Raw genomic sequence first — 57,671 nt, 5'->3', positions numbered from 1 at the left:
CACGCAGGTGCCGGCCAGGCCGGGTGCTACCAGCAGATGCCTTCGAGGACATCGTTGCTGGCGGTCTTCATGAAGCCCACCAGGTCCACCACCCGCTTGCCTTCCGGAACCTCGGCAATGACCGTTTCGAACAGCTCGTCGTTGTTGCCCACCACGATCACATCGGCGTGGTCAATCACCCCGCGCAGGTCGCTTTCCATCAGGTTGGCGAGATGGGGGATCTTGTGGTTGATGTAATCGCGGTTGGCGCCATAGGTGCGGGCGTAGTCCACGTTGCGGTCGAAGATCTGCAAGTCGTAGCCCTTGCCGATCAGCATTTCCGCAAGCTCAACCAGCGGGCTTTCCCGCAGGTCATCGGTGTTGGCCTTGAAGCTGAGCCCCAGCATGCCGATCTTGCGACGGCCATAACCGGTAACGATGTTGAAGGCGTGGGCGACCTGCTCGTCGTTGCTGCTCATGATGGAGCTGAGCAACGGATGACGGACATCCATCTGGCTGGCGCGATAGCTCAGCGCACGGACGTCCTTGGGCAGACAGGAGCCGCCAAAGGCAAAGCCCGGGCGCATGTAGTAACGGGAAATGTTGAGCTTGCTGTCCTGGCAGACCACGTCCATCACGTCACGGCCGTCGACGCCCAGAGACTTGGCAATGTTGCCGATCTCGTTGGCAAAGCTGACCTTGGTGGCGTGCCAGACGTTGCAGGTGTACTTGATCATCTCGGCCACTTCGATGGGCTTGCGCACGATTGGCGCGTCGAGGTCCTCGTACATTTTTGCCAGCAGGTCACCGGAACGGGCGTCCAGCTCACCAATCACCGTCATCGGCGGCTGGTCGTAATCGTGAATGGCGGTGCTCTCACGCAGGAATTCCGGGTTTACGCAGATCCCGAAATCAACTCCCGCACGCTTGCCGGACACCTCTTCCAGCACCGGAATCACCAGGTCACGCACCGTACCCGGCAGCACCGTGCTGCGGACGACGACCAGGTGCCAGTCACCCTTGTCCTTCAGGGCAACACCGATATCGCGGCAGACATTCTCGACGTACTGCAGGTCGAGATCGCCATTGGCCTTGCTCGGCGTACCGACACAGATCATTGAGAGTTCGGTTTCCTGTACGGCGAGGTAGCCTTCCGTCATCCCTTCGATACGCCCTGCCTGCCGCCCTTCACTGAGCAGTTCCTCCAGACCCGGCTCAACAATGGGCGACTTGCCCTGGTTGATCAGATCAATCTTGACCGGTGACACGTCGACACCCATCACCTGGTGGCCGCGGTGCGCCAGACTCGCGGTACATACTGCGCCTACGTAACCCAGACCAAAAATGCTGACTCGCATGCTCCTGCTCCCTTGCCTGTCATCTGTGAGCCCCGCTCAGCGGGGCGTTCGGGTTGTAATTCCTGCAACCAGCAAGCCGTTCCTGCCAGACCTCACCGCCTGGCGGAATGAGCGTCAAAAATTCCACGCTCAGCCCCGAATCCGGCTTTGAACTGCCCGGAACCTTTCCGGAACCTTCCGGTCTTCTTGGCAGATGCGAACTGGAAATACTGGTTACTTTGTCGACAGACGGGAAAACGGATACGTTTTCCTGGGTGGGAAATGAAGTCTTTGCCCCGTCGGTCGACTGGGCAGAAAGTTAACGTAACAAATTGTTAAATGCCTGTTACGGTTGAATAATATTATGAGAAACACGACAAGACATGTCTGCCACGCCGGCGTGCATGGTTTTTTTACACGTCAAGAAAAAGCACCTGCAGACACAACAGGTTGCGCAAAAGATGTACAGAGTATGTCGGGGAGTTAACGTCAAGAACTTGGCGGACGAGAGGGTTTTTATTTCTCATTCTTTCCCGGTCCGCCGAGGATATTCAAAATTGATCTTGGCAAATCCTGGTCAATCCTGAAAACCGGCTGCCCAGGCCAGCGCCTCTGGCAGCGGCAGGGGTTCACTGAAGTGGTAACCCTGCCCGATATCGCAGCCCATCTCCAGCAGCTGGCCGAGCAACTCGGGGGTTTCCACTCCCTCAGCCACGACACGCCGGCGGAAACTGCGGGACAGCCCGATGATGGCCTCGACAATCATGCTGTCATCGCTGCTGCCCGCCAGCTCCCGGACAAAGGACCGGTCAATCTTGATCTCGTCCACTGGCAACTTGCGGAAATAACTCAGTGAGGAGTAGCCGGTGCCAAAGTCATCCAGCGACATCGCCACACCCAGTTCACGGCACGCCCGGATGGCTTCAATGGCCACATCAGGGTCGTCCATTGCAGTGGTTTCCAGAATTTCCACCGTCAACCGGTTACACAGCCCCGGCTTGCAGTCCTGCAACGCCGCACCGAGATCGTCGGCGAAGTGGTCGCCGAGAAAGTGCATGGGGCTCAGGTTGATACTGACACCGTAGGGCAACCCCAAATCGTCAAACCCGTGGAGGGTGTCAACCGCCTTGTCCATCACATAGCGGCCGATCCGGCGGTCATAATCGGTGAATTCGATATGGGGAAGGACGCGGTCCGGCGTCAGCAGCCCCAGCTCCGGATGGTGCCAGCGCAACAGTGCCTCGAAGGCCACCACCTGGCGGTTCCGGAAATTCACCACCGGTTGGTAATAAAGCTCGAACTGACCGGACTCAAGAGCTGCCTCGACCTGCTCCAGCACCCGGACCCGCTCCTTGCGCGCCTGGTGCAGTCGCATATCAAACACACGATAACAGTTCTTGCCGGACTCCTTGGCGGCGTACATGGCCTGATCCGCATGACGCAGCAGCATGTCCGGAGTTGCATCATCCTCCGGGTATACGGTAACCCCCATACTGCCGGACAGCTGCAATACGTGGTTCTTGTAACTGACCGGTTTGCAGAGGGCATCGAGAATGCGCTGATACACCGCGACGTCCTCGACGTCCCGGAGCAACGCGACAAACTCGTCACCACCAAGGCGGGCGATGACATCATGCTCCCGCACGGACGCCTGCAACCGCTGGGCCACGCTCTTGAGCACCGCATCGCCCGCCATATGGCCATGGGTGTCGTTGATCGCCTTGAAGCCGTCAAGGTCGATAAAACACACCGCAATCACCCCGTCACGGAGGTTAGCCTCGCGAATCTCGTCCTCGAACAGCTCGGTCAACCGTCTGCGGTTTGGCAGGCCGGTCAGCGAATCGAAGTTGGCAGCCTTCTCCAGCCGCTTCTGATGGCCCCATTTCTCCCGGTACAGCCGTTTACGCTCGATCAGTGTGGCGATGGTCTGCAACAGCGGGTCCAGCTCCTCCGCGAGGTCTGCGGTATAACCACCGGAGCGATTTGCCAGCCCCACCAGGCCAATCATCTGGTCGCCGGAATGTATCGGCATGCCAATGTAGGCATTGACCGGCGGATGCCCCGCCGGCAAGCCCTTCCCTCGCGGGTCGTTGATGACGGAGTCGGAAATGATCACTTCACCATCGACCAGCGGCAGGCCGAGGATATTATCCACCCGGTCAAAGGTCATGCCACGGCGTTCGATCTGCTGATACAGGCTCTGGGTGGCGGGGCTCCAGGCGATATTGGTGATGGCCCCCACCTTGAGATAGGGGTCGCCGGACGGCCGGTGGAGCACTTCACTGATCAGACCAAACTCGCTGCCGGTAAGGGTCAGCAGGTCGTTAAGCAAAACCTCAAAGGCGGCGTGCTCGTTGTCGCTGGACAGGAACACGTTCTGGGCACGATAGATGGCCCGGTTGAGATGGGAAACATCAATGTTTGTCTGGTCCGCCGCCCCGTAATAGGCGCGCTCGATCTCGTCTTCCACCAGGCTTGCCAGGTTACGCAGCACTTCCAGGTCGACGTCGGTAATCTTGCGGGGCCGGGAGTCAATGATGCACAAACTGCCCAGCTTGAACCCGGTGGGCTCCCGGACGGGGATACCGGCATAAAAACGGATATGGGGTTTACCGGTGACCAGCGGATTGTCCCGAAACCGCGGATCCCGAGTGGCATCCTCGATGATAAAGGCGCGATCCTGGCGGATGGCGTGATCACAAAATGCCATCGAACGGGGGGTTTCAGTAGCGTCCAGGCCATCGCGGGATTTAAACCACTGGCGTTCCTCGTCAAGGATCGAAAACAGGGCAATATCCACATTGTAGTAACGCTTGGCGATCCGGATCAGCCGCTCGAAACGTTCCTCCGGCGGGGTATCCAGAATATTCAGGCGCTTGAGTGCGGCAAGACGTCGGCGTTCGTTGGTTCCGGGCATTGCTGATCCTGCCAGTAAGAGAAGGGATAACCCGTATCTGAGAGTACATCACAGGCAAAAAAATGCCCGCATTCTGAATGCATGCGGGCAGATTAGCGACAAAGCACAAGAAGCGTTATGCGATGATCTACGGATAACTCGGACGCATGGCCCTGGTCACCGTTTCGGGATCTCGCCGTAAATGCCGATTTCGGTGTTATTGATGATAAAAACCACCGAGGCACCTGCGTAATCGTAGGCCCCCAACCCGGTGAAATTGCCGTAGAGAATCGATTCTGCGCCATTCTGTCGGCCAAGGCAGGACGACGCGTCGAGGGCCAGCTCAAAGACGTTGAAACGGCCATTGGGCACACTCGCCTGGCCGGTGAAGTTACAGTCCATATGCGACCCCGACACCGTGCCATCCGCGGCGATGGTGAACTGGAGGCTCTCTGTCCCGCCCGAGGCAATCGTGCCGGTATAGGTCCCGGCCAGGGTCGCCAGGCTCAGGCCCTGGTTACTGAGATCCGACTGGCGCTGGAGGGTCACCGTTGAGCTGGAGCCGCCATCCTCGGCGGTCGCCTGCAGTGCCAGGGTACCGGTGCCGGTTACCTCACCACTAACGGTTCCGCGGGTTTTTCCCCACAGATCTCCCGATAACAGGAAGATGTTCACCGCGGTGCCTGAAACAGCTGCCCCCGAGAAATCGAGCTTTCCGAAGGTGGCGTCGAAAGGTGCATCATCAAGCACCGTGACGTAGGTGCCGTCAGCACTCATCAGCGTCAGTGCATCCGTCGTCGCCCCGGTGTCGCCGGAAAAGCTGACATCCGAAAGATAGAAGCCCGGGTCGGCCGACAGGGTCGCGGTAGTGTCCCCGGACGAGCCACCACCGCCGCCGCAAGCCGCCACCAGCAAGGTGACACCTGCCAGTGACACAACCGCAGATTGTTTTACGCGAATACTGCTATTTTTGTTAACCAGATGATCCAACCGTGACCACATTGCCCTTCACTCCCTCGATGACCGGCACCCGCTCCCAACGGGCAGGACAGGCGCCAGGCGGCTTAGCCCTCCGGATACTCCTCCAGATTACGTCCTCGGACTACCTCTCCAGATTGCGTGTCTGGAACCCACTCCGGCCCCGTACGGGACCGGAAAGCCCCTTTTTCAGAGCATAGACACTGTCAGGTTGATTGCCACTTTTTTGATCAACTATATCTGAAATGGAGCAGGGTCCCCTTTGCCGACGCGGGTTACTTCAGGTACGTCGTCAATCATGTTCACCACTGTCGTGGCCTCGAACCCGCAGAAACCGCCGTCGATGATCAGGTCAAGGTCATGCTCCAGGGTGTCCCGGATCTCGTAGGGGTCGGTCATCGGATCGGTTTCGCCCGGCAGGATCAGGGTGCTGCTCATGATGGGCTCGCCCAGCTCCCCCAGCAGGGCCTGCACAATGGGGTTGTCCGGAACCCGCAGGCCAATGGTGCGGCGCTTCGGGTGCAGGAGCCGGCGGGGCACCTCGCTGGTGGCATCAAGAATGAATGTGTAAGGGCCCGGGGTAAACGTCTTCAGCAGCCGGTACCGGGTATTGTCCACCTTGGCGTAAGTGCCGATGTCGGACAGGTCCCGGCATACCAGGGTGAAGTTGTGCTTGTCATCAAGCTTGCGGATGCGCTTGATGCGGTCTGCGGCCTGCTTGTCACCGAGGTGGCAACCGATGGCATAGGCGGAATCCGTGGGGTAAACCACCACCCCGCCCTTGCGGATGATATCAACCGCCTGGGTGATCAGACGCTTCTGTGGGGTTTCCGGGTGGATCTGGAAAAACTGACTCATAAAGGAAGCTCCTTATCCCTGCCTGGCCGGATCGTGCTTTGAACCGCCCATACAGTTGGGTGAGTCCGGCGCGGCCTGGCCGCTCAGTTGCCATTCCTCCGGGGTGTAAAGGTGCAGTGCCAGCGCATGGACACCGCCGGCGAGCTCCTCGGCCAGAACCTTGTAGACGGCCTGGTGACGTTTCACCTTGCCCTGTCCGGCAAAATCGGCGGACACCAGGGTCACCTTGAAGTGGGTTTCCGAGTTGGGCGGAACACTGTGCATGTGGCTTTCATTTTCCACCCCCAGGAACTCGGCATTGAAACCTGTCCCGAGCTTTTGCTCGATGGCGTGCTGTATCGACATATCTTTGACTGGCTCCGGTTGTTTGGCGAATGTCACTGAAAACAGTCTACACCACAAACGGCACCAGCCCCGAGCCTTGACACATTCCCGTCAAACCGCCATCTTCCCTCCCCCAGTCAGCCTGTAACCAGACCATGCGCCTGTACATTGCCGAAAAACCCAGTCTCGGCCGCGCCATCGCTGCCGCCCTGCCGGGCCCTGTCCAGAAGGGGCCCGGCTGGCTGCGTTGTGGCAGTGGTGATGACGCCACCGTGGTGAGCTGGTGTATCGGTCACCTGCTGGAGCCGGCCGAACCGGCCCGCTACAACCCCCAGTGGCAAAAATGGCGACTGCAGGACCTGCCGATGTTCCCGGCACACTGGGAGGTGACTCCGAAGGAGAGCGTACGCAAGCAGCTTGCGGTGCTGGAAGGTCTGGTCCGCAAAGCCAGCGTTATCTTTCACGCCGGCGACCCGGACCGGGAAGGCCAGTTACTGGTGGATGAGGTCATCCGCTACTTCGGCGCCACCTGCCCGGTGCAGCGAGTACTGATCAATGACCTGAATCCGGATGCGGTCGCCAAAGCGCTGCGCAACCCCCGGGATAACCGGGAATTCCGCCGTCTCTCCCACTCCGCACTGGCCCGCCAGCGCGCAGACTGGCTCTATGGCATCAACCTGACCCGTCTGTACACCCTCAGTTACCGCAAGCCGGGTGAAGACGGCGTGTATTCGGTCGGCCGGGTGCAAACACCGGTGCTTGGCCTGGTGGTCGAGCGGGATAACACCATTGCCGCGTTCGAGCCGAAACCCTTTTACCGCATCCTCGCCAACCTGCACGCCCTGGAAGACGACAGTGACCAGCGGCCCTTTGCCGCCCGCTGGATGCCCGACGAGCGCTTTCGCGACCACCTCGACGAGGAAGACCGGTTGCTGGATCGCACCGTGACGCAGCAGATTGCCGACGAAGTCAGTGGCCGGCCCGGCAAGGTAACCGAAGCCCGTTTCCGCGACCGCAAGGAAGCGCCACCGTTGCCGCTGTCGCTTTCTGCACTGCAAATCGAGGCCGGACGGCTGTTCCGCATGGGCGCTAAGGAGGTGCTGGATACCGCCCAGAACCTGTATGAGCGGCACCAGCTGATTACTTACCCGCGATCCGATTGCCGTTGCCTGCCCGAGGGCCATTACGAGCAGCGCACCACCATCATCCGCGCGATTGGCCAGGTCGATCCGGAACTGGCCACCGCCTGTACCGATGCCAACCCGGAGCTGCGCAGTGCAGCCTGGAATGACGGCAAGGTGGATGCCCACCACGCCATTATTCCCACCGCCCGCAGCCGTCCCAGTGGCCAGCTCAGCGCGGCGGAGCAGAAGATCTACAACCTGATTGCCCGCTACTACCTGATGCAGTTCTGTGCCGAGGCAGTCCATCGCGAGGGCCGGCTGACCGTCGCCATCAGCGGCCACAACTTCCGCGCCAACGAAACCGCGATACTGACCCCCGGCTGGAAGACCCTGGAACTGCGCCTGAAAGAAGCCCGCCAGGAAGCGGAGAAAGCGCCCCTGCCCCGGCTGGAAAAAGGCGAAGCGGTACTCTGTGACAGCGCCGACCTCCGCGAACGGATGACCCAGCCACCGCAACACTTTACCGACGCCACGCTGTTGTCGGCGATGACCAACATCGCCCGCTTCGTCAGCGATGCGGACCTACGCAAAACCCTGCGGGAAACCGACGGGCTGGGCACCGAGGCCACCCGCGCCGCCATCATCGACACCCTGTTCCGCCGCGATTATCTGTACCGCGACAGCCGGTTCATTCGCGCCACCGACAAGGGCACAGCGCTGATCGCGGCGCTGCCGGCATCGGTCAGCAAACCGGATATGACTGCCATCTGGGAGGCCACCCTGGAGTCCATCCGCCAGGGCCAGGGTGACCCACGACAGTTCATTGACAACCTGAAAGAACAGATCCGCGGCTTTGTGGGCCAGCGGGAAGCCGCACCGGCCGGTCAGCCACCGTCGGATGGTGCTCACGGCATCCATTGCCCCAAGTGCCGCGCCCCGATGCGCGAGCGCGACGGCAAGTTTGGCCGCTTCCTGGCCTGCACCCGCTTCCCCGACTGCAAGGGCACCCGGCCCATCGAAGACCAGGCACCGGCCGACGGCACCGGCCAGAAGCCGATCCCCTGCCCCCATTGTTTCTCGCCCCTGGTACGTCGTAAGGGCAAGAAGGGCTGGTTCTGGGGATGCAGCAGTTACCCCGCCTGCCGGCAGACCCTCGATGACAACAACGGGTTGCCGGCTACCGGATTACGCAAGACTACACATTAAAACTGATTGCCAAGGCTTGATTTGGCATAATTGTGCCACAACAACTAACCGGGCTGCCGATTCATCCACCGGCACCCTGACAGCATTCGAAGAGAGGACATCCATGCGCATTGCCCTGCTAGAAGATGAGCATGAACAGGCTCAGAACGTCCAGGCCATCCTTGCCGAACGCGGGTATGAGTGTGACAGTTTTCCAACCGCACAGTCCTTCCTGAGCAGTGTGCTGCACCGCAGTTATGACCTGTTGATTCTCGACTGGCAGATTCCCGACGGAACCGGCGTTGAGGTACTGGAAAGCGTCCGTGCCCAGCTCAACTGGCCGATCCCGGTCATTTTCCTCACCCAGCGGGACAGCGAAAGCGACATTGTCCGCGCACTGGACGCCGGGGCAGATGACTACCTCATCAAGCCGCCGCGGGCCGCGGAACTGCTGGCTCGCATCAATGCGCTGTCCCGCCGGACCAGTCCGGAGAGCGACAAAGAAGTACTGAACTATGGTCCGTTCGAGGTGAACACCCAGCTACGCGTGATCAAGTTGCACGGCCAGGCATTGGTACTGACCGACAAGGACTTCGACCTGACCCTGTTCCTGTTCCAGAACCAGGGCCGCCTGCTGACCCGCGAAATGCTGCTGGAACGGGTCTGGGGGCTGACCCGTGACATCAATACCCGTACCGTGGATACCCACATGAGTCGCTTGCGCCGGCGGCTGGGGCTCAACCCGGACAACGGGTTCCGCATCAAAACCATCTACCAGCGCGGCTACCGCCTGGAGGCCATCAAGGCAACCGCCGACACCGAAACCGCCTCCGGCGACGAAGCCCCGTAATCACCCCGCGGTGCGGCTCATAACCCGCGTACATTCAGAGCCTTGCACCGCACTCCCCGATAAGGGTATTTTGTGCCTCGTAGGGCACTTTCTGAAGGACCCTCGGGAAGATCGCCGGAACCAGGGAGGGAGTCATTCCTGGACTAGACCGTTTTGCAACAAGATCCAACAGCAGGCCCCATGACGCGGTACTGGTTGCCTTTTAAAAACACACCATTGAGCCTCGGCCTGCCACTCCTGGCATTACTTCTGCTGCTCCAGTTTACCTCGCTGCCACAGCGCATTGATTTCTGGCTGTATGACACCCTGGTCACCCGCTACCCCACCCCGGTGGCCGATAACGTGGCCATTATCGCCATCGACGAAGCCAGCCTGAGTGAACTGGGGCGCTGGCCCTGGCCCAGGAGCGCCCACGCCGGGCTGGTCCGCCAGCTTGACCGGGCCGGCACGCGCACCATCGTGTTCGACATCCTGTTCCCCGAAGCCTCCGAGGCTGACAGCGACCTTGCCAATGCCATGGCACAGCACGGCCGTGTTGTACTGCCCATGCATTTCTCCAACGCCGACGACCCGGAACCCGGGACCAGCCGGCTACCCACCTGGCATCTGACGCAAACCGCAGCGGCCCTGGGCCACGCCCACGTCGAGCTGGATGCCGACGGCCTCGCCCGTGGGGTGGACCTGGTCAAAGCCAGAACAGGCACCCTCTGGCCCAGCCTTGGCCGCGCCGCGGCGGAAGTTAACGGCACTGCCCTGCCCGGGGCCTTTGGCGAGGCCAAGCCGATGTTCGTCCGGGTCCCCCTCGCCGGCCGTGCCGGCACCCTGCCGGTGTATTCCTATGCCGACATTCTGCGGGGCCGCTACCCGACTGACGCCTTGCGGGATAAGGTCGTCTTTGTAGGGGCCACCGCAGCCGGTTTTGGCGACATCATGCCAACGCCGTTTTCCAGCCTGGCAACCCCGATGAGTGGCGTCGAGTTCCACGCCAACAGCTATTCCGCGCTCAGCCAGAACACCCTCATCCGGCTCCTGCCCGGCGCCATTACCCTGCTGCTGGCAGGCGCACTTATTGCCCTGCTGTCCCTGGTACTGCCCCGTTTGCGGCCCGGGCACTCGATGATGCTCTGCCTGTTGCTGACGCTGGGCCTGATTGCCCTCAACATGACCCTGCTGCTGTATGTCCGCCTGTGGCTGCCGATTACCCTGGCGCTGATGATCCCCCTGATCGCCTGTCCCCTGTCCAGTGCCCAGCGCCTGGCGCTGACCAACCACTTTCTCAACCGGCAGATGGATGAGCTGGGCCAGGGCCCCCGTACCAGCCTGCCGGCGCCGGAACGCCGCCATCCGCCACTGATCCTCGAGCACCTGAAAACCCTGCTGCAACCGGAAGGCTGGTGGCTGTCCCGAAATGGCGAGGTACTGGACGCCCATGGCCTGACCGCAGCCGACCAGCCGCCCTTTCCCGAGGCGGGCCGCTGGATCCACCTGAACAACCAGAGCTGGATCCAGCTGACCCGCTACGATGCCATTTACAGCCTGGGGCTTTCGCTGCCGAATGACCTAAGCCGCGAAGTCATTCAGCTCTATCTGCGTCGGCTCACCCTCAATCCCGAGTCAGGTAACCCCGTCGATAATGCACCGAGGGAAGCGATTTCCTCGCGCATCGACCATGTCCGCCGCGCCATCAACCAGATGCGCAGCATGCACCAGTTCATCAGCCGCAGCTTCGAACGGATGCCCGATGGCATCATCGTGACTGACGAGCTCGGTGTGATCCAGTTTGCCAACGGCCACATCGAAGAATGGTTCGGCGAGCCGATGCCCAGCCTGAGCGGCATGCCCCTGGCCCGCCTGCTGGAAGGTCATGACCCCCGGGAAATACCGCCCTGGCACGAAACCGTCTCCGAAACCCTGACCATGAACCAGTCACGCACCGTAGACCTGCGCATTCGCGGCATGGATTTCCTCATCCACTTTGCCCCGTTTGCACTGCCCGACGGTGACCAGAACGGCATCATCGCCAACATCTCGAACATCTCCGAGCTGCGGGAACAGCAACGCCAGCACCGGGAAGCCATCGACTTCATCTCCCATGACGTGCGCTCTCCGCTGGTATCCCAGCTGGCGCTGATCGAGCAGATGAAACGCCATCCCGGCGAAATCGATACGCCGCAGCTGGAACAGCTGGGCCGTCTGGCAAGACGCAGCTACCAGCTGGCCGAGGAGTTTGTGCAGCTGGCGCGCGCCGAGCAGCTGACGGAAACCCGTTTCTACGAGTGCGACTTCCTCGCCATTGTCGAAAACGCACGGGACAGCGTGAGCGAGCAGGCGCTGGAAAAAGGCATCCACCTGGTCCTGCAGGGCAGCGAGGAGCTGTGGTTAAGGGGTAATGCGGAATTGCTGGAGCGGGCCGTCATCAACCTGCTGACCAATGCCGTGCAGTACAGCCCGCCGGGGGCGTTTGTGACCGCCCAGGTGTTCCGGGCCGGCCACCAGGCGTGCCTGACCGTCACTGACGAAGGCAGTGGCATTGCCGAGGAAGAATTGCCCTATCTGTTCGACCGCTATCGCCGCCAGAAAAGCAGTGAGCTATCGGGAAGCCGAGGTGCAGGACTGGGGCTGTCGTTTGTGCATGTGGTAGTAGAAAAACACCGGGGGGAAATCCGTGTGGCCTCGCGGCTGGGGGAAGGCTCTGCCTTCACCATCAAACTGCCGGTCGCCAACCCACTGTCGTGATCCGCTACACCCGGCAACTACAAAACACCGGGAGACCGCAACGGAGATTAAAAACAGGAAAGAATCAGATTGTCTTGCTGACCACTTCAGACGGCGCGCTGGTCAGGCCGTCAAGATCAACCACCTGGACTGCAAAGAACCACTCGCCGGTTCCCAGGTTGGTCACCGTGTAATCCATGACACTGGCATCGTTGATGGTAATGGTCTGGGACAGGTCGGAAGCACTCTGACCAAACCGGATGATGTAACCCTGCAGCTCACCCATGGCAATACCGTCGCCATTGACCCGGGTTGCCGGAGCTACCCAGCTCAGGGTTGCCGTGCCATCGCCGGTAGAGCTGGCCTGGCTGCTTCCGGAACCGCTGGAGCTGGTCCGGTCGGTGCCGTCGGTAACACCCGAAGAGCCCCCGCCACATCCTGTAAGAGCGACTCCGATAACTAACGCGGCAATCCATGCCTGTGACATTTTAATGACGCGTTTCATGGACATTTCACACCAAATAATCGTCGAATTTGTAAAATAGTTCAAAACGCCGCCGATTATCAGTGGGGAATGTGTCACAGCCAAATTACAATATTGTCAATTTTTCGACAGGATCAGGTAATGAAAATATAGAAGCGGCTGATCTGAAACGGGGTTTTTGGTAACAGAAGGCAATAAAAGCCGTGTTTGGGGGGTGAAACTTTTTTGTAGCGTTTTGAAACCCGGCGGGGTTGAGCTATCCGGGAAGGCCTAACCACTCCGCCAGCTGTAAATTGGTCTTCAACCTCAGGCGCTGTTGCAGCATACCCTCGAACACCCCATCAACCGATCGCTGGCCACTCAGCAAAGGCAATGCGGCATCAGCGCCCACTGCCCAGCAAGTCCGTCCAGCTCCGCTTAGCTGACCTCGTAGAACACCCGCTGCTCGAATGTCAGGGACCGGTATTGGGTGAAGAAGGCTTGGGCGTTCTGGTTGTAAGGATCATTCACGGCTGACAGACTCGCCTTTCCACGCTGGCCAGAAGCTCCCGGCACCGACCAAGGTAACTGCTGCCAAACAGGTTGTAATGATTTAGGGCGTGATAAAGGTTATAGATATCCCGCTTGGCCCGGTACTCCGGGGTTCGCCGCCACACCCTGTCGTAGGCCTGGTAGAACCCGACGGAGAATCCACCAAAGAACTCGGTCATGGCCAGGTCCGCCTCCCGGTCGCCATAATATACCGCCGGATCGATCAGCCAGACCCGCACCCCATCGAACAATACATTCCCGGACCATAGATCGCCATGCAGCAAGCTCGGCTGATCACAGTGAGCGTTGAGGAAGTCCGCCAGCTGCTGGCCATGGCGCGTCAGAACCCTCTCAAACTCGCCCTTGACGGCGGAGTCCTGAATACGGGCAACCTGAAAGCCCAGCCTGTCATCCCTGAAGAACGAACCCCAATCGTCGGACCAGCGATTTTGCTGGGGGCACAGGCCGATATAGTTGTCGTTACCAAGGCCATAACGGGGATATCGCTGACAATGCAACCGGGCGAGCCCCTCCCCGAGAGCCGACATCAATGCGGGCGTCGCAGGGCGGGTGTGGATTCTGGGTAGGACCAACTCGTGATCACTGACCGAGCGTACTTCTGGCACGGCCAGCGCGCTCACCACTGTTCCCGACAGCGCCTCGCGAAGGAGCCGCAGGCCCTCGGCTTCGCACTGGAGGCTGTCGGAGAAGCCGGAGGTGTTGGGTTTTCGGAAGTCGTCCATGGGCACCTGTCCTGGCCTGATTCTCTGTAAGGACATCGCTATTTTTAGGAATGGCGTCCGTCGCGCCTTGATGCGTTTCTCCGGCCCAGCATACTCCACATCTGCCATTACTCCACCTTCGCCACTACTTCACCTCAACCACTACTCCACCTCCAGCCCTACTCCACCTCCAACACGATGGGCGGATTAACCGGCTCATAACGGGCGGTGCAGGTGCTGGCATTCACAAAGCGGAGGTTTCCCTGGCATTGCTCGCCGTACCCTTCGTGAATGTGCCCGAAGATATGGGCTTTCAGATTCAGCTGTTGGACTCGTGCCAGCAGCTCCTCGCATCCGACGTTCTGGCAGGTTCCGCCGAAGGCGACCTCATCGCCGATACCTTTTGGCGGGCCGTGGGTGATCAGCACGTCGGTTGTGTCGGGGATGCATCGCCAGCGTTCAGCGATGGTTTCGCCACGGTCGAGCATGAAGGCCCAGTCCAGGAAGGTTGGTGTCCAGGGCGATCCCCAGATGCGCAGACCTCCGATCTCGATGCCGCTGTCTTCCAGGTAGATGGCGTTGGTCAGCAGAGCCCGGGCCTGTTCGGGCGTGTCCTGAAAGGCCCAGTCATGGTTGCCGGCAATCACAATCTTGTGCCGGTGGGGCAAGGTTCCCAGCCAGTCGTTCAGCTCCGCCACATTGTCCAGCGTGCCTGCCCCCAGACAGTCACCGGCGTGAATCAGTACATCCCCGTCAGGAAGGTCGGTGATGCGCCGGTGCATGCTGTGGGTATCAGAAATACAGACGAGTTTCATGATGCCTCTCGGGTGCCCGCTAGCCGTTGGAATAAGGTTACTTTACACGCCCAACCGGCTCCGACCCACCCCTCAGAAAACACCGCCCAAAAGCAGTCCCGGGGCTTATCAGGGTTGCGGGCTCCCCATGATGGCTTCCATTTCTTCCGGCCTTGGTGCCCCCTGTTTCATCCGGATGCCGCCATCTGCCGTCCGGTAATAGGTGCTTGGCGTCGCGCTCAGGCCCAGGCGGGACATCAAGCGGTTGTTTTCCTGCACCTTGGCGGCATGCTTGCTGACGATCTCCCGGTTCACCTCAACGCCGCCCTCACCGTAATGACTCTGGTTATAACCCAATGCTTGCTGGGGGTCATCGGCGCCGAGAATGGTCGCCGCCTTGGGGAGGCTGTCCTGTTTGAGGATACCCACCAGCACATGGCGGAGCTGGACGCGGCTGGCCGCAATCCAGGGCTCGGCTGACTGGCGGAAGCGGTGACAGTACGGGCAGTTGGGATCGGTAAAGGTGTAGACCACTACCGGAGCATCGGCGTCCCCGTCGCGCACCCAGCTGGCCTTTTCGAGATCGGCCCAGGCCTGTTCATTCTTCGGCCCCAGTACCAGCTCCTGGACTTTGGGATCGGTGAGGTTTTCCCCATCAGCCGTCAGCATCGGGCCAATCACCACATGCTGCCGGTCTGAAGTCAGGTAAAAGGCCACCGGTTGCCCCTGCATCTCGCCGACATAACCTGTCATGTCACTGGGTGCATCAAACTGTCCGGTTATGGTCACACCCCGCTCTACCAGGTTCTGGACCGCTTGCGGGTATTTGTCATCAGCCAGCGCCGGGGTGCAAAAGACCAGGCCTGCGATGGCGGCAAACAACGTTCGTTTAAGGGTATATTTGGTCGGATTCATAGTGTGTTCTCCAATGAGTAGGTTCGCGGACCCATGGGGGCTCTCTTGCGGATTAGCCTGCGGGGGCCGGATTAAGGCAACATTAAGGGCTGTGGATCGGCAGACAGGAGATAGCGTGCACGTTCTTTTGGTGGAAGATGATGACCTGGTTGCCTCTGGCCTGATCGCAGGGCTGGAGCTGCATCATTGCGTGGTTGACCGGGTCGGCACTGCGCGGCAGGCCCAGGCTGCACTGGATCAGTTCGAGTGTGATGTGGTGATTCTCGACCTCGGCTTACCTGATGGTAATGGACTGCAGGTGCTGTCCCACTGGCGGCAACAGGGGCACGACCTTCCGGTACTGATCCTGACAGCCCGGGATGCCGTCCACGAGCGGGTGACCGGACTTGAGTGTGGTGCCGATGATTATGTGCTGAAGCCGTTTGAGCTGGACGAACTGATTGCCCGCCTGCATGCGCTGGTGCGCCGCGCTGCCGGACGCTCGCTGCCGGAGATTAGCCACGGCGCGCTGCGAGTCCGGCCATCAACCGGAGAGGTCTGGCTGCACCGTAACGCGGTGTCCCTGTCACGGCGGGAGTTCGCCCTGCTCGAGAAACTCCTCAACGCCCGGGGACGGGTACTCACGGAAGATCAGCTGAAGGACAGCTTGTACGGAATGGACGCGGGTGTGGAAAGCAACGCCCTGAATGTTCACATCTATCATCTGCGCCGCAAGCTCGGCAAAGAGCTGATCATCACTGAACGCGGGGTGGGTTACCGGCTTGGCAGCCCGGTGTCGAGTGAGTCACCATCATGAGTCTGCGGCAGCGGTTATTAGCCTCCCTCGGGCTGTCTTTCGTGGCACTCTGGCTGTTGGTAGCAGGCCTGATGTATCTGCATTTGGAGCAACAGGTTTCGAGAACCCTGGACCAGCGGCTGGCGGCCTCGGCCACCATGGTCGCGGGGTTGATTGCCCGACAGCCGGAGCGGCTGCTGGCATCCCCACCGTCGCCACTACTGGTCACCCCGCAACTGGAGGGGGTTGCCTGCCAGATTCGTGCGGAAAACGGCGACATCATTCTGCAAACCAGCGGTTTGGATAGCAGTCTGCTGACTTGGCCTGAGTTGGGTTTCTCGACCCGTCAGGTGGGCGATAGCAGCTGGCGCCTGTATACCTTGCGCCAGCACAACCACCTGATCACCACCGCCGACCGGATGACCGAACGGGACAACCTGGCCCGCAGCATAATCCTTGTGATGGTAGTGCCGTTCGCCCTGGCCCTGGTGGGCGGCCTACTGGTGCTCTGGTGGGGCATCCAACGGGGCCTGAAACCGCTGCAGGAACTGGATACAGAGCTGAACCGGCGGCAACCCTCCAATCTGGAACCGGTCACGCTGCGCCAGCCGCCTGTCGAGCTTGCCCCCATCATCGGAACCCTGAACAACCTGTTCGCCCGGGTCCGGCGCGCGGTCGCCCGGGAACAACGTTTTGCCAGCAACGCAGCCCACGAGTTCCGCACCCCGCTGACCGGTATCAAAACCCACCTGGAGGTAGCCAGGCGGGTTACCGGCGACCGGCAGCGGCATGCGCTGGAGCAGGCCGGGATTGGTGTCGCTCGACTTCAGCGAGTAACCGACCAGCTACTGATGCTGGCCCGCCTGGAGCAAGGACGCAACCTGGAACAAGAGCAGAGCTCAGCCACCACCACGACCATCGCCGAGGCGCTGGAGGGGCTTGCCGGACGAGAGCGTGTGGAGGTCCAGGGTGCCAACGCCGATTGCCAGGTTGCCGCACCGGCCACACTGTTGGCCGTAGCGCTGCGGAACCTGCTGGAAAACGCCCTGAAGTATTCGGAACCGGAATCCCCGGTGTTGCTGTCCATTGAGCGGACCGCGACGACAACGCCGGCACAGATCCGGTTTCTGGTCAGGGACCAGGGGTGGACCACGGGCGCCAGCAGCGAGCCGCCCTCCCCCGCCAATGAAACCGGGGGACACGGGCTGGGCCTGGCCATTGTGGAGACCATTGCCAGTCAGTTCCACGGGACCCTGACGGCATCCCGCAACCGGTGGGGCGGGATGGATTGGGTACTTTCGTTGCCGGCGAGCACTGGCGGATAAAGAGGTGTGCTGTTTTTTCATGGAGATGGACCCGGCAGTTGATGCCTCGAATAGCGGAGGATGAACCCCGGATAACTCGCACATACCAGAAAACGCCTTTCGATCAGTTGTCGAATCATCAGACACTGCTGAATTGACGTTTCACGATTGAACTGGCGACTCTGTTGCCGTTCCTCTTGGATTACCCGGGGTTGGGATCGATACAGAGGGCGTGCGTTGGGCGGGTCATGTGTCGATGAAATTAACAGTTGTGGTCTGAACTGATCCGAAGTGCACAGGACCTGCCGGCGATATCCTCAATCGATTCAGTCAGTCTCTCTCGTTTTCTAACGCTTCACTGTCGCATGGCGTGGTATATGCACCTGCTTCCCCTGCACTATGGCGTTATGCTCCAACAACAAACAGAGACTCATCGACAAAATTTAATTTCGAAAACCGGCTATGGGAAACAAGGACTGTGCTTTTGCACTTCGACAAAAAGAAAGAGCCATGAAAATCAAAACCCTGTATCACCCATTGGGTGGCGTTCTGGCCGCTACAATGGTCGTGACCGGCCTGGTTGTGCCGCTGGCCGCCACTGCAGCGAACCCGTCTGCGACATCTGTTCAGCTGGCCCAGTCTGGCAGTGGTCAAGCTGGCAAAGGCGGCGATGGAGATCATGCGGCTGACCGTGATCGCTCAAAGGATCAGGATCGGGATAAGGACCAGGATCGCATGATGGATCAGGACCAGCTGCAGGATCAGATTCGGACTCACCTGCAGACCATGGACCAACTGCATGACCGTATCCAACAGACCCAGGCCACTGAGGACCGCGAGGAACTGATGACCCAGTATCGGGATCAGATCCGGGAAAGCGTGCAACTGATGGAGAAGGCCGCGCCCACAGCCGCGGGCAAAGATGACGCGGGCATGCGTCAAATGGAACAGAATCAGCAGATGATGCAACAGCTGATACAGCACATGTGGCAGTATCAGGAGCTGCAGAGCTGAAGCTCTTCCAGCATTGCACGTTGATCTGAACGGTTGAAACCGTTGGCGACGGCGGCTGGCTTGGCTCCGCCAACGGTTTCCAGGGGATTGAAAATGTCTCCAATGACCGGTTTTAGCCTCGATGGTCAGGAAATTTTGAGAATGATCCGCCCTGGAACCTTGCCTGCAGACAAATCCTCTACCGCAGACTCGACCCGTGCCAGTTCCCGGAGTTCCACCGGAATGTTTACGAGGTCATGCTGGTTGGCAAATTCCACCAATTCCCTCATCTCGGCTAGGGTTCCGGTGTAGGAACCAATTAACGTAATGGCCTTTGTCACCAGGAAAGGAATCGGATAACGCAGCTCACCACCGTGCAGTCCTACCACTACAAGCTTGCCGCCCTTTTTCAGGATCTTGAGACCGAAGTCAACGGTCTGTTCATTCCCGACAAAGTCCAGCACAGCAATGCAATTTCCGTTTGCCACGTTAACCAGGGTATCCGCAACATCATCACTGCGAGGGTCAAAGGCATATTTTGCGCCATCGCTCTTGGCAATTTCCCGTTTTTCCTCGGAAACATCGACCGCAACGATATTGCTGATACCCGATAAAATCAGTGTTCGGATCGCCAGCTGACCAAGGCCACCACACCCGATAACAATGACAAATTCATCTTGATGTATCGGCTGGATTTTCTTGATTGCTGAAAACGTCGTTAGTCCAGAACAGGCCAGCAAAGACGCATTCGCCGGGTTCAGGTTGCCAAGATCCACCAGGTAACGCGGGTGAGGCACGATTATATATTCGGAATAACCTCCGGGCTTGAAAACACCAAGCGATGCCGGCTTGGCACAGAGATTTTCTTCACCACGCTGACAGACAGAACACTCGCCACAACCGATCCATGGATAGATTAATTTCTGCTGGCCAACGGATAGCTCTTTAACCTCTTCCCCGGACGCCACAATGGTTCCGACAACTTCATGACCCAATGTGACCGGGAGTTTGATTCCGCGGTCGCCAAGATTTAGCCGTTTACCCTGCCCCAGACCATAGTACCCATCGTGAACATGCACATCGGTGTGGCAGACGCCACAATAGTCAACCTTCAGTAAAACCTCTCTGCCAGTTGGGGTTGGTATTTCATAACTTACTGGCTCCAGTTTGCCCGCAAATTCAGCAAACTCATAACGGACATATTTACTGTGAGGCTCAATATTATTCGGCACTGTTATATCTCCTGCATATTAGTCCGGCACATTTCCGGGGCACGCTGTTCGTTCCGGCTCTGAGTCGAATCCGTTGCGGATGCATTGATTATCACACCCGCATCTTGGTTACTTGTTTTAAAAGCACCGCTGATGATCCAACAATTTGTACGTTCTTAATTGAACGGAATTGTTTTTCTTTGGTACAGAATGTCAATAACAGTTATTCATTCCCGCCCCTTTTATAGCCCCAAACACCAACAACCCCCTCCCCGGCCCGAAAAGCAGGATGCTCCAATATCTGCACAAGAATCTTCAATACTCACACCACCACGGGACTTAACCTGCCAAAGGAGAATCAACAGTGCCATCAGATTCGGACTCCAAAACCACTGTAGGGAATGACAGGTCGGCACTGTATTCGTCAGCCATGAACTAAAAGGAAAGAACAATGACAACCAGCAAAGAATCCGCCTTCTTGCGTGAGCTTTATCAGGATTGGACCAACCGGATGACTGCCAACCCGGATCTCTCAATTGATAACTTGCGCAGCATGTTCGACGAATGGGGCAAGCCGGCGCTGGAGCCGGAGAATGTCGGTTACAAGAGTGGTCATATCGGTGGCGTTGAAGCTATCTGGGCGCTGCCAGAGGGTGCGGATACCTCACGAGTGATCATTTATACCCATGGCGGGGGTTTTGCGGTCGGGTCTGCGGACAGCCACCGCAAAATGGCCGGCCACCTCGCCAAAGCCCTCAAGGTTACCGCGGTTATTCTTCACTACCGTCGCGCCCCCGAGCACCCGTTCCCGGCCCAGATCGACGATGCTGTGTCCGCTTACCAGGCGCTGCTTGAACAAGGTTACGAAGCCAACAAGATGATCACGGTCGGCGATAGCGCCGGTGGCAACCTGGCGATTGCCAGCGTACTGAAGTTCCGCGACCTCGGGCTGCCGCTGCCGGGCGCCGTGATCGCCTATTCCCCGTGGCTCGACATGGCCCTGCGCGGCGCCACTCTGGAGTCCAATGCCGCGACCGACGCCCTGGTTGGACGGCCCATCCTTGAGGGCATGGCCGGCATGTTCCTGGGAGAGCAAACCAACCCGCTCGATCCGTTAGCCAATCCGCTGGAAAACGATTTCACCGGCTTCCCACCGCTTTACATCGCCGCCGGTGGTGCCGAAACACTACTCAGCGACTCCCAGACCCTGTATGCCAAGGCGACGGAACAAGGTGTGGCAGCCGTACTCTCGGTGGTGCCCGGCATGCAACACGTTTTCCCTGCGCTTTCGGGTCGTGCGCCGGAAGCAAACGAAGAACTGGCGCGCATCGCCAACTGGTACCAGAGCCTCTGATACCAGGGGATCCGCGCTCACAATGGCCAGCGCGGACACCACTCCCTCTCACACACCAAAACCTATAAACGGGCCCCTTTGGCAGCCGGGGACCGGTCGTGTCTCAAAAGGAGATTCACATGAACGAAATCACTCCAACTAAAAAAACAGCATCCGCCGATTTCGACGCCGTAGTGGTCGGCGCAGGCTTTGGTGGCTTGTATGCCGTCCACAAGCTGCGCAACGAGCAAGGGATGCGGGTTCAGGCCTACGACAACGCCAGCGACGTGGGCGGTACCTGGTTCTGGAACCGCTACCCCGGTGCGCTGTCGGACACCGAAAGCTTTTGCTATCGCTATTCCTTTGACAAGGAAGGTTTGGAAAAGGCGCGCTGGAGAACTCGCTACCTGACCCAACCCGAGATCCTGGAGTACATGAACGATGTCGCAGACCGCTATGACCTGCGCCGCAGCTATCAATTTAACACCAAGGTCTCTGCCGCCCATTTCGATGAATCGACCGGGCTTTGGCAAGTAACAACGGACAAAGGGCAGACTGTCACCGCCAAGTATCTGGTCACCGGGCTCGGCCTTCTGTCAGCAACCAACAAACCGCCCTTCAAAGGAATGGACAAGTTCAAGGGCGACGTCTGCCACACCGGCGCCTGGCCCGAAGACATCGACCTCTCGGGCAAAAAAGTCGCCGTTCTCGGCACCGGCTCAACCGGTGTACAGGTGATCATCGCACTGGCACCGGTCGCAGAGCACCTTACCGTGCTCCAGCGCTCCGCCCAGTATGTCGTGCCCATCGGCAACTGGGAGGAAAATGAGGACAAGATCAACGAATATAAAGCCAACTACGACGCCATCTGGGATCAGGTGAAATCCTCGGCGGTTGCCTTTGGCTTTGAAGAGAGCACCATTCCGGCAACCTCCGTCTCCGAGGAAGAACGGGAGCGCGTCTTTGAAGAAATCTGGAACAAAGGCGGTGGCTTCCGGTTCATGTTCGAAACCTTCTCGGACATCGCGACAAACCAGGAGTCGAACGACGCGGCGGCAAACTTCATCAAGCGGAAAATTGCGGAGATCGTGAAAGATCCCGAGACCGCACAAAAACTTATGCCAACAGACATCTATGCCAAGCGCCCGCTGTGTGGCAATCATTACTATGAAGTTTACAACCGGGACAATGTGACCCTTCAGGATGTAAAGGCGGATCCAATTGCAGAGTTCACTGAAAACGGCATCCGTCTGGAAAGTGGTGCCGAAATCGAACTTGATGCCGTCATCTTCGCCACAGGCTTTGATGCGGTAGACGGCAACTACGCCCGCATCGATCTGCGCGGGCGAGGTGGCGTTGCCATCAAGGACAAGTGGAAGGACGGCCCTCTGGGCTATTTGGGCATAATGGAGGCGGACTTCCCCAACTTCTTCATGATCCTCGGCCCCAATGGCCCCTTCACCAACCTGGTACCCAGCATCGAGACCCAGGTCGAATGGATCTCCGATACCATCGAGATGATGCAAAAGGACGGTCTCAAGACCATCGAGCCTAAACCCGAAGCGCAAGAGGCCTGGGTGGATACCTGTCGCTCGATCGCCGACATGACGCTCTTTCCCAAGGCACAATCCTGGATTTTCGGTGCCAATATCCCCGGCAAGAAGAACGCTGTCATGTTCTACATGGCAGGGCTTGGTGCCTATCGCAATGAATTGCAGGCGGTAGTCGACAAGAACTTTTCAACCCTGGAATTCAGCCAGTAATACCGCCATTCCACTAACGGGAGGAGGAGGCATCAACTGCTCCCCCTCCCGACAACCGAGCACTATTACTACTTAAGCCCCGGAGGCAAGGACAATGAACAGAGTAAATGGCAAGGTCGCGTTGGTCACTGGTGGTGCAATGGGCATGGGAAGGTCCCATTCCAGGCTGTTGGCTGCCGAAGGCGCGCATGTTTTCGTTGGTGACATCGATGTCGAACAGGGCACAAAGGTGGTCGAGGAAATTCGCAACCAGCGCGGAAAAGCCGACTTTCTAAACCTGAATGTATCCAGTGAACTTGACTGGTCCGCAGCGATTGAAACCGTCAAGGCAAAGGCCGGACGCCTGGATGTCCTAATCAACAATGCAGGTATTCTGGTTCTGAAACCGGTTCACCAGACCAGCAACGAAGAATGGAACCGCACATTCGATATCAATGTGCGCGGCACTTTCTTCGGCATCAGGGCGGCCGTACCGCTGATGCAGGAAAGTGGCGGCGGTTCGATCATCAACATTTCATCCATCTACGGCATGGTCGGGGCGCCGAGCGCTGGCGCTTACATCGCGTCCAAGGGCGCGGTGCGAATGATGACCAAGTCCTGTGCAGTCGATCTCGCAGGACTGAACATCCGGGTGAACTCCATCCATCCCGGCGTGATCGATACCCCAATGACCAAAGACCTGCTACACGTTGACGAAGCAACACGAAAGGCCCTTCTGGGACCCACCTTACTGAACCGGGCCAGTAAGCCGGAAGAAGTATCGCAAGCGGTCCTCTTTCTCGCATCCGACGAGTCGTCTTTCGTTCATGGTGCCGAAATCGTCGTCGATGGCGGCTACACGGCTAACTAGGCGGTCACGTCATAAAGGACTCGCCCGCCCCGGGGCGGGTCCAGGCAGCACTCTCACAACCCGCTCACACCCCTCTCACGCCCCCTCATAACCCCCTCACCCATAACCCTGAAAAATCCATCCCGCACCTCCCTTTCGAGGCGACACGCCGAGCTTTGATCATCACCCGCCTCAGATTAACAAAATAAAAAAAGCCCCGACACATGGCCGGGGCAACGAGGGGCACAACAACCTGAGTCTTCAATACTTAGAAGCTATATTTAGCCATCGCCTGGAGGCGGGTTGCATCGCCACTCCTGCCTCCGAGCAACTCGCGGGAATGATGGCTGACTTCAACGCCATAATCGATTTTCTCGACCGGCGACCACAGATAGTTCAGGTAAATGCTGCTGTTTTCCTCGCCGTGGGCACTCGGTGGCAGGATACCGCTAACTTCAGCGGCGTCCAGGTCCGCCTTTGCCACGCCGTACGCCAGATTCACCTGCCCAGGGCCAACAGCTACGGATAACCCGAGCGTGCCGCCAAAGGCTTTGACAGACTCAACGTCACCGGTGAGTGGATTGTAGTGGGCCGGCGCGGCAGGGTTTAACCACAGATACCCTCCGACACCCTCACCATAGACCACGGCCCCTTGCACGCTCACCAATGGTGAAACAGCCATCCGTCCCGAGAGTGCGACACCGTAGCCAAATTGGCTTTCTTCGTTATCCGCAACGGCGTCATAAACCGTTAACTGCCGCAACACCATTGCCGCCGAATAACTGAGCTGGCCAAGGGAGTCCTCATATCTCAAGGTGAAGTCCGGAAGACTGCTTTTGATCTCGGAGGTTTCTTCCCCCTCATAAGGAACACCACCCTGTTTATCCGCCTCCTCCAAAGCGACCGAGAGACCACCTCGTGTATAACGAAGCTGGGTTTGACGATCTAGATTTGTTTGTCCGACTTGCCCGGTAAAATCAATACTGGGCGTATACCCCAGGAACGTCGAGAAATTCGTTTCCGTCTGGCCGGCCAGGATGCCATTCCAAGAACCATAGGCCTGCCTCAGGCGAAATGTGCCTCCGGCCCCATAAAAATCCCCTTCGACACGGCTTCTGAGATCTCCCTGCTCCGTGGGTGTGCTGGTTGACACACCAAGGCGGGACTCGAAAGCATGTGCGTCAAAATGACCATCTGCCCCGGTCACATCATCAAGCCTGACAGCCTGATGGGAGATCGCATTACCCAGGGGCGAATCAAAATCGTAGGTGGCATCAAGCTTCGCATAGCCATAAATGGTAAGACCGGTTTCACCCACGGAAAAATCTAACGAAAATGCCGGAGACGACGCCGTCATCAACAAAGCAATACAGGTTATTCCAGATCTCTTCTGAACGTACTTCTGAGCGACATTATTGTTTGAAATATTTTTAATCACTTGGCCTTTTCCTTTTTTGATTTATAAAAAACCAGAGCCAATGATCCTTTGATTTTTGCCTTTAATATTGAATGCAACTGTCATATTTTTGAACTAAATAACAAATCATGAATTCAAACAGCATTGGATATCTATCGAACTATTAGCCGCTCTCAAATTGGCAACAAATGCTCTTATCGTGGATTAAAAACATAATCATCAGGCCAAAATCAAAAAATAAGAACGTGAAAAAGATCGTTCCGGAGGACGTCGAGAGATAAATTCAGAGAACTGAATCTGTAAAGGGTGCGGCCTGTTAACCAGGCCTTCCTGAAGACAGGAAATGAACGTCTTTATTTGATAGTGCCTGCATTACTGGCACGACCATCAATCAACAAGAAAAACTCAATGTCTCAAAAATGGACTGTAATTCGTCTGTTTTTCCGGTATTGGTAGGGCGTAGTATGAAACTTACTCTTGAACAGACGAGTCAGATGGCTTTGGTCGGAGAAGCCACATTCCATTGCGACTACTTTAATGGGCGTGTCCGGAGAGGATTCCAGCATGGACCTGGCCATTTCGAGTCTACGCTCAAGTATGTAAGCGTGTGGTGGTGCACCAAAATCATTTCGGAACATGCGGATAAAGTAAGAGTTACTAAACCCGGCAACTTCAGCCAGATCATCAATGCTGATACATTGATCCAGATTCGCAACGATAAATTCTTCCAGTTTTTTCCGCATCAGAATGGGCATACGACGCTCAGCGGGGATTTCACGAAGTTTACAGTTCGAATAATCGCGAATCAGGTGAATGCAGATCTGCATTTCAAGGGCGCCGGTATACAGCTCCCCACCCAGTCTTCCGGCAAGACATTCCCGCTCATAGGATTTCATCAATTCAGCTAAAATCGCATCGTGAGCTACCGCGCTATGATCGATATTCAAGCTATCAATATCTTTCTCAAAAACTTCATTCGCAATTTTGGTGATCGCCGACTCGGAAACATAAACGTGCGAAACCTGGATGTCATCTGACCAGTACCAGCGAGAAGGTTCCCCGCGGGCGAGAATGGTCACGTTATCAGGACAGGCCTGCTGTTCCAACCACCCATTCGAGCCCCGGAAGCCAAGCTTTGCCGGTGGGGATTCCCATCTGACCAGCATGTAATCCCGCATTTCAGGAATAAGGACTTCCGTTCTATCAAACCGGTAATTTCTGATAGACAATTGCTGCTTAAGTTTATTTTCAACGGTACCTTCACACGTTATCTGCCCAGGTATAACGCTGAGGATATCATTAGGAGTTAACAAACTGTTGGCCACGATCTGTCACCTTGTTATTTTTGATCAAAAGACCCGACTTTCATAATCTAAGCAGTAATTTCCAGTTAACCTGTTCAACCACCCCATTAAAAGTAGTATTTTAAATTCCAAAAAAGAGCAATAAAGCGTGCCTCCCTCCAAGCACCAGGAGGCGCCATCCATGGCATGAGGTACTCCCAATGTTTTTTTCCGGCGGCCGTTAGTTCATTTGGGTTACAAACTTAGTAACCAGGTAACCATCAAATGTTTCACTGCCGCCCTCTCTGCCGTAGCCACTTTCCTTGATTCCGCCAAACGGGGTTTCCGCCAGCGCCAATCCAATATGGTTGACCGAGACCATTCCGGCCTCCAGGCCATTGGTAATACTGTGAGCCCGGCTGACGGACGAGGTGTATGCGTAAGCTGCCAGCCCGAACGGCAATCGATTGGCCCGTTCCAGCACTTCAGGGATTTCATCGAACGCCATGAACCCGGCAATCGGGCCAAACGGCTCCTCGTGCATGAACCTGGCATCTTCAGGTACATCCTTAATAACCGTTGGCGGATAGAAATTTCCGTCACCGGGCATCGCGAAACCGCCTGTCACCAAGGTACCGCCCTTCTGGCAGGCATCATCGACAAACGATGCCATCTCCTGTACGCGACGGCTTTGCGCCAGCGGCCCCATCATGGTCAATTCCTCGGAGCCACACCCAACCTTGATCTCCTTCGCCTTGTCAGAAAACCGGGCGACAAATTCGGCGTATATCGTGCGTTGAACGAAAAATCGCGTTGGACAAATACAGATTTGTCCTGCATTGCGGAACTTGAACCCAACCAGATCACTCACTGCCTTATCGATGTCTGCATCGTCACAGATGATGACCGGCGCGTGCCCGCCGAGTTCCATAGTGCAGCCCTTCATATACGCACCCGCGAGCGATGCCAGACCACGGCCGACCGGGGTTGAACCGGTAAAACTGATTTTTCTGACCACTGGCGACTTGATCAGATAGTCGGAAATCATCGCTGAATCACCAGACACCACGTTGAAGACACCCTTTGGCAATCCCGCATCATGGAACATCTGAGCCATCAGCAACACGGATGCCGGCGTGTCGCTAGAGCCTTTCAGGATAATCGTGCACCCGGCGCCAATAGCAGCGACAACCTTCCGGAACGCCTGGCTGAAAGGAAAGTTCCAGGGAGAAAAAGCAACGCAGACCCCAATAGGTTCCTTCAGTGCAATCTGCTGAACATCAGGATTCCGGGACGGTATGACGCGGCCGTATATCCTCCGGCATTCTTCCGCATGCCATTCCGCGTGCTCCGCACAGGACATCACCTCGCCAAAGGCTTCCCGGATCGGTTTTCCCTGTTCGAGGGTAAGGATCCGGCCGGTTTGCTCAGCCCTTTCGCGGATCAAATTCGCAACTTTGCGCAAGATTTCCGAACGTCCGATGGCCGGCTCCAGCTTCCAGGATTGAAACGCCCGCTCTGCGGCCTGCAGCGCAAGCTCCAGATCCTCCTCATTGGCCTTTGGCAGCGTACCCAGGACCTCATTGTTTGAAGGATTTCTTACTTCCTGACTGGATTCACCACGCCCTTCAACAAACTGCCCATTGATGTACAGACTGAGATTTGGATACATGTTGCTTCTTCCTTATCTTGTACTTGTTCTCTCCCCCACGCACCACCGTGGCTGGCCGCCCGTCATGAACGCGATGCCCGGAGCCGGAGCGTGAGGAAATGAAAAAATTTTTGACTTATAGCCTGCAAAAGCGGTCTTCTGTCGTCATCCGCACCGGGAGGAGCCCGCAACCTGTTCGCACCGTTACCGGGAGACCTCAACAGACTATTGTGAGTCGCTTCCACAACGCCCAATCTTTCAGGGTTGTAGATCTAACGTAGAGTGCAGGTAACAGTCAGAATTGTATTGAAGCAATCTGCCCGCACGTTGAACAAAAATGACAAAGCTCAAGATTTCCACGAAGTCGATGTGATAGTCCCCAACAGAGAAGGCCAGCAGCACTGCGCCACTGGCATTTTGGAGCGTTGTGAATTGCAGGTGGGCGGGTTCACCGCAACAACCCAAATCTTCTCTGCTTGCTCCAGGCACAGAGGTTCCGCCATCAATATCAGGTAATATACGCCCCAATATGCCGGCCAACGCGCTGTGCCGGCCAGACGAACCAGGCAGCCAACCGTTCTATGAAGACACCAAAGCGATTACAGCCCCTTGTCGACGATGGCATGGTGGACGAAGTCTTGTACCAGTTGATGAGTGGCAAGGAAGCCCAGGTTTTTGTTGTCCGCTGCGGTGACAGTGTGCGTTGCGCCAAGGTTTACAAAGAGGCAAAGAACCGCAGCTTCAAGCAGGCCGTGCAGTACCAGGAGGGCCGCAAGGTTCGCAACAGCCGCCGCGCCCGCGCCATGGGCAAGAAGACCCGTTACGGCCAGAAGGAACAGGAGGATGCCTGGCTGAACGCTGAGGTCGATGCCCTGTACCGGCTGGCCGAAGCTGGCGTGCGGGTGCCGAAGCCTTTCGGTTTCGTGGACGGCGTCCTGCTGATGGAAATGATCGCGGATGAAGACGGCAAGGCCGCGCCCCGGCTGGACGATGTGACACTAACCCCTGAGCAGGCACGGGAGTACCACAGCAAGGTGATTGCGGATGTGGTGCGCATGCTCAGCGCCGGCCTGATCCATGGCGACCTGTCAGAATTCAACGTACTGGTGGACCCCAGTGGTCCGGTAATCATCGACCTGCCCCAGGCTGTCAATGCCGCCGGCAACAACAGCGCAGAGCGAATGCTGGAAAGGGACGTGGACAATATGCGGCGCTATTTCGGCCGCTTCGCCCCGGAGCTGCTGAACACCGATTATGGCAAGGAAATCTGGGCACTATACGAGTCCGGCGAGCTGTACCCGGACAGCCGGCTGACCGGTTGCTTCGAGCACGATACCGAAAGTGCCGATGTGGATGAGCTGATGGCGGTGATTGAAGCCGCCAAGGAGGAGGAACGGGAACGCCAGGAACGCTTGCGGGATGCTGAAGAGGGTGACGATTAGTCACCGCACCAAGCAGGATCAACCCGCCCTGGACTGGCGACGGAAATGGTTGGGGGTTTGCCCTGTCCAGCGAATAAAGCTGCGGGTGAATGCGCTATGCTCGGAGTAGCCGAGCAGTATGGCGATATCCACAATAGGCAATCGGGTCTCCTTCAGGTAACGCTTGGCGATTTCCTCCCGCACCGCCGCAATCTCGTCTCTGAGGCAGGTATCTGCCTCTTTTAGGCGTCGCTGAATGGTGCGCGGGGACATGTTCATTGCCCGGGAAACAGGCTCAATGCCGAGCTCCCGCTCATGCAACATCCGCCCGATCAAACGACGCACCTGGTCAACGATGGGGGGAACCTCGGGTAATTCGGAAAGCAGCACGTCCGCCTGTTGCTGCATCAGTTTCAGCATGGCGGGATCGGCAGTGCTGAGGTGCGTCTGCAATGCGGAACGCTCAAGACGAACAATCGTTTCCGGCTGCGCAAAAGACACCGGGCAGCCGAAATAATCAAGATACGGCCTGATGTTGTCCGGATAGGGATTGACGAAATGCACTTCAATCGGCCGTATCTGCTCATCCGCCAGATTGCGGCAAAACTGCACCAGAGCGGTAATTGCAGTTTCATCAACCAGTGCGCCCGGGCACCCGTGCTCGGCATCCCACACAAGATCTACATGGGTGTTCCGGCGCCGGACAACCATCGGCGTCACATCGTAAATCAGCCGCTGGTATTTGTGGATCTGGGTCAGCGCCTCTTCCAGTGTTTGCGAGGCCATCAGCAGATACCCCAGTATTCCCGTATGACGGGCCGAGATTGTGCATCCCAGGCGAAGCCCGAGTTGGGGGTCGTTCAGGTGACTGGCTGCCCGCTGCAGCAAATGGGACCAGAGCTCGATGGGCATTGAGCCGAAAGCATCTGCGGTGGGCGACGGCCGCGGATGGTCAAGTACCTGTTCCGCCGTAATGCCCTGTGACTCCAGGTATTCGTAGAGAGTCAGGGCAAAACTGTCCGGAATGCAGCGGCTCTGATGACTGTGACGCAAGGCACACCTACCCACTGGAATTTTGGCGCAAAGTATCAAATCTGGAGGCGGCCCCTGTCAAGCCAGTACCGGTTTGTTCTGTCACCATACCCAAAAATCAGGGAGTTTGACTTATGAACCTTCTCATTACGGGCGCCGCCAGCGGAATCGGCGCCTGCATTGCGCAACTCGCGTGCAAACAAGGACATACGGTGGTCGCGGCGGACCTGAATGAAACCGCACTGACCTCCCGATGGGGCAATGAGCCGGCGGTGCGTTGCATGGTGCTGGATGTCAGAAACCAGGACTCCTGGGCCGCGCTTCTGGAGCAACTTGACGAAAAGCGCTGGCCCGTGGATGTGCTGATCAACGTGGCCGGCGTTCTGCGCAGTGGCAGAGCCGGCGAGCTGAAGTCCGACGATATCGATCTGATGCTCGACGTAAACCTGAAAGGCACCATTCTCGGGACAAATGCCGTAGCCGCCGCCATGATTGCCCGGGGGCATCCCGGTCACATCATCAACATTGGTTCCATTGCGTCGCTGTACGCCACACCTGGCACCACCATTTACGCCACCAGCAAGCACGCGGTACGAGGTTTCAGCATCGCCGCAGCGGGCGATCTCAGACCTCACGGCATTGCGGTCAGCTTGGTCGGCCCCGGGCCCGTGAAAACAGCCATGCTCGAACAGCAGCGCGGTGACGAAAAAGCAGCACTGACTTTTTCCGGCGCCCGCGCCCTGAACCCGGAGGAGGTGGCGCAGGCCGTCCTCGGGCCGGTAATGCGCCATCGGCCCCTCGAGCAATTCATTCCATGGCGAGAGGGCATTCTGGGCAAGTTATGCACAGTGGCGCCCGGATTTTTTCTGCGCATGACCAAACGTGCGGCAGAGCGGGGCAAGAAACACTTTGATTCGGTTGGCTACCGCCAGTAACAACCCTGCCCACACAGTCGGGGGTTACAGGACGCCTTCCTGGATTCCCTCGGCTACGCTGAGCACTCTGCCGTCGCTGAATTCGATGGTCGCAGCGCCATCACTTTCAACGCGATAGTAGATCGGCATATCCGCAAGGCATGTCGCCTCCACATCGATTCTGGCGCGGGCGACATTCTGCAGCGTACCAACCAGGGCGCTCGTAGCGGGCCCCGGGATCTCGGTGATGGAGCCCTTTAATCCACTCCAGGGAAGCGGATCAAAGCCCCCGGTCACCTGGGCTGATGATTGTTCGGCGATGGATTCGCAGCCGGAGGCGGAGAGGTCGACCTGAGCCCGCGCTCTATTTCGAGCGACCAGCTCGCTGATCCAATAAGCAGAATCGTGTTTGATATCCATTTCCGGGTAGTCAAAGGTTGGATCAAAGGTGTACGTCACCCTCACCGGGTTTTCTTCCCGCACCCAGTTCGCGGACAAATGCGCTTCCTTGCGCCAGTCATCCAGCAACAGGAATGTCAGGTGCTCTGCCACCGGATGCAGGTAGACGTGGTATTCCAGACTCTCCTCGGCTGCCAGCCTCTGGGCAATGGCAAGTGCCTGGTTCACATGGACCAGTTCGTCAGCGCCGGCATACAAGTGGGCGCCGGGTACATGACGGAGGTTCCCCACGAAATCGAGCGCATTCTCAAAGCCCTCTTCCGCATCTGCAAGGCTGCCGAGTATTTCACCCAGAACGGGGCTAAGGAGCTCATCCTTCGCCGTAGTCAGCAAATCGTCCACCACGGGAGTGAGTTCCGGTGTATTCAGAAGATCGCCCGTGTAGCCAACCCAGTTAACGAGACCGGCAAACCGGTCCGGGTAACTGGTTGCAAAATGCAAGGCACCGTACCCTCCCATCGAGTACCCGGAGGCAAACACTTTTGTGGAATCGACAGCATATGTGTCTTGAACGTCCTCCATAGCGTCAAGCACATCGCGTTCTGAAGGTCCTGTGTAAAATCCGAACGGACCTCGCCCAAGAGGGGCGACCAGAATGCGATTGAAAGCGTCCCCGAATCGCTGCTGCATGTTTGCCTGATTGATCTGGCTAGAGTGATTGGCCTGACAGCCATGCATGACAACCATCATGCCGGGCTTGGCATTACCCTCGATTGCGGATTCCGGGACATAAATGCCGTAGGGTTGGTATTTGCCGAGGTAGTTAAAGGATTGCCCGCAGAAAATCCCGCCGCCATCGCGGCCTTCGATCGCCGGGATAGCTACGCCTTCCCCCAATGGGTAGTCAGAGGTGTAGACCCGTTGATGGAAACCTGCGGAAAGCTCGCCTGTCTGAGTCCGCCCGACCAGAAAATCCCTGTTCCGGATCTGGATGCCAAATGCACTGATATCGCCGCGCCCCAGCGCCTCGGCCTGACGATCCTCCCACCAGTTTCCGGCTCCGGGGGAAATCTGTTCAGGACTTGCGTCCGCGGAGGCTTCTTCATTTACTCCCCTGAACGCCACATTCATCACGGTCCCATCGGCTTGGGCAACAACCGCTTGAAGGCGCCACACGTCCGAATGTGGTAACGGGATTTCGAGTAGCAATGTATTGGTTTCAGGAGCGCCCCTATCCTGAAAGTAAACCTGATCCCATCCTTCACTGGAAACATTTACCCGCCCCCAGTGACCTCCGCCAGTTGATTGCTCAGGGTCGAAGTCCAGCGCCACCCCGAGAATCGCGTCGTCGGGATTAAACAGTGTATTCACTTCAGCTTCTATCCGAACAACTCCGTCAACCTGCTCAACATGGAGCTTAACCAGATCTGCGGTGTTAAGGAGTTCCGGAGGATACCGGTCATCGCCGGCAGTCGGAGACAATAGCCCCGGGGTGATTGCGAAGGGTAAGCCAGACTCCCCACCCCGGTTCAGCACATTCAACACGGTCGGCGCGGGGGAAATCAGTCCGCTGTCGGCGCCGTAATCGTCGTACACGTAATCGTAGTACGTTAATCTGCCTTGACACCACTCCACCGTGCCGGCAACCCAGCTGTCCTTGCTACAGTCCATCGACCGCTTCTCGGCGACACCCGGGAGAACTGCCGAGGCATCCGTTTGTGGTCCGCCGGCAAGAGATGTTCCATCCGAGCCTTCACCGCAACCAACCAATATCCCGAACGAGATCGCCAGGCCGAGCCTGCACAGCTGTGTCATTGTGGTTCCCTCTTGGTATTTTTTTGTTGAGGGAGGGTAGCAATAAAGCAATCGTGAAGGGTGTGTCCTGACGCGGCAGAGGTGATGTCATTTTGGTCAATTGCGGACAGCGGAACGCCGCCCCAAAAGCAAAAAAGGCAGACCAGTAAGTAACTGATCTGCCTTTCTTTTATATGGTAGCGGGGGCAGGATTCGAACCTACGACCTTCGGGTTATGAGCCCGACGAGCTACCAGACTGCTCCACCCCGCATCAAACTTTTCATCAATTCTGGTTTTCGAGTCCGCGTCCTGGCGGGCTCATAAGCCGAAGGTCGATGACTCCCTTCGGCTTTCTCGGGATTGGGAGCCCAATGAGCTGCCAGACTGCTCCACCCCGCGTCAAACTGGTTGTCTTTCGGGGATGCCCCCGATCAACGTGGGGCGCACTATACGGCGCAACACCCTGCCTGTCAAAGAAAATTTCGGTTACTTCCCGGACAGGCAGGCGTTGCCGGTTGTGGTTCAGCGCTCCAGAATTGCGGTAACCCCCTGGCCACCGGCGGCGCAGATGGAAATCAGGCCGCGTCCACTGCCCTTTTGCTCCAGCAGTTTGGCGAGGGTGGCGATGATGCGGCCGCCGGTTGCAGCGAACGGATGGCCAGTGGCGAGACTGCTGCCCTTAACATTCATCCGGGTCCGGTCAATGCTGCCCAGGGGCTTGTCCAGGCCCAGGCGTTCCTTGCAGAAGACGGGATCTTCCCAGGCTTTCAGGGTGGACAGTACCTGGGCGGCAAAGGCTTCGTGGATTTCGTAGAAGTCGAAATCCTGCAGAGTCAGGCCCGCTTTCTCCAGCATGCGCGGTACCGCGTAGGCCGGCGCCATCAAAAGGCCTTCTTTCTTCTCGACAAAATCCACCGCAGCGACTTCCGAGAAGGTCAGGTAGGCCTGGACTTCCAGATTGTTGGCCTTCGCCCACTCCTCACTCGCCAGCAGGACACAGGACGCCCCGTCGGTGAGCGCTGTACTGTTGGCAGCGGTCATGGTGCCGTTTTCACGGTCAAAGCAGGGTTTCAGGGTTGCAAGCTTTTCCAGCGTGGTGTCCGGACGCAGGATGTTGTCTTTCTCCAGCCCGGCCAGCGGGGTGATCAGGTCATCAAAGAAGCCTTCCTGGTAAGCTGCAGCCAGTTTCTGGTGGCTTTCCCAGGCCAGCTGGTCCTGGTCATCCCGGGCGATCTGCCACTCATGGGCGGTCACCTGGCAGTGGTCACCCATGGACATACCGGTGCGGGGCTCGCCGTTTTCGGGAATGCTGGGCATCAGGTGGCCGGGGCGGAAACGGGCGAGAATCTTCAGGCGCTCGCCGGTGGTCTTGGCGCGGTTCAGGTCCAACAGGATTTCCCGCAAGCCTTCGCCCACTCCGATGGGCGCGTCGGAGGTGGTATCGGTGCCGCCGGCAATTCCCACTTCAATCTGACCCAGCGCGATCTTGTTGGCGACCAGGATAGCCGCTTCCAGGCCGGTGCCGCAGGCCTGCTGGATATCGTAAGCCGGGGTTTCCGGCGCCAGGCCGCAGCTGAGTACAGACTCCCGGGTCAGGTTGAAATCCCGCGAATGCTTGATAACGGCACCGGCAACAACCTCACCGAGGCGCTGCCCCTGCAAGTTATAACGGTCCACCAGGCCACGCAGAGTGGTGGTCAGCAGTTCCTGGTTGCTGAGCTTGCTGTAGGCGGTGTTGGAGCGGGCAAAAGGCACCCGGTTACCGCCGATGATGGCGACCCGGCGCACGCCGCTGGCCGCGCCTGCAGACGTCTTCCCCGAGCTGCGTCCGGTCCGGGCTGGCTGCTTTTTGGTCGCGGTGCCTTTGTCTGTCTGTGCCATGATAGGATCCTGTCTTGCGTTGAAGTTCCGTTGTCTCGTGTTGCGGAGCAGTCTACCGCCACACCCGTAACGCTCATTGGCATGCCTGACAAACCCCCGGGGGTGTTCAGTCAATCCAAAAAACGGTTGATGGCTTAACCTGTTACCCGATTTAAACATGAGATGCGCCCGGAGCGCGAAGGAAGAGGAAGCTGCAATGTCCGATCTATACCTCAAATTTGTGAACACGCCGGTTGGCAAAACCGCCGCCCAGACCCTGGGCCTGCCCGCTCCGGTGCCACTCAAACGCTGGAAGCGTGCGGACCAACCCTTTATCGAGGGTGACGTTCTGGTCGGTGCGGCCGGCAACGGCAAGGCGATTGCTGCGCTCGGGAGCTTACTCGGCGCCAGTGCCGCCAGCCTGCACCATGCCAGCGGCGTCGCCACTCTGGAGGCCTCCTCCGGCGCCGGTAACAAGGCACGCCCCCTGGACCTGACCACAGAGATCAACACCCGGTTCAGCGCGCTGGTGTTTGATGCCTCCGGCATGAAAGACACCGCCGAACTGCGCGCACTCTACGACTTTTACCACCCCACCATCCGCAAGCTGGCAGGCAACGGCCGAATCCTGGTGATCGGACTGGATCCCGCTGGCTGCAAATCACCGGCACAGGCGGCTGCACAGCGTGCACTGGAAGGCTTTGTCCGCAGTGTCGGTAAGGAGATCGGCAAAAAGGGTTCCACCGCCAACTTGTTGTGGATCGCCCCCGGCGCTGAAAAGCACCTTGATTCCAGCGTTCGGTTCTTCCTGTCTCCCCGCTCTGCTTATGTCTCCGGCCAGGTCGCCCGCATTGGCAAGGTGACGGGCGAACTGGCAGCTACCAACCCGGTCGCACCGCTGACCGGCAAGGTTGCACTGGTTACCGGTGCCTCCCGTGGTATCGGAGAGTCCATCGCCGAAACCCTGGCCCGTGACGGCGCTACGGTGATCGGCCTGGATATTCCCGCAGCCCTGGAAGACCTGCAGAGAGTAACGGACCGCATCAAGGGCAAGGCCCTCGCCTGCGACATTACCGACGCCCGGGCACCGGCGATGATCGCGGAGTTCGTCAAGGAACATTTTGGCGGCATTGATCTGATCATCCATAACGCCGGCATCACCCGCGACAAAACCCTGGGCAACATGCCGGAACATTTCTGGGACATGGCGATTGCAGTCAACCTGACGGCGGAAGAGCTGATTGACGAAGAGCTGATGAAGCAGGAGCTGATCCGCGACAACGGCCGGATTGTCTGCGTGTCGTCGATCAGTGGTATTGCGGGGAACTTCGGCCAGACCAACTACTCGACGGCCAAGTGTGGCGTCATTGGCTACGTCGAAGCCCTGGCCCGCAAGCTGAAGAACGGCATCACCATCAACGCCGTGGCCCCCGGGTTCATTGAAACCCAGATGACGGCCGCAATGCCGGTGACCATCCGTGAGGCGGGCCGGCGGATGAACAGCCTGTCCCAAGGCGGTCAGCCGGTGGACGTGGCAGAAGCCATTGCCTGGTACTGCAACCCGGGCTCGACCGGTGTTAACGGCAACGTCGTGCGGGTGTGCGGCCAGTCACTGATTGGCAAGTAACACACGCGCGTCCGGTGAGAGGAGGCGGGAGCGCCGCTCGCAGATGCACAGGGGTCAAACTTAAAGTTTGACCCCAACCCCCTGAAATTTTGGCATAAAAAAAGGCAGGTCCGGTGGACCTGCCTTTTTTCGGAATTCTGGTGGGTGGTGAGGGGATCGAACCCCCGACCCTCGCCTTGTAAGGGCGATGCTCTCCCAGCTGAGCTAACCACCCGGGAATAAAGAGTTGGCGGAGCGGACGGGACTCGAACCCGCGACCCCCGGCGTGACAGGCCGGTATTCTAACCAACTGAACTACCGCTCCGCATCAGTCCCTGGCCCTGAGACCTTCAGACTGTCACTGGATGGAGTGCATCCAGCGATGCTGAAATTTGGTGGGTGGTGAGGGGATCGAACCCCCGACCCTCGCCTTGTAAGGGCGATGCTCTCCCAGCTGAGCTAACCACCCAACTTTCAGCCTTACCTGGCAGACTCTGTGAACCCTGATTCTGCGTTGCCGCTTCGTCCTGATTCATGTCTCAACCAAGTGAGACGCGCATTTTAAGCATTTGCCTGACAGTGTCAAACGTTTTCCCGAAATTTTCTTTAATTTATTGCAATCGGTGAAAAATCAAGCAGTTCTTGGTCCGTCCTGACCCCGGCTAACGTCTGCACCGGTTCCTTCCACAGCCTTCAATGCCACACCTTGTTGCCCCGCAACCGTCGCCTTTTCCTGCAACGTGAGCTCGGTCACCCGTGAACGGCGACTGACGGGCGTGGCCTTCGCCGCCAGCGAACAATTCAGTGCGTCCAGCCGCTCTTCCAGCCGGGTTCTGCCCTGCTCCACGGCCCTGATGGCAGCGGGAACCCACTCCTTCGATATGCGACCTGCGTTCTGCGTCAACAGATCTTTCAACAGCATGTCTGATAACTCCTGTATTCCATTCCGCACTCCATTTCACACTCCATTCCAAAACAGTCTAGTTGCCATCCCTGACGACGACAATTGTGAAATGGTTCACTCCTTGTGTCGTTGTGACCAATGCGCCCGCAGTCAGAAAATCCGCCACCAACTACCACCACCTTCGGCTTCGGCACGACGCTCCCGTTCCTGCTCCAGCATCGCATAACGGATCTCCTGCTGGCGGATCTTGCGGTCAGCCTCCAGGGGAACCGTTGGCCCGCCCCCAAAGGGCCAGTACCAGGGCGCCTCGCGGTATTTACCCTCCGCTTTCAGGCGCTCAATCTCCAGCTCGCGCTCCTCGTCCAGCCGGGCCAGCGCCCGCTCATGGTCGATATCTTCGGTAATCTCCACAATGGAGGTGGCCGCATGATTGGGTGCCAGCAGGTCGCTGTTGAGGAAGCGGGTAGACACAATCTCGCCGGCCCGCATGGCGTAATCCCTGGGCACCAGCTGCAGGTCACCCGCCGCCAGGGGGTGCTCCGGATCCAGTTCCGGATGGGGCTGTTCCGGCTCGGTCAGTTCGTTGTAGCGCAGGTAGTAGATCTTGCCCGGCTCGACCAGCAGGACGGCGTCAGCGATCAGGCTCAGACTGAAACCATTGAGCCCCTCCAGCCCGAGCAAGGGCCGTCGCATGGCGATGTGGCGTTCGCCAGGGCTCACTTCGAGCCAGGTGTAGCTGTCGTTGCGGATGTTGAAATAGTGATGGTCGTCGATATAGACGCTGGGGGCCTCGATCTCGTCTGCCGCCCACTCCGAGTGGGTACGGTAAAAATAGATCAGGGCGTTGTCGCGGCTCCACTGGTCGTTCGGGATGTGGACAAAGTCCGGGCCGGACACCGGATGGAGAAAGGCCCCGGTGCTCTTGCCAATGGACTGGTAGACGGTGCAGCCGGAACCGAAGACCGTCAGGGCGCCGAGCAGAACCGGCATCAGGTATCGAGTTGTCATTATTGTGCGCTCTTCTTCCTGGGAGAGTCGCACCATCTTAACAACCGACGGATGCCGGAACTGAGAGCTACCTCAAGGGATTGATACAAACCGTTACACAACCCCCGAAAGCAATCGTCACGGTGCCTCGCACCTAGCGGGCGCGCAGCTGATCCACCTCCTCGGACAGCCTCACCAGCCGCGAGGTCAGCTGGGCACGGGAAGCATCAATGGACTCGACGGTCTTGCGCAGGTTCGCCAGCTGCCCTTCCAGTTTCTTCAGCTGGCTGCTGTCGGCGGCCGAGCCCGAGGAGCGCTCCAGCGCCGTCACCCGGCTCTCCAGACCATCAAACGCCAGCTTCTGCTCCTGACGAAACCGCTGCAGGCTGCGTTCTACCACCTGGTCCACTTCGTCGAACCGGGTCGTCAACACGGTCAGCTGTTCCGCCGCTTCGGCACTTTCAGCGGAGAGATCGCCCAGCCGTTGCTCCAGCCCGGCGAGGTTTTGCTCAAGGGCTTGCTGGCCGGCAGTCACCGAGGTTTCCAGCTTTGCCAGCGCCCCGGCCTGCCCCTCCTGGCCAGCGGCCAGCTGGGTAAGGCGGGTTTCATGGTCGTCAAGCTGCTTGCGGTTGCGTTCATTGGCAAGGGCCCAGAGTTTGCGGATCTCACCATCCGCGGCTTCCTGGCGCTTCTGCTGGTCGGCAAGGCGCTGCTCAATGGTTGCACCGGTCTGTTCCAGGCTTGCGCCGGTCTCGGTCAGCTCACCCTCAAACCGCGCCAGCGCCAGCTTGCTCTGGCGGGCCCAGTAGTCGGCCTCTTCCAGCTGGCCTTCCAGCGCCGCGACCCGCTGCTCCTGCTGGAACCACATCCAGCCGCCTCCGGCGGCGAGGACCAGCAACAAGATGATCAGTAACCCGGTATGACCACCCCCGGAGCGGCCACCACCGGCTGCCGGCTTCGGTCGCTCCGGACCGGCCCTGGCGGAAGATTCACGGTCAGCGACCGGCTTATCCGCCGTCACAGGCTTGTCGGCCGGCTTCTTTGCGGCAGCGGTTGTCGATCGTGTGCCGGCGCGCAGTTCATCGTCATCGGGACGGATTGGTTCCATAACATCCTCAGGTATATGGACGGGAAAGGTAATGAAAACCGATAATACCCTGCGGGGTGTTTCGGACCAACCTGCCGTCGCCTCGTACCATTCCCATTTGCATGGTTCACGGGCAGTACATACAATGGCCGGCTTTCTTGACACACTTCAGGACTGTAGCTTATGCAGCCGCTCGTAGGTCTTATCATGGGTTCCAAGTCGGACTGGCCGACCATGGAACACGCTGCCAACATGCTCGATAAACTGGGCGTTCCCTATGAAACCCGCGTGGTTTCCGCCCACCGCACGCCGGATCTGTTGTTCGACTACGCCAAGACGGCTGCTGAGCGCGGTCTGAAAGTCATCATTGCCGGAGCCGGGGGCGCCGCTCACCTGCCGGGCATGGTGGCTTCCCAGACCAGCCTGCCGGTACTGGGTGTGCCGGTGCAGTCCAAGGCCCTCAACGGCCTGGACTCGCTGCTGTCGATCTGCCAGATGCCCGGTGGCATTGCCGTGGGCACCCTGGCCATTGGCAACGCCGGCGCCACCAATGCCGGCCTGCTGGCCGCGCAGATCGTCGGCACCTTCGACGACACGGTTCGCAAGGCCATTGACGAATTCCGGGCCCACCAGACCCAGACCGTACTGGACAACCCGGACCCCAGAGATCCCTGAGTAACGGCGGGCAGCCCTGCGGCATGCAGCTAAGAGGAGAGCATCCATGAGAATTGGCGTGTTAGGTGCAGGACAACTGGGACGTATGCTGGCGCTGGCCGGCTACCCGCTGGCCAAGACCTTCGTATTCTATGACATGTCGGGCAGCCCCAGTGCCGGCCTTGGTGAAGTGATCATCGACCGTGAAGGCGAATACCTGGATGACTTCCTGTCCCGCGTCGACCGGGTGACCTATGAATTCGAGCACCTCCCGGTCAGCGTGGCGGAAGCCATCGCCCGGGTAAAACCGGTCTATCCCTCCCCCCGTTCGCTGCAGGTTTGCCAGAACCGGGAATCGGAAAAGACCCTGTTTGGCCAGCTCGGCATTCCCACACCGGAGTGGCGGATTGCCGACAGCGCCGAATCGCTGCAGCAGGCGGCCCGGGAACTCGGCTGCCCGGTGGTTGCCAAGTCCAACACCGAGGGTTACGACGGCAAGGGCCAGGCCGTGCTGCGCGCCCCGGAAGAGGCCACCGCAGCCTGGGAAAGCATCGGCCACCAGCGCCTCATCGTCGAGAAGTTCGTCAACTTCAGCCGCGAGGTTTCCATCATTGCGGTGCGCTCCATCGATGGCGACGTGGCCTTCTATCCAATCACCGAGAACACCCATCACGAAGGCATCCTGCGCTATTCCGTGGCGCCGGCACCAAAGCTGAGTGCCGCTACCACCGCCGACGCCGAGCGCTACATCCGCGCCCTGCTCAACGAGCTGGATTATGTAGGGGTGCTGACCCTGGAACTGTTCGAAACTCCGGACGGCCTGGTCGCCAACGAGATGGCACCTCGGGTTCACAACTCCGGGCACTGGACCATTGAAGGAGCTGGAACCAGCCAGTTCGAGAACCACATCCGTGCGGTGAGTGGCCACGCCCTGGGCAATGTCAGCCCCCGTGGCGTCAGCTGCATGATCAACATCATCGGCGAGCACGGTGATATCGAACGCATCCTGGAGTTGCCTTACGCCCACGTACACCTGTACAACAAGGGCGAACGCCCGGGCCGCAAACTCGGCCATGTCACCATTCTGGCGGACAGTTACGAGGAGCTGGTCTGGCGGGTACGCAACTGCGCCAGCTTCCTGCCCGGCGCACCGGAGTTCAGTTGTTCACTGACCAGGGGTTGAAATCGCAAAACCAACCCAAATGTATGACTATTGACGTTTAAAACGGGAAATTCACGGGCCCCGTGAATTTCACATACAACGAGAGAACCAGGGAGAACGACCTCATGGCATTTGAACTTCCCGCACTGCCTTATGCAAAGAACGCACTTGAGCCGCACATTTCCGAAGAGACCCTCGAGTACCATTACGGCAAGCACCACCAGACCTACGTCACCAAGCTGAACGGTCTGGTTGACGGTACCGACAATGCCGGCAAGTCTCTGGAAGACATCATCAAGAGCTCCAGCGGCCCGCTGTTCAACAACGCCGCCCAGGTTTGGAACCACACGTTCTACTGGCACTGCCTGAGCCCGAACGGTGGTGGCGAGCCCACTGGCGCAGCCAAGGAAGCCATCGAAAAGGCCTTCGGCTCTTTCGAAGAGTTCAAGAAGGAGTTCAGCGACAAGGCAGCCAACAACTTTGGTTCTGGCTGGACCTGGCTGGTCAAGAAGGCTGACGGCAGCGTTGCCATCGTCAACACCAGCAACGCGGAAACCCCGCTGACTGGCGCTGACAAGCCGGTTCTGACCGTAGACGTGTGGGAACACGCCTACTACATCGACTACCGCAACAGCCGCCCGAACTACCTGGAGGCTTTCTGGAACCTGGTGAACTGGGATTTCGTAAACGAAAACCTGGCCTGATTCCAGAGCTGAAACCAGAAGGCGGGGTACTCGCGCCCCCGCCGGAAAAACGCCCGCATTTGCGGGCGTTTTTCGTTTCGATCCGAACCATTTACAAACAGAAACAGTCACCAATCCTAAACTTTTGCAAAAATAGGTATTAACCGTAGTATCACGATAACATTCTGAACCATACTGAGATCAGGACACGCCCCGGGGACCGTCAGCAGGCTCCCGCGATCGACCGGGAGCGCTCTCAATGGAATGAAGCAGAACGGATAATCACCAGGTATACATGACTAGTTTCCGGGTTGAGCGTCGTCTTGGTTACCGCATACTGCTGTGGATGCTGGCTGTTGCCCTGGTGTCAGGCACGGTTTTCAGCATTGCGCAGATTGCCCTCGATGCCCGAAGGGTTGCGCAATCTTTTGATCTTCGCGCGGAACAGACGGTGTCACTGGTTCGCGACGCAGCCACCCAGGCCGTGTTCAGCATCGACAGTGATCTCGCCCAGCAGGTCGTCGATGGCCTGTTCGCCCAGGATGCTGTCCACATGGCGCGGATCTCCCATCCGGACGACGAGTCCCTTGCCTATCTCACCCGACCCTTGCAGGAAAGCCTGTTCCGCCCCCTCACCGATCCGATTTTCGAACGGGAACGCCGCTACCGCGTGGCACTGACCCGCCCCAGCGAACCGGACACCCAGTACGGTTTTCTTGATATCCACTACGACACCGGCCCCGTCGCCGCCAGCTGGCTGGAGCGTGCCCTGGTCAACCTGGGTTCCGGCATCGCCACTGCGCTGATCATCGGTCTGGCCCTGTTTGTGGTCTTTCACCTGTTGCTCACCCGCCCGCTCTGGCGAATCGTCCAGTCCCTCAAACAGGTCGACCCGGCACGCCCTGATGAACGCCTGATTGACAAACCCACCGGCCACGAAAACGACGAGCTCGGGCTGTGGGTGGACACTACCAATAACCTGCTGGTGGCCATCACCGATAGTCAGCAACGCCACCGGGAGGCAGAGGATCAGGTCAGTCGCCTGTCCCGCTACGATCAGCTGACCGGGTTACCTAGCCGGGAAACCTTTCTCAGCTTGCTGGCTGCCGATATTGCCGAAGCCCGGGAAGGCGACACCCTGCTCGCCATCTTCTGCCTGGGGCTGGACGATTTCAAAAGCATCAACGAGCTGTATGGCTTCCACACCGGCGACCGGATCTTGCAGACCGTTGCCGAACGCCTGGCCGGCCGCTTCAACGAGGCCCGCTTTACGCTGGCCCGCCTTGGCGGAGACCAGTTTGTGGTGGTCCAGAAGCGCCTGCGCGACAGTTTCCAGGCGGTGGCCACCGCGGAGAACCTGCAGGTATGTGTCGGGGAGCCCATGCCCGTAGGCAAAGCCACCCTGACCATCACCGCCACCACCGGAATCTCGTTGTTCCCCGCCGACGCCAGTGAGCCCGACCCGTTGCTGCAGAACGCCGAGCAGACCATGGCGCTGGCCAAATCTTCCGGCCGCAACCATTTCCAGTTTTACGTGGCCAGCGTCGATCGCGAGATTCGCGAGCGCAAGCAACTGGAGAAGGATCTCAACGAGGCGCTGGCGAGGAACCAGCTTCACCTTGTCTATCAGCCCCAGGTCAACCTGGAGACCCGGCAGACCATCGGCGCGGAAGCACTGCTGCGCTGGCACCACCCGAAACGGGGCCTGATTCCCCCAGACCAGTTCATTCCACTGGCCGAACTCAATGGCAGCATTGTGGCCATTGGCCAATGGGTGCTCGACCAGGCGTGCTGGCAGGCCGCCTGCTGGGCATCGGCAGGGCTGGACATCCGCATGGCGGTCAACCTGTCGGCGGTGCAGTTGCGCCAGGACACTATCGTGGACGACATTCTTGAAACCCTGGCCCGCCACAATCTCTCGCCAGGTCGGCTGGAGCTGGAAGTCACCGAAACCAGCTTCATGTCCAACCTGGAAGATGCGGTGGGCAAACTGCATCGCCTGCACGATGCGGGCATCAGCCTGGCGGTGGACGACTTTGGGACCGGCTATTCATCGCTGACCTATCTCAAACGGATGCCAGTGCAGCACCTGAAGATCGACAAACAGTTCGTTCAGGACCTGCTGGTCAACGATGATGACACCCGGATCGCCAACACCATCATTGATCTCGGCCGCAGCCTCAGCATGACGGTGATCGCCGAAGGTGTCGAATCCGCAGAACAGGAAGCCTACCTGCGCCAGCGGGGCTGTGCCCTGGGCCAGGGCTATTACTTCAGCAGGCCGGTCCCAGCCGATGAATTTGCGGCTTTTGTCGCTGGCTTTAATGCCCAAATAGTCGAAAATAACGCCTGACATTTCCCCCTCTAAAAACCTGCAAGGAGCAGACATGGGAACCACTACCCTGATTGGCCTTGGCGTCATCGCCGTTTTTGTGATTTTTGTGGTGATGATCTACAACCGGCTGGTGTCGCTGCGCAACCAGTTCAAGAACGGTTTCGCCCAGATTGATGTGCAACTGCAACGCCGCCACGACCTGATTCCGAACCTGGTGGAGGCGGCCAAGGCCTACCTCCAGCACGAGCGCTCCACCCTTACTGAGGTGATGGAGGCCCGTAACAATGCCGTCAGCGCCCAGAAGGACGCCGCACGGGACCCGGGGGAAGCCGGCAAGATGCAGCGCCTGGGCGGTGCAGAAAGCCTGCTGACCAAGGCCCTCGCCAACTTCTATGCGGTCGCCGAGAATTACCCGGAACTGAAGGCCAACGAGACCATCCAGCAACTGATGGAAGAACTTTCCAGCACCGAGAACCGCGTAGCCTTCGCCCGCCAGGCGTACAACGATGGCGTGATGACCTACAACACCTATCGCGAGCAGTTCCCCAACAATATCATCGCGGGCATGTTCGCCTTCAAGCCGACCGCACAGCTGGAACTGGAATCCCCGGAGGCCCGCCGGGCGCCGAAAGTCGCCTTCTGAGGGGCTGATTCATGGCCCATCCGGGATTCTTCCAGCACCAGGCCAATGCCCGCCGCAACACCCTGTGGCTGGTGTTGTTGTTTGCCAGCGCGGTTGTACTGATCACGCTGTCGGTCTGTCTTGTGGGTTACCTGGTAACCCGCAGCGAATCCAGCCACCTGTCCTTTCCTGACTGGCTACTGAGCAGCCATGGCCTGATCACCGCAGTCGCTGTCGTGCTGCTGATCGGCATCGGGTCACTGGTCCGCTGGATTGACCTGGCCGGTGGCGGCTCGCGGGTCGCCCGGATGGTGGGCGCCCGTGCCGTCGATCCCGCCACCACCGATCGGGACGAGCGCAAATTGCGCAATATTGTCGAGGAAATGGCCATTGCCAGCGGTGTTCCGGTCCCGGATCTGTACATCATGGACAGGGAAACCGGCATTAATGCGTTTGTGGCCGGCTACACACCGGGCGAGGCGGTGATGGTGGTTACCCATGGGGCCATCACCCAGCTGACCCGGGACGAGTTGCAGGGAGTGGTCGGACACGAGTTCAGCCACATCCTCAACGGCGACATGCGGCTGAATGTCCGGCTGATTGCCTTGCTGGCGGGCATCCTGATGATTGGCCAGATCGGCAGCTTCCTGCTGCATAGTTCGGCCCACTCATCCCGCTCCTCCCGCAATAATCGCAATCAGGGTGCGCTCATTCTCATCGGCCTGGCACTGCTGGTGATCGGTTACGTCGGTGTGTTTTTCGGGCGGCTGATCCAGGCGGCGGTATCCCGCCAGCGGGAAGTGCTGGCGGATGCCTCCTCGGTGCAGTTCACCCGCAACCCGGAGGGCATCGGCAGCGCACTGTTCAAGATTGGCCTGAAGGGTGGTTACCTGGACACAACCAGCCATGCCAGCGACATGAACCACATGTGTTTCGGGGAAAGCGCGCGGATGAAGTTCAGCAGCCTGCTGGCCTCCCATCCGCCCATCGAGGAGCGCATCAACCGGATCCAGCCCGGCCTTGGTGCCCGCCTGCGCAGCCGGTTGCGGGACACCACCCCGGCAGCGGACCTGCGCGGCGCTGGCAATGGCGGCAGGGTCGGCAATGGTGCGAAAGCCGGTGTAAAGGGTAGCGATGCCGCCCGCGTCAAAGACCTGGTCGCGGAGTTCACCGCACCGGTGGCCCGCCCGGCCCGCAAACACACCTCTCCCATCGCCGCCACACCGGAGCCGGCGATCACATCCGCGGCCGTGCCCTTCTCCACCACGGTCGGTACCGTTAACGGCCAGAGCGAGGCTTTTGCGGCCAACCTGTTGGCGAGGCTACCCGCCACCTTCCGCGACCTGCTCTACACCCGTGCCGGCGCCGTACAGTTGTGCTACGCCCTGCTGATTCACGAACTCGCCCCTGCGGAGCAGGACAGTCGGTTGTGGACCATGGCGGAGCACCCGTTGCTGGCCCCCAGACGGGACCTGCTCGACAAACTGATCCCGGCATTGAATCAACTGGGCCCTGCAGTAAGGCTGCCAGCGCTGGAACTGGCCATGCCAGCCTTGCGCAAACTCGACCCGGAAGAAAGCAGCCAACTGCTGGCCCAGGTCCAGCGCCTTGCCCGGGCCGACCAGCGGATGAGCCTGTTCGAACTGGCGGTGATCAGCTTTCTCCAGCAACATCTCGCACTCGATGCACCGCGGGCCCCGGCGGTCCGGCACCAGAGCTACCGGCCAGTCATGCCGGCGCTGGAACTGCTGTTCAGTCTGATGGCCCGGGCTGGCAGTAACTCGCCGGAAGTCGCCGATACTCTGTTCGGCGAGGCGATGGCAGGCTTTGCCAGCGGGAACCATCCCCTGCAGATGCCCCGGAAAGTTACCCTGCCACAGCTGCAGCGGGCCCTTGCAGACCTGCGGGCGTTGTCGCCACTGCTGAAACCGGCCGTGATTGATGCCTGCGGCCATTGCGTGCTGCATGACGGCAAGGTGGAAGTCAGGGAATACGAGCTGATGCGGCTGGTGGCAGACCAACTCGACTGTCCTATGCCCCCAATGCACAGCGCCGCCTGAACGGCGGCGCTGCAAGGACTGGTCACGGCGGGGATGACAGCCCCGCGCTCCCCGTTACTTCATGCGACCGGATGACCCCGGACTGAACAGGGTATCGATCGCCGGACGCTCCTCCGGCTGCGGCATGCCGAGCTTTTCACGGATGCCCAGGTCCACTTCCCACAAGCTGTTGTACTTGTCTTCGGTGGCCGCAACAGCATCCACCTTGTCCAGCATGATGGTGGGACGCAGGAACACCAGCAGGTTGCGCTTCACCCGCCGTTCGGATTCAGACGAGAACAGGCGGCCCAGCACCGGGATATCCCCCAGCAGCGGCACCTTGCTCTTGCTGACCTGGTAGTCGTCCTTGATCAGGCCACCAAGCACAATCGTCTCGCCGTCGTCCGCCAGCACCGTGGTCTTGATTTCGCGCTTGTTGGTGACGATGTCGGAGGCGTTTTCGATGCTCTCCGCCACATCCTCGGTGGTCTGCTCCACCACCAGCCGGACCAGGCCGTCTTCGCTGATGGTCGGGGTAACCTTGAGGGTCAGACCGATATCCCGGCGCTCGATGGTGGTGAACGGGTTGCTCAGGCCGTCGCCCGTGGTGGTTGACTGGCCGGTACGGAACGGCACGTTCTGGCCGACGATGATCTCGGACTCCTGGTTATCCAGGGTAATAATGCTCGGCGTGGACAACAGGTTAGCCGCCGCGGAGGTGGACAGCGCCTGCAGCAGCACCCCCCAGGACACGCCATTCTTGTCACGCTCACCGGCGCCCACGGTGATACCGCCGGCGGCCGGGGTAATCAGTGAGTCAGTCAGCAGCGCCGAGAGCACTTCTCCGAGGCTGCGGCCCACGTTGGTAAAGTTGGTCCCGGCTACCGGGGTGGATCCACCGGATTCGTCACCGACAGCGAGCTGGATACCCAGGTCTTCACCCAGCTCGTCACTGATCTCGACAATCGCGGCCTCGATCAGCACCTGGGCCCGGCGCACATCCAGCTGACTGACGATCAGCTCGGCTTCCTGCATCATGGAAGGCTCGCCACGAATGACCAGGGCGTTCAGGCCTTCGTCGGCAAAAATCGAGAAGGCGGTCTGGCGGGTGGCGGAGCTCGCCCCCTGGGCGGTACCCCCCGCACCCGGGGCCTCCTTGGCCAGCTCACCCATCACCCCTTTGAGAATCTCGGTCAGCGTCTTGGCATCGGCGTGCTTGAGGCGGATTACCTTGGTGGTACCACCGGTTGCGGAGGGCTGATCCAGTTTGCGGATCAGGCCGCGCATCTTGTCGCGGAAGGTCTGGTCACCCCGCAGGATCAACCGGTTGCTGCGCTCGTCGGCGGTGACGCTGTACTTGCGGGCAACGTCGGCTCCGCCCGGCTTGCCGATTTCATCCGGTGCCAGTTCCTGCAACAGCTTGACCATATCCCCGACCCAGGCCTCGCGGAGCTGGATAACTTCTACTTCGTACTTGGACGGACTGTCCAGCTCCCGCACGATATCTTCGATGCGGCGGATGTTGGCGGCATGGTCGCTGACAATCAGCGCGTTGGCCGCAGCGACGCCGGCCAGGTGACCGTACTTCGCCACCAGCGGGCGGAGGATGGGCACCAGCTCCAAAGCATTGGCGTTGTTGACCTGGATAACCCGGGTTATCAGTTGTTCGGAGGGCACCGACGGAAAACGATCGAGGGACTCGGCGGATTGCTTGGCATCCACCTGCTGCACCACCTTGATGACTTCCTCGCCCGGGATTGCGGTAAAGCCATGGACCTGCAACACCGCAAGGAACAGATCGTAGATTTCATCCTTGTTCATAGGAGCACTGGACAGCACCGTCACCTTGCCTTTAACCCGCGGGTCCACCACAAAACTGTATCCGGTGATGTCGGCAACCTGGGTCACAAAGGCCCGGATATCCGCGTCCTTCAGATTAAGCCGCCAGGTGCCTTCCTGACCGTAAGCCACGGACAGCAGAGGCAACAGCAGGACCAGCGCAAGGGCCCGGAACAAGGAAGTTTTGTGATTAAGCATCTAACGATTTCGTCCTGTATCGATGAACCTGCAACTGCCGTCAGCGGCGGCCACAGCCTGGTGTTTTAATTGTTCCCGCCACCCTTCCTGAACCCTGGCGACGTACTCTGCTTATAACCTCAACGCCACTGTTCAGGAATGGCGTAAGTGACGGTCATGGTGGCGCCGTCACGCTGGATCTCGATCATCAGCTGGGCTTCATTACGCCAGCTCTCTAGCAACATCATGTCTTGCTGCAGGTCCCCCAGCGGCTGACCATTGACCGCGGTAATGACATCCCCCGACTTGAGGTTAACCGCATTCAGCAAGGCATTCGAACCATCATACACATAGCCGGAGGACCCACCTTCTTCTGCCGGCTTCAGGCCGTAGGTGGCGAGTGCCTGGGCACCCTGGCTGTCCAGCCGCTCCCGGGCATCCGCCAGGAACGCGTCCGGACTGTTGTCACGAGCCTGCTCAACCGGTGCTTCCTCGACCATTCCGGTGGCAACCGACTCCTCGAAGGTGAGGGTCTCATACTTGCCGTTGCGGCGAATCAGGATCTGGCTGGGTTCGACCTCGGCAAGCTCGGCATTGCCGGGCAACATGTCGCCCACCCGATAGTGCGCCGTTTCGCCATCCGATCCTGCAACTATAGCACCGGACTCCTCCGGACGCTCCGCCAGCAGCACTCCCTCCAGCCGTAACTTCAGGCGGGTTTTCGGTGCCGCCTCGCGAACCACATCCGCTACCCGGGCCTGCCCCTGTGGCCGCCCGAACAGTTCGTAAGCCGCCAGCGACTGCCCCGCGAGACGCGCACCCGAGGCGCCAGCCGGTTGTGAGGTCACCGTTGCCAATGGCCGGTCCTGCCAGGCCACAAGCCAGCTTACCCGGGCCAGCACGACGGCCAGGTAGACCACCAATCCCGCCAGCAGGAAGTTGGCCAACCAGCGCGATGCACGGGCCAACGTGACCGACGGCACTTTCGATGGCACTCTCGACTGCACTCTCGACCGCACTCTCGACTGCACTTTCGCCATCACAACCTGCCTCCCGGCAGCAAGGGCTGCCGGACACTGAAGATGACATCATCCGGGCTTGCGGCCCCCGACCAGGGCTGGCCCGCGAGATCCACCATCCGCTTGAACACCCGCAATTCCAGCATGCCATTCGCCAGAATGTTGGCGACCGCAGCAGGCCCCCCGCCTCCCTGCTCCATGACCGTCAGCGCAACCCCGTTGGCGGCGGAATCCAGGGTAGCCTCCATGGGAGGGAAGCGGGCCGAACCGGTCTGTGCTCCCATCGGCCAGGTCACCATACCACCTGGCCAGCGGCCGTAACCGGACGCCTGCCGGATTTTCCGGTCGGTCAGCTCCAGTTGCAGCCGGTCAATGGCAATATCCCCTTCGAGCATGGCGCCGCCACTTTGCCGGATCAAGGTTTCAAATTCAGGAACATGAACACTGCCACGGGCGTTCAGCCTGGCAGACGCCGGCCAGGCGACCTCCAGATTACCCTGCAGCGACGATTGTGCGGTGCGGGCATCAAACCCGACGGGCAGGGTCAGGCCCGACAACGATGGCAGTCCCAGACGCCAGTCCAGCTGAACCGGAATCCCCTGAACACTGGCCACCGCAGCACCCGCCCAGACCTTACCGGAAACCTGGTGAATCTGGATCTGGGGCGGCAGTACCACGCGGGACGACGCCTGTTGCCAGACCCAACCGGCAGGTATCAGCACCACAAGAGCACAGAAGTAGACCAGCACGCCCAGAAGGATCAGCAAGGCCAGTTTGCCGGGCCGGAGAAATCGCTTTGTCGGGGCGTCTGTCATAGAAGGCTACGGAACATTGTCGGGATGGTAGCCGAGTCTAACAAAGGCGTTGGGCAAGTTCATGACATAGACATAAAAAAACCCCGCACCAGTGTGAACCGGCGCGGGGTTTTTCAGGCATTTCAGGCCATATCCCTGAACGGGATACGGGAAGGTGCCGGGGGCATTACATCATGCCGCCCATGCCTCCCATTCCGCCCATTCCGCCCATGTCAGGCATGCCGCCCGCTTTCTCGTCGTCCGGCAGATCGGTCACCATCGCTTCGGTGGTGATGATCAGGGACGCAACGGAAGCTGCTGCCTGGAGCGCAGAACGGGTTACCTTGGCCGGGTCGAGGATGCCCATCTCGAGCATGTCGCCGTAAGCCTCGGTGGCCGCGTTGTAACCGAAGGAGCCTTCGCCTTCGCGGATCTTGGCAACCACAACGGAGGCTTCACCACCAGCGTTGGTCACGATCTGACGCAGCGGAGCTTCCATGGCGCGACGCAGGATGTTAACGCCAGCCTTCTGCTCTTCGTTGATGGCATCAACCTTGTCCAGCGCAGCCAGGGCGCGGATCAGGGTTACACCACCACCGGCCACGATACCCTCTTCAACCGCAGCGCGGGTAGAGTGCAGGGCGTCTTCAACGCGGGCCTTCTTCTCTTTCATTTCCACTTCAGAGCCAGCGCCTACCTTGATGACGGCAACACCGCCAGCCAGCTTGGCAACACGCTCCTGCAGCTTCTCGCGATCGTAATCGGAAGAGCTGTCCTCGATCTGCTTGCGGATCTGCTCAACGCGGGCTTCGATATCAGCCTGGGCACCGGCACCATCAATGATGGTGGTGTTTTCCTTGGTGATATTGATGCGCTTGGCAGTGCCCAGGTCATCCAGGGTGGTGTTCTCGAGGGTCAGGCCGACTTCCTCGGAGATCACGGTACCACCGGTCAGGATGGCGATGTCCTGCAGCATTTCCTTGCGACGGTCACCGAAGCCAGGCGCCTTCACAGCAGCCACCTTCACGATACCGCGCATGTTGTTCACCACCAGGGTAGCCAGCGCTTCGCCTTCGATGTCTTCGGCGATGATCATCAGCGGCTTGCCAGCCTTGGCGACAGATTCCAGCACCGGCAGCAGTTCGCGGATGTTGGAGATCTTCTTGTCGACCAGCAGCATGTACGGGTCATCCAGCTCGGCCGCCATGTTGTCCTGGTTGTTGATGAAGTATGGAGACAGGTAGCCGCGATCGAACTGCATACCTTCAACCACGTCCAGCTCGTCTTCCAGGCCACGGCCTTCTTCAACCGTGATGACGCCTTCTTTGCCTACACGCTCCATGGCGTCGGCGATGATCTTGCCAATGGTCTCGTCGCCGTTGGCAGAGATGGTGCCAACCTGGGCGATGTTGCGGCTGTCATCACAGGGCTTGGACATGTCACGGATGGCCTCGACGGCAGCGGCAGTCGCCTTGTCGATGCCGCGCTTCAGGTCCATCGGGTTCATGCCGGCAGTAACGGCCTTGATACCTTCGTTAACGATAGCCTGGGCCAGAACGGTCGCGGTGGTAGTACCGTCACCGGCCTTGTCGTTGGTCTGGGAAGCAACTTCCTTGACCATCTGGGCGCCCATGTTCTCGAACTTGTCTTTCAGCTCGATTTCCTTGGCGACGGATACGCCGTCCTTGGTGACGGTCGGAGCGCCGAAGGACTTGTCCAGCACTACGTTACGGCCTTTCGGGCCGAGGGTTACCTTGACTGCGTCCGCGAGGATGTTGACACCTGCGACCATGCGCTTGCGGGCGCTATCACCGAATTTAACGTCTTTTGCTGCCATAACTGTCTATTCCTGTTCGTTAAACCCAATTGGATTCGTTACTCAAACGTGCCGTGATATCACTCAAGCACGCCGTAGATGTCGCTCTCGCTCATGATGAGCAGGTCTTCACCGTCGACTTTAACGGTGTTGCCGGCATACTGGCCGAAAACCACGGTGTCACCTACCTTGACCGCCAGCGCACGGGTTTCACCGTTGTCGAGAATCCGGCCATTGCCCACGGCGATTACTTCGCCCTGGGACGGCTTTTCCTTGGCGTTACCCGGCAGCACGATGCCACCCGCAGTCTTCTCTTCTTCTTCCTTACGGCGTACTACAACACGATCGTGTAGCGGACGAATTTTCATTGCTCGGTTCTCCAATAGTCACGTTAGGTTTGGCAATGATGGTTGCGATAAAAGCCGGGGCCTTTAACCATCTGTTTTCAAGCGGTTATCAGCCCGCGACAAACTTGTGTGATGTATGTGGGGGTGGTACAGGGGTTTTCAACGCCCCGGACCAAAATTTTTTCACTTTTTTTCGATGCGATCGTTACCCCGATCGGTCTCGTCCCGGTACTCGCCTTCAATGACGTCATCATCGCGCCCGAACGGGTCGTGATTGAACGGGCCATGGCGGTCAAACGGGCTCTGCGGACCGAAGGGCCCTTTGCCCCCAAAAGGATCCCGCCCTCCCGCGGTAAAGTGGAAACTGCGGGCCTGGCCGCTGACCACCATGCGCTTGAGTGCCTGACCGGCCAGCCAGTGACGGGTGCCCGGCACCAGGCAAAGCAGGCCGATGGTGTCGGTAACAAATCCGGGGGTCAGCAACAACGCGCCGCCTATGGCAAGAATCAGGCCCTCGGCAACTTCCTGCGCCGGCAGTTCGCCACTGTTGAGGCGCTGATTGGCCCGCAACAGGGTCGCCAGACCCTGCTGGCGCAGCAGCCAGGCGCCAACCACAGCCGTCAGCAGGACCAGCCCGACGGTATTGAGGGCGCCGATGACGGTGCCAACCTTGATCAGGATCGTCATCTCGACGATCGGCAGTATGATGAAAAGCAACAGGAATACGGACATCCGGAACCTACTTTCCGATGTGGGATTGACGCGGTCTGGTATACTGGCCGCCGATCAGACAACAACAAGGCTGACAGCCAATCGGGCACACAATAACCGCAGCTGAAACTGTAAAACACCTGATACCTAACTTTAGGGCAAAACATGAAACTTCAAGATTCCGTGATTGCAATTACCGGTGGCGGCCAGGGTCTCGGCCGTGCCATGGCTGAGTACCTCGCTGCAAAAGGCGCGAAGCTGGCACTGATTGACCTGATGCCGGAGAAACTTGAGGAAGCCGCAGCAGCCTGCAAGCAGGCGGGTGGCGATGCCAGGGCGTACGTGTGCAACGTGGCAAAAGAAGAAGACGTAGAGAAAACCTTCGCGGCAATTGTGGCGGACTTCGGCCAGCTGAACGGCCTGGTCAACAACGCCGGCATCCTCCGTGACGGCCTGATGGTTAAATCGAAAGACGGCGAGATCACCGGCCGCATGGAACTGGCCCAGTGGCAGGCAGTAATCGACGTCAACCTTACCGGCGTTTTCCTGTGTGGTCGCGAGGCGGCGACCCAGATGATCCGTAACGGCGACCAGGGCGCGATCATCAACATCGCTTCCATCTCCCGCGCCGGCAACATGGGCCAGAGCAACTACTCTGCCGCCAAGGCCGGGGTTTCCGCGCTGGTGCCGGTCTGGGCCAAGGAGCTTGCCCGCTACGGCATCCGCTGTGCCGGCATTGCCCCGGGCTTTATCGAGACCGAAATGACTGCGTCCATGAAGCCGGAGGCCCTCGAAAAAATGACCGCGGGCATTCCCCTCAAGCGGATGGGCAAGCCCCAGGAGATTGCCCACGCCGCGGCGTTTATCTTCGAGAATGATTACCTGTCCGGCCGGATGATCGAGGTCGACGGCGCCCTGCGTATCTGACCTGTCGCCGTCCCGGCGCGGTGCTTTCCGTGCCGGGATGATCGTCACCGGAGTAGACAGTCAGCCGGAGCAACGGCGCTTGCCCCCTGCTCCGGCTACCCAGTTAGCAGGAGCCCACCATGCAACCAGACCGGGACACAGCCACCGAACCCACCCGGGAACAGAAGATCTGGCAGGTGGTGCTGGCCATACCGGCCGGCATGGTTGCCAGTTACGGCCAGGTAGCCGCCATGGCAGGCCTCGGGCGACAGGCGCGGTTTGTCGGGCGCGCGCTCGGCAAGCTTCCCGCGGGGCATTCGGTGCCCTGGTTCCGGGTACTGCGCAGTACCGGACAGATTGCCTTCCCGCCCGACTCCCCGGCCTACGAGCGCCAGGTGGACCTGCTGCGCCAGGATGGGGTTGAGGTGGTCAATGGTCGGGTATCGATGAGCCGTTATCGCTGGACGCCTTGACCGGCGCCAGGCTATCCAGCCGGCTGCCATGCTTCAGCAGGTAAAGCGCCAGCAAAATGGCCGGCACGCCCATGATCGCCGACACCACAAAAAACTCGGCATAGCCGAATCCCGCCACCACCACCCCTGAAAAGCCGCCGATGAACTTGCCCGGCAGCGTCATCAAAGAGCTGAACAACGCATACTGGGTCGCGGTAAAGGACGCACTGGTCATGCTGGACAGCCAGGCAATCAACGCCACGTTGGCAACGCCCCCGCTCAGGTTGTCGGCACTGACCACTACTGCCAGGGTAACGATGTCGGGCGGCTGCTGGGCGATCAACACAAACAGCAGGTTGGTGGCCGCGGTCATGACGGCACCCAGCAGCAGAATCCGCCGGACTCCGTGGCGCATCACCAGTACCCCGCCAAGCACTGAGCCGGCAATGGTCATGAAGAACCCGAAGATTTTGGTGACATCCGCCACCTGGGTCTTGGAGAAGCCCATGAAATCCAGGTAGAAGGGATTGGCCATCACGCCCATGGAGATATCGGCAATCCGGTAGACCGCCACCAGCACCAGGATGGCGACCGAGAGTTCCTTGTAACGCTTGAAGAAATCCAGAAACGGGCCGGCAACGGCGGCGTAGAACCAGCCGGTCAGCTTTGCCAGTCGCGGCGGCAGATGGGTGCGTTTGGCGGCCTCCTGCTCCACCGCCCGGGCAATGTCTGCAGCTGCAGCGAAGTGATTGACCCGGGGTTCTTTCACCAGCAGCACGGTAACCACCCCGACCCCGACCAGCAGCGCCATGATTTCGTAGGACACCTGCCAGGACCAGAACTCGGCCAGGTAAAGTGCCCCAGCCCCCGCCACCAGCAGCGCCAGCCGGTATCCGAAGATGTAAGTGGCCGCCAGTGCCGCCTGCAATCGCTCCTCGGCAATTTCAATGCGATAGGCGTCGATGGCCACATCCTGGGTCGCAGACGAGAAGGCCACCAGCAGGCCACACAAGGCCATCATTTGCGGGGCGGCGGTGGCATCGACATGGGCCATCAGGTACAGCCCGCTGGCGATGCCGGCCTGAGCCAGCAACATCCAGCTGCGGCGCTTGCCCAGCAAGCGGTCCAGCAGTGGCAGCTTCAGCCGGTCCACCACCGGTGCCCAGAACACCTTGATGGAGTAAGTAATGCCAAGCCAGCTGAAAAAGCCGATGGTGGCGGTTTCCACGCCGACATCCGCCAGGCGGGCGTTGAGCGTGGAAAACACCAGCAGAAACGGCAGGCCTGCCGAGAAGCCGAGAAACAGCAGTGCAAGCACCTGCCAGCGGGTGTAGGTCCAGACGAATTCCCGGATCAGGCCGGGATTGGGACGTAACTGAATGATCGTGCTCCGGGCTCAGTCGCGGAAATTGTTGAACTGCAGCGGCAGGTCCAGCTCCGCCTCCCGCAGCAGCGCGATCGCCTCCTGCAGGTCGTCGCGCTTCTTGCCGGTCACCCGCACCTTGTCACCCTGGATGGCGGCCTGCACCTTCATTTTGGCGTCCTTGATCATCTTGACGATCTTCTTCGCCATATCCGTTTCAATACCCTGTTTGAGCTTGAGGTGCTGTTTGACCAGCTTGCCCGATTTGCTCTCGCCATCCTCGGTCAGTGCGCGACTGTCGATGTTGCGCTTGGCAAAGGTCATCCGCAGCATATCCATCAGCTGCTCCAGCTGGAACTCCTGTTCCGCGCTGATGGTGATGGTGCCGTCGGCAAGCTCGATGTCGGCTTCCACATTCTTGAAGTCCCAGCGGTTGCCAAGCTCACGCTTTGCCTGATCCACCGCGTTGGTGACTTCGTGCATGTCGATTTCAGAA

47 protein-coding genes and 4 tRNA genes (1 of these 51 cut by a window edge) are annotated in these 57,671 nt (G+C 59.1%); 20 read left to right on the top strand and 31 right to left on the bottom strand.

What is annotated here, in order from left to right:
• Positions 1-26 precede the first annotated feature (26 nt).
• From CLH61_RS00740 to CLH61_RS00720, 5 genes are all read right to left on the bottom strand, one after another.
• Positions 27-1,337: a nucleotide sugar dehydrogenase gene (locus CLH61_RS00740; protein ID WP_099612797.1), complete on the bottom strand. Its 1,311-nt coding sequence runs from the start codon at positions 1,335-1,337 to the stop codon at positions 27-29.
• 556 nt (positions 1,338-1,893) lie between these two features.
• Positions 1,894-4,233 carry a sensor domain-containing phosphodiesterase gene (locus CLH61_RS00735; RefSeq protein ID WP_099612796.1) on the bottom strand — a complete coding sequence of 780 codons (2,340 nt, stop codon included), beginning with the start codon at positions 4,231-4,233 and terminating at the stop codon, positions 1,894-1,896.
• 156 nt (positions 4,234-4,389) lie between these two features.
• On the bottom strand, positions 4,390-5,214 hold the full coding sequence (locus CLH61_RS00730) for a hypothetical protein (protein ID WP_143752050.1): 825 nt from the start codon (positions 5,212-5,214) through the stop codon (positions 4,390-4,392).
• 210 nt (positions 5,215-5,424) lie between these two features.
• Positions 5,425-6,048: an L-threonylcarbamoyladenylate synthase gene (locus tag CLH61_RS00725; protein ID WP_099612794.1), complete on the bottom strand. Its 624-nt coding sequence runs from the start codon at positions 6,046-6,048 to the stop codon at positions 5,425-5,427.
• A gap of 12 nt (positions 6,049-6,060) precedes the next feature.
• Positions 6,061-6,393, bottom strand: a complete 333-nt coding sequence (locus CLH61_RS00720) for a BolA family protein (protein WP_099612793.1) — start codon at positions 6,391-6,393, stop codon at positions 6,061-6,063.
• Between the two features lie 134 nt (positions 6,394-6,527).
• On the opposite strand from CLH61_RS00720, the gene CLH61_RS00715 reads away from it, so the two are divergent.
• From CLH61_RS00715 to CLH61_RS00705, 3 genes are all read left to right on the top strand, one after another.
• Positions 6,528-8,702: a DNA topoisomerase III gene (locus CLH61_RS00715; protein WP_099612792.1), complete on the top strand. Its 2,175-nt coding sequence runs from the start codon at positions 6,528-6,530 to the stop codon at positions 8,700-8,702.
• Positions 8,703-8,805: 103 nt separating this feature from the next.
• On the top strand, positions 8,806-9,531 hold the full coding sequence (locus CLH61_RS00710; protein WP_099612791.1) for a response regulator transcription factor: 726 nt from the start codon (positions 8,806-8,808) through the stop codon (positions 9,529-9,531).
• A 180-nt stretch (positions 9,532-9,711) separates the two neighbouring features.
• Positions 9,712-12,267, top strand: a complete 2,556-nt coding sequence (locus CLH61_RS00705; protein ID WP_099612790.1) for a CHASE2 domain-containing protein — start codon at positions 9,712-9,714, stop codon at positions 12,265-12,267.
• 64 nt (positions 12,268-12,331) lie between these two features.
• Here the strand turns inward: CLH61_RS00705 and CLH61_RS18525 are convergent, their stop codons facing one another.
• From CLH61_RS18525 to dsbG, 4 genes are all read right to left on the bottom strand, one after another.
• The gene (locus CLH61_RS18525) at positions 12,332-12,751 is read right to left on the bottom strand and encodes a fibronectin type III domain-containing protein (RefSeq protein ID WP_228152488.1); all 420 of its coding nucleotides are present in this window, start codon (positions 12,749-12,751) and stop codon (positions 12,332-12,334) included.
• A 485-nt stretch (positions 12,752-13,236) separates the two neighbouring features.
• The gene (locus CLH61_RS00695; RefSeq protein WP_099613207.1) at positions 13,237-14,004 is read right to left on the bottom strand and encodes a fructosamine kinase family protein; all 768 of its coding nucleotides are present in this window, start codon (positions 14,002-14,004) and stop codon (positions 13,237-13,239) included.
• Positions 14,005-14,162: 158 nt separating this feature from the next.
• Complete coding sequence (locus CLH61_RS00690) at positions 14,163-14,798, bottom strand: metallophosphatase domain-containing protein (RefSeq protein ID WP_099612789.1); 636 nt, start codon at positions 14,796-14,798, stop codon at positions 14,163-14,165.
• A gap of 108 nt (positions 14,799-14,906) precedes the next feature.
• The gene (dsbG, locus tag CLH61_RS00685) at positions 14,907-15,692 is read right to left on the bottom strand and encodes a thiol:disulfide interchange protein DsbG (RefSeq protein WP_099612788.1); all 786 of its coding nucleotides are present in this window, start codon (positions 15,690-15,692) and stop codon (positions 14,907-14,909) included.
• A gap of 115 nt (positions 15,693-15,807) precedes the next feature.
• Between dsbG and CLH61_RS00680 the strand changes: the two genes are divergently transcribed.
• From CLH61_RS00680 to CLH61_RS00670, 3 genes are all read left to right on the top strand, one after another.
• The gene (locus CLH61_RS00680) at positions 15,808-16,488 is read left to right on the top strand and encodes a response regulator (protein WP_099612787.1); all 681 of its coding nucleotides are present in this window, start codon (positions 15,808-15,810) and stop codon (positions 16,486-16,488) included.
• The gene (locus tag CLH61_RS00675) at positions 16,485-17,792 is read left to right on the top strand and encodes a sensor histidine kinase (RefSeq protein WP_099612786.1); all 1,308 of its coding nucleotides are present in this window, start codon (positions 16,485-16,487) and stop codon (positions 17,790-17,792) included. Before CLH61_RS00680 ends, CLH61_RS00675 begins: the two co-directional genes overlap by 4 nt.
• A 441-nt stretch (positions 17,793-18,233) precedes the next feature.
• On the top strand, positions 18,234-18,785 hold the full coding sequence (locus CLH61_RS00670) for a hypothetical protein (protein WP_143752048.1): 552 nt from the start codon (positions 18,234-18,236) through the stop codon (positions 18,783-18,785).
• A gap of 125 nt (positions 18,786-18,910) precedes the next feature.
• Here the strand turns inward: CLH61_RS00670 and CLH61_RS00665 are convergent, their stop codons facing one another.
• Positions 18,911-19,996, bottom strand: coding sequence for an alcohol dehydrogenase (locus CLH61_RS00665; RefSeq protein WP_099612784.1), 1,086 nt, complete (start codon positions 19,994-19,996; stop codon positions 18,911-18,913).
• Between the two features lie 430 nt (positions 19,997-20,426).
• Here CLH61_RS00665 and CLH61_RS00660 point away from each other — a divergent pair, with 430 nt between their 5' ends.
• The 3 genes from CLH61_RS00660 to CLH61_RS00650 all read left to right on the top strand — a co-directional run bounded on the left by CLH61_RS00660 (position 20,427) and on the right by CLH61_RS00650 (position 23,921).
• On the top strand, positions 20,427-21,329 hold the full coding sequence (locus CLH61_RS00660) for an alpha/beta hydrolase (protein WP_099612783.1): 903 nt from the start codon (positions 20,427-20,429) through the stop codon (positions 21,327-21,329).
• Between the two features lie 119 nt (positions 21,330-21,448).
• On the top strand, positions 21,449-23,071 hold the full coding sequence (locus CLH61_RS00655; RefSeq protein WP_099612782.1) for a flavin-containing monooxygenase: 1,623 nt from the start codon (positions 21,449-21,451) through the stop codon (positions 23,069-23,071).
• A gap of 94 nt (positions 23,072-23,165) precedes the next feature.
• Entirely contained in the window at positions 23,166-23,921 is a 756-nt protein-coding gene (locus CLH61_RS00650; RefSeq protein ID WP_099612781.1) for a glucose 1-dehydrogenase, read from the top strand.
• A gap of 247 nt (positions 23,922-24,168) precedes the next feature.
• Here CLH61_RS00650 and CLH61_RS00645 read toward each other — a convergent pair whose 3' ends face one another.
• The 3 genes from CLH61_RS00645 to CLH61_RS00635 form a co-directional block, all read right to left on the bottom strand.
• Positions 24,169-25,338 (bottom strand): DcaP family trimeric outer membrane transporter, encoded by a 1,170-nt coding sequence (locus CLH61_RS00645; RefSeq protein WP_099612780.1) that lies wholly within the window; start codon positions 25,336-25,338, stop codon positions 24,169-24,171.
• Positions 25,339-25,730: 392 nt separating this feature from the next.
• Entirely contained in the window at positions 25,731-26,642 is a 912-nt protein-coding gene (locus tag CLH61_RS00640; protein ID WP_099612779.1) for a helix-turn-helix domain-containing protein, read from the bottom strand.
• A 199-nt stretch (positions 26,643-26,841) separates the two neighbouring features.
• Entirely contained in the window at positions 26,842-28,272 is a 1,431-nt protein-coding gene (locus tag CLH61_RS00635) for an NAD-dependent succinate-semialdehyde dehydrogenase (protein ID WP_099612778.1), read from the bottom strand.
• Positions 28,273-28,832: 560 nt separating this feature from the next.
• On the opposite strand from CLH61_RS00635, the gene CLH61_RS00630 reads away from it, so the two are divergent.
• Entirely contained in the window at positions 28,833-29,693 is an 861-nt protein-coding gene (locus CLH61_RS00630) for a PA4780 family RIO1-like protein kinase (protein WP_099612777.1), read from the top strand.
• Between the two features lie 18 nt (positions 29,694-29,711).
• Here CLH61_RS00630 and CLH61_RS00625 read toward each other — a convergent pair whose 3' ends face one another.
• Positions 29,712-30,725: an AraC family transcriptional regulator gene (locus CLH61_RS00625; protein ID WP_099612776.1), complete on the bottom strand. Its 1,014-nt coding sequence runs from the start codon at positions 30,723-30,725 to the stop codon at positions 29,712-29,714.
• 113 nt (positions 30,726-30,838) lie between these two features.
• On the opposite strand from CLH61_RS00625, the gene CLH61_RS00620 reads away from it, so the two are divergent.
• On the top strand, positions 30,839-31,639 hold the full coding sequence (locus CLH61_RS00620; RefSeq protein WP_099612775.1) for an SDR family NAD(P)-dependent oxidoreductase: 801 nt from the start codon (positions 30,839-30,841) through the stop codon (positions 31,637-31,639).
• A 24-nt stretch (positions 31,640-31,663) separates the two neighbouring features.
• Here CLH61_RS00620 and CLH61_RS00615 read toward each other — a convergent pair whose 3' ends face one another.
• From CLH61_RS00615 to CLH61_RS00605, 3 genes are all read right to left on the bottom strand, one after another.
• The gene (locus CLH61_RS00615; RefSeq protein ID WP_099612774.1) at positions 31,664-33,832 is read right to left on the bottom strand and encodes a prolyl oligopeptidase family serine peptidase; all 2,169 of its coding nucleotides are present in this window, start codon (positions 33,830-33,832) and stop codon (positions 31,664-31,666) included.
• Between the two features lie 174 nt (positions 33,833-34,006).
• Positions 34,007-34,083: transfer RNA gene (locus CLH61_RS00610), tRNA-Met, on the bottom strand.
• A 251-nt stretch (positions 34,084-34,334) separates the two neighbouring features.
• Positions 34,335-35,693, bottom strand: a complete 1,359-nt coding sequence (locus CLH61_RS00605) for an acetyl-CoA C-acetyltransferase (RefSeq protein ID WP_099612773.1) — start codon at positions 35,691-35,693, stop codon at positions 34,335-34,337.
• Positions 35,694-35,889: 196 nt separating this feature from the next.
• On the opposite strand from CLH61_RS00605, the gene CLH61_RS00600 reads away from it, so the two are divergent.
• Positions 35,890-37,299 carry a 3-oxoacyl-ACP reductase gene (locus CLH61_RS00600; RefSeq protein ID WP_099612772.1) on the top strand — a complete coding sequence of 470 codons (1,410 nt, stop codon included), beginning with the start codon at positions 35,890-35,892 and terminating at the stop codon, positions 37,297-37,299.
• Positions 37,300-37,437: 138 nt separating this feature from the next.
• Here the strand turns inward: CLH61_RS00600 and CLH61_RS00595 are convergent.
• The 6 genes from CLH61_RS00595 to CLH61_RS00570 form a co-directional block, all read right to left on the bottom strand.
• Positions 37,438-37,513 (bottom strand) — tRNA-Val (locus CLH61_RS00595).
• A gap of 13 nt (positions 37,514-37,526) precedes the next feature.
• Positions 37,527-37,603 (bottom strand) — tRNA-Asp (locus CLH61_RS00590).
• A 68-nt stretch (positions 37,604-37,671) separates the two neighbouring features.
• Positions 37,672-37,747, bottom strand: a tRNA-Val gene (locus tag CLH61_RS00585).
• 162 nt (positions 37,748-37,909) lie between these two features.
• A complete protein-coding gene (locus CLH61_RS00580) occupies positions 37,910-38,200 on the bottom strand; it encodes a hypothetical protein (protein ID WP_099612771.1) in 291 nt (96 codons plus the stop codon).
• 132 nt (positions 38,201-38,332) lie between these two features.
• Positions 38,333-39,190 carry a DUF2846 domain-containing protein gene (locus tag CLH61_RS00575; RefSeq protein WP_099612770.1) on the bottom strand — a complete coding sequence of 286 codons (858 nt, stop codon included), beginning with the start codon at positions 39,188-39,190 and terminating at the stop codon, positions 38,333-38,335.
• Positions 39,191-39,323: 133 nt separating this feature from the next.
• The gene (locus CLH61_RS00570; RefSeq protein WP_099612769.1) at positions 39,324-40,277 is read right to left on the bottom strand and encodes a hypothetical protein; all 954 of its coding nucleotides are present in this window, start codon (positions 40,275-40,277) and stop codon (positions 39,324-39,326) included.
• Positions 40,278-40,439: 162 nt separating this feature from the next.
• Between CLH61_RS00570 and purE the strand changes: the two genes are divergently transcribed.
• The 6 genes from purE (at position 40,440) to CLH61_RS00540 (ending at position 47,772) form a co-directional block, all read left to right on the top strand.
• Positions 40,440-40,931, top strand: coding sequence for a 5-(carboxyamino)imidazole ribonucleotide mutase (purE, locus tag CLH61_RS00565; protein WP_099612768.1), 492 nt, complete (start codon positions 40,440-40,442; stop codon positions 40,929-40,931).
• 46 nt (positions 40,932-40,977) lie between these two features.
• Positions 40,978-42,093: a 5-(carboxyamino)imidazole ribonucleotide synthase gene (locus tag CLH61_RS00560; protein WP_099612767.1), complete on the top strand. Its 1,116-nt coding sequence runs from the start codon at positions 40,978-40,980 to the stop codon at positions 42,091-42,093.
• A gap of 104 nt (positions 42,094-42,197) precedes the next feature.
• A complete protein-coding gene (gene sodB / locus CLH61_RS00555; RefSeq protein ID WP_099612766.1) occupies positions 42,198-42,776 on the top strand; it encodes a superoxide dismutase [Fe] in 579 nt (192 codons plus the stop codon).
• Between the two features lie 274 nt (positions 42,777-43,050).
• Complete coding sequence (locus tag CLH61_RS00550) at positions 43,051-45,108, top strand: putative bifunctional diguanylate cyclase/phosphodiesterase (RefSeq protein WP_099612765.1); 2,058 nt, start codon at positions 43,051-43,053, stop codon at positions 45,106-45,108.
• Between the two features lie 34 nt (positions 45,109-45,142).
• Positions 45,143-45,733, top strand: a complete 591-nt coding sequence (locus CLH61_RS00545) for a LemA family protein (RefSeq protein WP_099612764.1) — start codon at positions 45,143-45,145, stop codon at positions 45,731-45,733.
• Between the two features lie 11 nt (positions 45,734-45,744).
• Positions 45,745-47,772: a M48 family metallopeptidase gene (locus CLH61_RS00540; protein WP_099612763.1), complete on the top strand. Its 2,028-nt coding sequence runs from the start codon at positions 45,745-45,747 to the stop codon at positions 47,770-47,772.
• Positions 47,773-47,826: 54 nt separating this feature from the next.
• Here the strand turns inward: CLH61_RS00540 and gspD are convergent, their stop codons facing one another.
• The 6 genes from gspD to CLH61_RS00510 all read right to left on the bottom strand — a co-directional run bounded on the left by gspD (position 47,827) and on the right by CLH61_RS00510 (position 54,475).
• Complete coding sequence (gene gspD / locus CLH61_RS00535; RefSeq protein WP_099612762.1) at positions 47,827-49,788, bottom strand: type II secretion system secretin GspD; 1,962 nt, start codon at positions 49,786-49,788, stop codon at positions 47,827-47,829.
• A gap of 119 nt (positions 49,789-49,907) precedes the next feature.
• Complete coding sequence (locus CLH61_RS00530) at positions 49,908-50,810, bottom strand: type II secretion system protein N (protein ID WP_407657530.1); 903 nt, start codon at positions 50,808-50,810, stop codon at positions 49,908-49,910.
• Positions 50,807-51,601, bottom strand: coding sequence for a type II secretion system protein N (gspN, locus tag CLH61_RS00525; protein WP_099612760.1), 795 nt, complete (start codon positions 51,599-51,601; stop codon positions 50,807-50,809). Before gspN ends, CLH61_RS00530 begins: the two co-directional genes overlap by 4 nt.
• A 166-nt stretch (positions 51,602-51,767) precedes the next feature.
• On the bottom strand, positions 51,768-53,417 hold the full coding sequence (gene groL / locus CLH61_RS00520) for a chaperonin GroEL (RefSeq protein WP_099612759.1): 1,650 nt from the start codon (positions 53,415-53,417) through the stop codon (positions 51,768-51,770).
• A 59-nt stretch (positions 53,418-53,476) separates the two neighbouring features.
• Positions 53,477-53,764: a co-chaperone GroES gene (gene groES / locus CLH61_RS00515; protein ID WP_099612758.1), complete on the bottom strand. Its 288-nt coding sequence runs from the start codon at positions 53,762-53,764 to the stop codon at positions 53,477-53,479.
• A 162-nt stretch (positions 53,765-53,926) separates the two neighbouring features.
• Positions 53,927-54,475 (bottom strand): FxsA family protein, encoded by a 549-nt coding sequence (locus tag CLH61_RS00510; RefSeq protein WP_099612757.1) that lies wholly within the window; start codon positions 54,473-54,475, stop codon positions 53,927-53,929.
• A 144-nt stretch (positions 54,476-54,619) separates the two neighbouring features.
• Between CLH61_RS00510 and CLH61_RS00505 the strand changes: the two genes are divergently transcribed.
• Both CLH61_RS00505 and CLH61_RS00500 read left to right on the top strand, forming a co-directional pair.
• On the top strand, positions 54,620-55,381 hold the full coding sequence (locus CLH61_RS00505; RefSeq protein ID WP_099612756.1) for an SDR family oxidoreductase: 762 nt from the start codon (positions 54,620-54,622) through the stop codon (positions 55,379-55,381).
• A 119-nt stretch (positions 55,382-55,500) separates the two neighbouring features.
• Positions 55,501-55,833, top strand: coding sequence for an MGMT family protein (locus CLH61_RS00500; protein ID WP_099612755.1), 333 nt, complete (start codon positions 55,501-55,503; stop codon positions 55,831-55,833).
• Here CLH61_RS00500 and CLH61_RS00495 read toward each other — a convergent pair.
• A complete protein-coding gene (locus tag CLH61_RS00495) occupies positions 55,790-57,130 on the bottom strand; it encodes an AmpG family muropeptide MFS transporter (protein ID WP_211289041.1) in 1,341 nt (446 codons plus the stop codon). The genes CLH61_RS00500 and CLH61_RS00495 overlap by 44 nt on opposite strands.
• Positions 57,131-57,208: 78 nt before the next feature.
• Positions 57,209-57,671, bottom strand: the 3' portion of a protein-coding gene (locus CLH61_RS00490; RefSeq protein ID WP_099613205.1) for a YajQ family cyclic di-GMP-binding protein. It continues 20 nt past the right edge of the window; the window shows 463 of its 483 coding nt (coding positions 21-483); its start codon lies off the right edge, out of view; it ends in the stop codon at positions 57,209-57,211.

It is taken from the genome of Marinobacter profundi (genome assembly GCF_002744715.1).
Classification (GTDB): domain Bacteria; phylum Pseudomonadota; class Gammaproteobacteria; order Pseudomonadales; family Oleiphilaceae; genus Marinobacter; species Marinobacter profundi.
The sequence above is the reverse complement of the archived record's forward strand: the minus strand, read 5'-3'. Positions and strand labels throughout refer to the sequence as shown.

Excerpts from the sequence above, each read along its gene's own strand:
- CLH61_RS00600 (WP_099612772.1), top strand. The coding sequence starts at position 35,890 with ATGTCCGATCTATACCTCAAATTTGTGAACACGCCGGTTGGCAAAACC.
- dsbG (WP_099612788.1), bottom strand. The coding sequence starts at position 15,692 with ATGAATCCGACCAAATATACCCTTAAACGAACGTTGTTTGCCGCCATC.
- purE (WP_099612768.1), top strand. The coding sequence starts at position 40,440 with ATGCAGCCGCTCGTAGGTCTTATCATGGGTTCCAAGTCGGACTGGCCG.
- CLH61_RS00635 (WP_099612778.1), bottom strand. The coding sequence starts at position 28,272 with ATGTATCCAAATCTCAGTCTGTACATCAATGGGCAGTTTGTTGAAGGG.
- CLH61_RS00540 (WP_099612763.1), top strand. The coding sequence starts at position 45,745 with ATGGCCCATCCGGGATTCTTCCAGCACCAGGCCAATGCCCGCCGCAAC.
- CLH61_RS00660 (WP_099612783.1), top strand. The coding sequence starts at position 20,427 with ATGACAACCAGCAAAGAATCCGCCTTCTTGCGTGAGCTTTATCAGGAT.
- CLH61_RS00620 (WP_099612775.1), top strand. The coding sequence starts at position 30,839 with ATGAACCTTCTCATTACGGGCGCCGCCAGCGGAATCGGCGCCTGCATT.
- gspD (WP_099612762.1), bottom strand. The coding sequence starts at position 49,788 with ATGCTTAATCACAAAACTTCCTTGTTCCGGGCCCTTGCGCTGGTCCTG.
- CLH61_RS00690 (WP_099612789.1), bottom strand. The coding sequence starts at position 14,798 with ATGAAACTCGTCTGTATTTCTGATACCCACAGCATGCACCGGCGCATC.
- CLH61_RS00580 (WP_099612771.1), bottom strand. The coding sequence starts at position 38,200 with ATGCTGTTGAAAGATCTGTTGACGCAGAACGCAGGTCGCATATCGAAG.
- CLH61_RS00500 (WP_099612755.1), top strand. The coding sequence starts at position 55,501 with ATGCAACCAGACCGGGACACAGCCACCGAACCCACCCGGGAACAGAAG.
- groL (WP_099612759.1), bottom strand. The coding sequence starts at position 53,417 with ATGGCAGCAAAAGACGTTAAATTCGGTGATAGCGCCCGCAAGCGCATG.
- CLH61_RS00655 (WP_099612782.1), top strand. The coding sequence starts at position 21,449 with ATGAACGAAATCACTCCAACTAAAAAAACAGCATCCGCCGATTTCGAC.
- CLH61_RS00505 (WP_099612756.1), top strand. The coding sequence starts at position 54,620 with ATGAAACTTCAAGATTCCGTGATTGCAATTACCGGTGGCGGCCAGGGT.
- CLH61_RS18525 (WP_228152488.1), bottom strand. The coding sequence starts at position 12,751 with ATGAAACGCGTCATTAAAATGTCACAGGCATGGATTGCCGCGTTAGTT.
- CLH61_RS00710 (WP_099612791.1), top strand. The coding sequence starts at position 8,806 with ATGCGCATTGCCCTGCTAGAAGATGAGCATGAACAGGCTCAGAACGTC.
- CLH61_RS00730 (WP_143752050.1), bottom strand. The coding sequence starts at position 5,214 with ATGTGGTCACGGTTGGATCATCTGGTTAACAAAAATAGCAGTATTCGC.
- sodB (WP_099612766.1), top strand. The coding sequence starts at position 42,198 with ATGGCATTTGAACTTCCCGCACTGCCTTATGCAAAGAACGCACTTGAG.
- CLH61_RS00695 (WP_099613207.1), bottom strand. The coding sequence starts at position 14,004 with ATGGACGACTTCCGAAAACCCAACACCTCCGGCTTCTCCGACAGCCTC.
- CLH61_RS00725 (WP_099612794.1), bottom strand. The coding sequence starts at position 6,048 with ATGAGTCAGTTTTTCCAGATCCACCCGGAAACCCCACAGAAGCGTCTG.
- CLH61_RS00550 (WP_099612765.1), top strand. The coding sequence starts at position 43,051 with ATGACTAGTTTCCGGGTTGAGCGTCGTCTTGGTTACCGCATACTGCTG.
- CLH61_RS00670 (WP_143752048.1), top strand. The coding sequence starts at position 18,234 with ATGGGAAACAAGGACTGTGCTTTTGCACTTCGACAAAAAGAAAGAGCC.
- CLH61_RS00630 (WP_099612777.1), top strand. The coding sequence starts at position 28,833 with ATGAAGACACCAAAGCGATTACAGCCCCTTGTCGACGATGGCATGGTG.
- CLH61_RS00650 (WP_099612781.1), top strand. The coding sequence starts at position 23,166 with ATGAACAGAGTAAATGGCAAGGTCGCGTTGGTCACTGGTGGTGCAATG.
- CLH61_RS00735 (WP_099612796.1), bottom strand. The coding sequence starts at position 4,233 with ATGCCCGGAACCAACGAACGCCGACGTCTTGCCGCACTCAAGCGCCTG.
- CLH61_RS00605 (WP_099612773.1), bottom strand. The coding sequence starts at position 35,693 with ATGGCACAGACAGACAAAGGCACCGCGACCAAAAAGCAGCCAGCCCGG.
- CLH61_RS00740 (WP_099612797.1), bottom strand. The coding sequence starts at position 1,337 with ATGCGAGTCAGCATTTTTGGTCTGGGTTACGTAGGCGCAGTATGTACC.
- CLH61_RS00715 (WP_099612792.1), top strand. The coding sequence starts at position 6,528 with ATGCGCCTGTACATTGCCGAAAAACCCAGTCTCGGCCGCGCCATCGCT.
- CLH61_RS00545 (WP_099612764.1), top strand. The coding sequence starts at position 45,143 with ATGGGAACCACTACCCTGATTGGCCTTGGCGTCATCGCCGTTTTTGTG.
- CLH61_RS00570 (WP_099612769.1), bottom strand. The coding sequence starts at position 40,277 with ATGGAACCAATCCGTCCCGATGACGATGAACTGCGCGCCGGCACACGA.
- CLH61_RS00705 (WP_099612790.1), top strand. The coding sequence starts at position 9,712 with ATGACGCGGTACTGGTTGCCTTTTAAAAACACACCATTGAGCCTCGGC.
- CLH61_RS00615 (WP_099612774.1), bottom strand. The coding sequence starts at position 33,832 with ATGACACAGCTGTGCAGGCTCGGCCTGGCGATCTCGTTCGGGATATTG.
- CLH61_RS00675 (WP_099612786.1), top strand. The coding sequence starts at position 16,485 with ATGAGTCTGCGGCAGCGGTTATTAGCCTCCCTCGGGCTGTCTTTCGTG.
- groES (WP_099612758.1), bottom strand. The coding sequence starts at position 53,764 with ATGAAAATTCGTCCGCTACACGATCGTGTTGTAGTACGCCGTAAGGAA.
- CLH61_RS00560 (WP_099612767.1), top strand. The coding sequence starts at position 40,978 with ATGAGAATTGGCGTGTTAGGTGCAGGACAACTGGGACGTATGCTGGCG.
- CLH61_RS00510 (WP_099612757.1), bottom strand. The coding sequence starts at position 54,475 with ATGTCCGTATTCCTGTTGCTTTTCATCATACTGCCGATCGTCGAGATG.
- CLH61_RS00575 (WP_099612770.1), bottom strand. The coding sequence starts at position 39,190 with ATGACAACTCGATACCTGATGCCGGTTCTGCTCGGCGCCCTGACGGTC.
- gspN (WP_099612760.1), bottom strand. The coding sequence starts at position 51,601 with ATGACAGACGCCCCGACAAAGCGATTTCTCCGGCCCGGCAAACTGGCC.
- CLH61_RS00720 (WP_099612793.1), bottom strand. The coding sequence starts at position 6,393 with ATGTCGATACAGCACGCCATCGAGCAAAAGCTCGGGACAGGTTTCAAT.